The organism is Streptomyces thermoalcalitolerans (assembly GCF_039525155.1).
GTDB lineage: Bacteria > Actinomycetota > Actinomycetes > Streptomycetales > Streptomycetaceae > Streptomyces > Streptomyces thermovulgaris.
On sequence record NZ_BAAAHG010000013.1, the window covers coordinates 56316 to 113986 of the forward strand.

The 57671-nt window shown below is 72.6% G+C and carries 50 protein-coding genes, 1 pseudogene and 1 riboswitch (2 of these 52 cut by a window edge); of the genes and pseudogenes, 17 read left to right on the forward strand and 34 right to left on the reverse strand.

The features are described from left to right. From ABD224_RS10725 to rsmH, 13 genes and pseudogenes are all read right to left on the reverse strand, one after another. Positions 1-52, reverse strand: partial view of a YggS family pyridoxal phosphate-dependent enzyme gene (locus ABD224_RS10725; protein ID WP_344049181.1) — the 5' portion only. The gene continues 680 nt to the left of window position 1, outside the view; 52 of the gene's 732 nt are visible here — the first part of the coding sequence; the start codon lies at positions 50-52; its stop codon lies beyond the left edge, outside the window. 17 nt (positions 53-69) lie between these two features. After that, positions 70-801 (reverse strand): peptidoglycan editing factor PgeF, encoded by a 732-nt coding sequence (gene pgeF, locus ABD224_RS10730; RefSeq protein WP_344049182.1) that lies wholly within the window; start codon positions 799-801, stop codon positions 70-72. Further along, complete coding sequence (ftsZ, locus tag ABD224_RS10735; RefSeq protein ID WP_344049183.1) at positions 798-2021, reverse strand: cell division protein FtsZ; 1224 nt, start codon at positions 2019-2021, stop codon at positions 798-800. Before ftsZ ends, pgeF begins: the two co-directional genes overlap by 4 nt. Before the next feature lie 277 nt (positions 2022-2298). Next, positions 2299-3090 carry a cell division protein FtsQ/DivIB gene (locus ABD224_RS10740; RefSeq protein ID WP_344049184.1) on the reverse strand — a complete coding sequence of 264 codons (792 nt, stop codon included), beginning with the start codon at positions 3088-3090 and terminating at the stop codon, positions 2299-2301. A 230-nt stretch (positions 3091-3320) separates the two neighbouring features. Beyond that, positions 3321-4418 carry an undecaprenyldiphospho-muramoylpentapeptide beta-N-acetylglucosaminyltransferase gene (murG, locus tag ABD224_RS10745; protein WP_344049185.1) on the reverse strand — a complete coding sequence of 366 codons (1098 nt, stop codon included), beginning with the start codon at positions 4416-4418 and terminating at the stop codon, positions 3321-3323. Positions 4419-4424: 6 nt separating this feature from the next. Next, positions 4425-5806: pseudogene (gene ftsW, locus ABD224_RS10750) on the reverse strand (putative lipid II flippase FtsW). Between the two features lie 95 nt (positions 5807-5901). Then, complete coding sequence (murD, locus tag ABD224_RS10755; RefSeq protein WP_344049187.1) at positions 5902-7362, reverse strand: UDP-N-acetylmuramoyl-L-alanine--D-glutamate ligase; 1461 nt, start codon at positions 7360-7362, stop codon at positions 5902-5904. Then, complete coding sequence (gene mraY, locus ABD224_RS10760) at positions 7359-8432, reverse strand: phospho-N-acetylmuramoyl-pentapeptide-transferase (protein WP_344049188.1); 1074 nt, start codon at positions 8430-8432, stop codon at positions 7359-7361. Before mraY ends, murD begins: the two co-directional genes overlap by 4 nt. Then, on the reverse strand, positions 8429-9844 hold the full coding sequence (locus ABD224_RS10765) for a UDP-N-acetylmuramoyl-tripeptide--D-alanyl-D-alanine ligase (RefSeq protein ID WP_344049189.1): 1416 nt from the start codon (positions 9842-9844) through the stop codon (positions 8429-8431). Before ABD224_RS10765 ends, mraY begins: the two co-directional genes overlap by 4 nt. Before the next feature lie 74 nt (positions 9845-9918). After that, a complete protein-coding gene (locus ABD224_RS10770) occupies positions 9919-11439 on the reverse strand; it encodes a UDP-N-acetylmuramoyl-L-alanyl-D-glutamate--2,6-diaminopimelate ligase (RefSeq protein ID WP_344049245.1) in 1521 nt (506 codons plus the stop codon). Positions 11440-11654: 215 nt separating this feature from the next. Next, a complete protein-coding gene (locus ABD224_RS10775; RefSeq protein ID WP_344049190.1) occupies positions 11655-13586 on the reverse strand; it encodes a peptidoglycan D,D-transpeptidase FtsI family protein in 1932 nt (643 codons plus the stop codon). Between the two features lie 5 nt (positions 13587-13591). Further along, on the reverse strand, positions 13592-14251 hold the full coding sequence (gene ftsL, locus ABD224_RS10780) for a cell division protein FtsL (protein WP_344049191.1): 660 nt from the start codon (positions 14249-14251) through the stop codon (positions 13592-13594). Positions 14252-14264: 13 nt separating this feature from the next. After that, entirely contained in the window at positions 14265-15269 is a 1005-nt protein-coding gene (rsmH, locus tag ABD224_RS10785; RefSeq protein ID WP_344049192.1) for a 16S rRNA (cytosine(1402)-N(4))-methyltransferase RsmH, read from the reverse strand. A gap of 427 nt (positions 15270-15696) precedes the next feature. On the opposite strand from rsmH, the gene ABD224_RS10790 reads away from it, so the two are divergent. The 4 genes from ABD224_RS10790 (at position 15697) to ABD224_RS10805 (ending at position 21471) form a co-directional block, all read left to right on the forward strand. Then, positions 15697-16251: a beta-class carbonic anhydrase gene (locus tag ABD224_RS10790; protein ID WP_344049193.1), complete on the forward strand. Its 555-nt coding sequence runs from the start codon at positions 15697-15699 to the stop codon at positions 16249-16251. Between the two features lie 270 nt (positions 16252-16521). Continuing rightward, on the forward strand, positions 16522-17595 hold the full coding sequence (locus ABD224_RS10795; protein WP_425580960.1) for an AAA family ATPase: 1074 nt from the start codon (positions 16522-16524) through the stop codon (positions 17593-17595). Then, positions 17595-18980 carry a DUF58 domain-containing protein gene (locus tag ABD224_RS10800; protein ID WP_344049194.1) on the forward strand — a complete coding sequence of 462 codons (1386 nt, stop codon included), beginning with the start codon at positions 17595-17597 and terminating at the stop codon, positions 18978-18980. Before ABD224_RS10795 ends, ABD224_RS10800 begins: the two co-directional genes overlap by 1 nt. A gap of 97 nt (positions 18981-19077) precedes the next feature. Continuing rightward, on the forward strand, positions 19078-21471 hold the full coding sequence (locus tag ABD224_RS10805) for a transglutaminase TgpA family protein (protein WP_344049195.1): 2394 nt from the start codon (positions 19078-19080) through the stop codon (positions 21469-21471). A gap of 324 nt (positions 21472-21795) precedes the next feature. Here the strand turns inward: ABD224_RS10805 and ABD224_RS10810 are convergent, their stop codons facing one another. The 3 genes from ABD224_RS10810 to ABD224_RS10820 all read right to left on the reverse strand — a co-directional run bounded on the left by ABD224_RS10810 (position 21796) and on the right by ABD224_RS10820 (position 24061). Continuing rightward, positions 21796-22185, reverse strand: a complete 390-nt coding sequence (locus ABD224_RS10810) for a DUF3040 domain-containing protein (protein ID WP_344049196.1) — start codon at positions 22183-22185, stop codon at positions 21796-21798. Between the two features lie 276 nt (positions 22186-22461). After that, a complete protein-coding gene (locus tag ABD224_RS10815; RefSeq protein ID WP_344049197.1) occupies positions 22462-23232 on the reverse strand; it encodes a class I SAM-dependent methyltransferase in 771 nt (256 codons plus the stop codon). 244 nt (positions 23233-23476) lie between these two features. Further along, the gene (locus tag ABD224_RS10820) at positions 23477-24061 is read right to left on the reverse strand and encodes an SAV_6107 family HEPN domain-containing protein (RefSeq protein ID WP_344049198.1); all 585 of its coding nucleotides are present in this window, start codon (positions 24059-24061) and stop codon (positions 23477-23479) included. 158 nt (positions 24062-24219) lie between these two features. On the opposite strand from ABD224_RS10820, the gene ABD224_RS10825 reads away from it, so the two are divergent. From ABD224_RS10825 to ABD224_RS10840, 4 genes are all read left to right on the forward strand, one after another. Further along, a complete protein-coding gene (locus ABD224_RS10825) occupies positions 24220-25302 on the forward strand; it encodes an ATP-binding cassette domain-containing protein (RefSeq protein ID WP_344049199.1) in 1083 nt (360 codons plus the stop codon). Then, entirely contained in the window at positions 25274-27358 is a 2085-nt protein-coding gene (locus ABD224_RS10830) for a YhgE/Pip family protein (RefSeq protein ID WP_344049200.1), read from the forward strand. The genes ABD224_RS10825 and ABD224_RS10830 overlap by 29 nt, the downstream gene beginning before the upstream one ends. Positions 27359-27445: 87 nt before the next feature. Next, complete coding sequence (locus ABD224_RS10835) at positions 27446-28075, forward strand: TetR/AcrR family transcriptional regulator (RefSeq protein WP_344049201.1); 630 nt, start codon at positions 27446-27448, stop codon at positions 28073-28075. A 509-nt stretch (positions 28076-28584) separates the two neighbouring features. Beyond that, positions 28585-30081 (forward strand): phytoene desaturase family protein, encoded by a 1497-nt coding sequence (locus ABD224_RS10840; protein ID WP_344049202.1) that lies wholly within the window; start codon positions 28585-28587, stop codon positions 30079-30081. 12 nt (positions 30082-30093) lie between these two features. On the opposite strand, the gene ABD224_RS10845 is transcribed toward ABD224_RS10840, so the two are convergent. From ABD224_RS10845 to ABD224_RS10865, 5 genes are all read right to left on the reverse strand, one after another. After that, complete coding sequence (locus tag ABD224_RS10845; RefSeq protein ID WP_344049203.1) at positions 30094-31062, reverse strand: SCO2102 family sporulation regulator; 969 nt, start codon at positions 31060-31062, stop codon at positions 30094-30096. Between the two features lie 56 nt (positions 31063-31118). After that, positions 31119-32042, reverse strand: a complete 924-nt coding sequence (metF, locus tag ABD224_RS10850) for a methylenetetrahydrofolate reductase [NAD(P)H] (RefSeq protein WP_344049204.1) — start codon at positions 32040-32042, stop codon at positions 31119-31121. Positions 32043-32219: 177 nt separating this feature from the next. After that, the gene (gene thiE, locus ABD224_RS10855) at positions 32220-32912 is read right to left on the reverse strand and encodes a thiamine phosphate synthase (protein ID WP_344049205.1); all 693 of its coding nucleotides are present in this window, start codon (positions 32910-32912) and stop codon (positions 32220-32222) included. 300 nt (positions 32913-33212) lie between these two features. Continuing rightward, positions 33213-33578, reverse strand: a complete 366-nt coding sequence (locus tag ABD224_RS10860) for an Rv2175c family DNA-binding protein (protein WP_067392758.1) — start codon at positions 33576-33578, stop codon at positions 33213-33215. A gap of 66 nt (positions 33579-33644) precedes the next feature. Further along, on the reverse strand, positions 33645-34874 hold the full coding sequence (locus ABD224_RS10865; RefSeq protein ID WP_344049206.1) for an NAD(P)/FAD-dependent oxidoreductase: 1230 nt from the start codon (positions 34872-34874) through the stop codon (positions 33645-33647). A 495-nt stretch (positions 34875-35369) separates the two neighbouring features. After that, positions 35370-35481: riboswitch (TPP riboswitch) on the forward strand. On the opposite strand from ABD224_RS10865, the gene thiO reads away from it, so the two are divergent. From thiO to ABD224_RS10890, 5 genes are all read left to right on the forward strand, one after another. Next, positions 35479-36645, forward strand: a complete 1167-nt coding sequence (thiO, locus tag ABD224_RS10870) for a glycine oxidase ThiO (RefSeq protein ID WP_344049207.1) — start codon at positions 35479-35481, stop codon at positions 36643-36645. Its footprint overlaps the riboswitch before it by 3 nt. After that, a complete protein-coding gene (gene thiS, locus ABD224_RS10875; protein WP_344049208.1) occupies positions 36642-36854 on the forward strand; it encodes a sulfur carrier protein ThiS in 213 nt (70 codons plus the stop codon). The genes thiO and thiS overlap by 4 nt, the downstream gene beginning before the upstream one ends. Positions 36855-36857: 3 nt before the next feature. Next, positions 36858-37661, forward strand: a complete 804-nt coding sequence (locus ABD224_RS10880) for a thiazole synthase (protein ID WP_344049209.1) — start codon at positions 36858-36860, stop codon at positions 37659-37661. A 119-nt stretch (positions 37662-37780) separates the two neighbouring features. Then, on the forward strand, positions 37781-39721 hold the full coding sequence (gene pknB / locus ABD224_RS10885) for a Stk1 family PASTA domain-containing Ser/Thr kinase (protein ID WP_344049210.1): 1941 nt from the start codon (positions 37781-37783) through the stop codon (positions 39719-39721). A 77-nt stretch (positions 39722-39798) separates the two neighbouring features. Beyond that, positions 39799-40689, forward strand: a complete 891-nt coding sequence (locus tag ABD224_RS10890; RefSeq protein ID WP_344049211.1) for a deoxyribonuclease IV — start codon at positions 39799-39801, stop codon at positions 40687-40689. A 12-nt stretch (positions 40690-40701) separates the two neighbouring features. Here ABD224_RS10890 and ABD224_RS10895 read toward each other — a convergent pair whose 3' ends face one another. Beyond that, entirely contained in the window at positions 40702-41358 is a 657-nt protein-coding gene (locus tag ABD224_RS10895; protein WP_344049212.1) for a sulfite oxidase-like oxidoreductase, read from the reverse strand. 158 nt (positions 41359-41516) lie between these two features. Between ABD224_RS10895 and bfr the strand changes: the two genes are divergently transcribed. Continuing rightward, positions 41517-41996: a bacterioferritin gene (gene bfr, locus ABD224_RS10900; RefSeq protein ID WP_344049213.1), complete on the forward strand. Its 480-nt coding sequence runs from the start codon at positions 41517-41519 to the stop codon at positions 41994-41996. Positions 41997-42027: 31 nt separating this feature from the next. Here bfr and ABD224_RS10905 read toward each other — a convergent pair whose 3' ends face one another. The 3 genes from ABD224_RS10905 to ABD224_RS10915 form a co-directional block, all read right to left on the reverse strand. Further along, complete coding sequence (locus ABD224_RS10905; protein ID WP_344049214.1) at positions 42028-42291, reverse strand: (2Fe-2S)-binding protein; 264 nt, start codon at positions 42289-42291, stop codon at positions 42028-42030. Between the two features lie 152 nt (positions 42292-42443). Beyond that, positions 42444-43796, reverse strand: coding sequence for a class II 3-deoxy-7-phosphoheptulonate synthase (locus tag ABD224_RS10910; RefSeq protein WP_344049215.1), 1353 nt, complete (start codon positions 43794-43796; stop codon positions 42444-42446). A gap of 139 nt (positions 43797-43935) precedes the next feature. After that, on the reverse strand, positions 43936-45180 hold the full coding sequence (locus ABD224_RS10915; protein ID WP_344049216.1) for a glycoside hydrolase domain-containing protein: 1245 nt from the start codon (positions 45178-45180) through the stop codon (positions 43936-43938). Positions 45181-45549: 369 nt separating this feature from the next. Here ABD224_RS10915 and ABD224_RS10920 point away from each other — a divergent pair, with 369 nt between their 5' ends. Beyond that, positions 45550-47460, forward strand: a complete 1911-nt coding sequence (locus tag ABD224_RS10920; protein ID WP_344049217.1) for an anthranilate synthase family protein — start codon at positions 45550-45552, stop codon at positions 47458-47460. A 113-nt stretch (positions 47461-47573) separates the two neighbouring features. On the opposite strand, the gene ABD224_RS10925 is transcribed toward ABD224_RS10920, so the two are convergent. The 4 genes from ABD224_RS10925 to ABD224_RS10940 all read right to left on the reverse strand — a co-directional run bounded on the left by ABD224_RS10925 (position 47574) and on the right by ABD224_RS10940 (position 51535). Beyond that, entirely contained in the window at positions 47574-48602 is a 1029-nt protein-coding gene (locus tag ABD224_RS10925; RefSeq protein WP_344049218.1) for a 6-phosphofructokinase, read from the reverse strand. Between the two features lie 168 nt (positions 48603-48770). Further along, positions 48771-49448, reverse strand: a complete 678-nt coding sequence (locus ABD224_RS10930; RefSeq protein WP_344049219.1) for a response regulator — start codon at positions 49446-49448, stop codon at positions 48771-48773. Beyond that, complete coding sequence (gene macS / locus ABD224_RS10935) at positions 49445-50719, reverse strand: MacS family sensor histidine kinase (RefSeq protein WP_344049220.1); 1275 nt, start codon at positions 50717-50719, stop codon at positions 49445-49447. Before macS ends, ABD224_RS10930 begins: the two co-directional genes overlap by 4 nt. Before the next feature lie 120 nt (positions 50720-50839). Then, on the reverse strand, positions 50840-51535 hold the full coding sequence (locus ABD224_RS10940; RefSeq protein ID WP_425580961.1) for a lysophospholipid acyltransferase family protein: 696 nt from the start codon (positions 51533-51535) through the stop codon (positions 50840-50842). 147 nt (positions 51536-51682) lie between these two features. Here ABD224_RS10940 and ABD224_RS10945 point away from each other — a divergent pair, with 147 nt between their 5' ends. Both ABD224_RS10945 and ABD224_RS10950 read left to right on the forward strand, forming a co-directional pair. After that, on the forward strand, positions 51683-52462 hold the full coding sequence (locus ABD224_RS10945; RefSeq protein WP_344049222.1) for an alpha/beta hydrolase: 780 nt from the start codon (positions 51683-51685) through the stop codon (positions 52460-52462). Next, positions 52455-53228 carry a hypothetical protein gene (locus tag ABD224_RS10950; protein WP_344049223.1) on the forward strand — a complete coding sequence of 258 codons (774 nt, stop codon included), beginning with the start codon at positions 52455-52457 and terminating at the stop codon, positions 53226-53228. The genes ABD224_RS10945 and ABD224_RS10950 overlap by 8 nt, the downstream gene beginning before the upstream one ends. Position 53229: 1 nt before the next feature. Here ABD224_RS10950 and ABD224_RS10955 read toward each other — a convergent pair whose 3' ends face one another. The 5 genes from ABD224_RS10955 to ABD224_RS10975 all read right to left on the reverse strand — a co-directional run. After that, on the reverse strand, positions 53230-54060 hold the full coding sequence (locus ABD224_RS10955; RefSeq protein WP_344049224.1) for an endonuclease/exonuclease/phosphatase family protein: 831 nt from the start codon (positions 54058-54060) through the stop codon (positions 53230-53232). A gap of 120 nt (positions 54061-54180) precedes the next feature. After that, positions 54181-55134: an ROK family glucokinase gene (locus tag ABD224_RS10960; protein ID WP_344049225.1), complete on the reverse strand. Its 954-nt coding sequence runs from the start codon at positions 55132-55134 to the stop codon at positions 54181-54183. Between the two features lie 117 nt (positions 55135-55251). After that, on the reverse strand, positions 55252-55797 hold the full coding sequence (locus tag ABD224_RS10965) for a DUF5304 domain-containing protein (protein WP_344049226.1): 546 nt from the start codon (positions 55795-55797) through the stop codon (positions 55252-55254). Between the two features lie 250 nt (positions 55798-56047). Continuing rightward, complete coding sequence (locus tag ABD224_RS10970; protein ID WP_344049227.1) at positions 56048-57223, reverse strand: ArsA family ATPase; 1176 nt, start codon at positions 57221-57223, stop codon at positions 56048-56050. A 416-nt stretch (positions 57224-57639) separates the two neighbouring features. Further along, positions 57640-57671, reverse strand: partial view of an SRPBCC family protein gene (locus ABD224_RS10975; RefSeq protein ID WP_344049228.1) — the final stretch only. 445 nt of this gene lie beyond the right edge of the window; 32 of the gene's 477 nt are visible here — the last part of the coding sequence; its start codon lies beyond the right edge, outside the window — the gene reads right to left on this strand; the stop codon is at positions 57640-57642.

The window sequence follows — 57671 nt, forward strand, 5'->3', positions numbered from 1 at the left end:
TCGCCAGATTCGCCGCGAGTTCCTCCCTGCGGTCGTCCCTGTGGTCCGTCATCCGTCCGTCGTGCCCCATCAGTCCAGCCAGACATAGCCCGCGAGCCGACCGGTGGTGCGGTCGCGGCGATACGAGAAGTGATCCTTCGACTCCCGTGTGCACACCGGCGACTGCTGCCGGTCGTGCACCCCGAGGCGCTCCAGCTGCGCATGCGCCCCGGCGCTCACATCGACGGCCGGTGTGCCCCAGCTCGTCTCGGCGTACGCCGCCGGCTCGACGGCGGCCACCTCCGCGCGCATCGCCTCCGGGACCTCGTAGCACCGGCCGCACACGGCGGGACCGGTACGGGCGACGATCCGGGCCGGTTCGGCGCCGAGCCGGACCATGGCGCGCACGGCGGCGGGGACCACCCCGGCCACCAGGCCGGGCCGTCCGGCGTGGGCCGCGGCGGCCACCTTGGCCACCGGGTCGGCCAGCAGCACCGGCACGCAGTCCGCGGTCAGAACGGCGAGAGCGAGCCCCCGCTGCCTGGTCACCACCGCGTCGACGGACGGGATGCCGGCGGCGTCCGCCCACGGGCCGTCCACCACCGCCACCTCCGCGCCGTGGACCTGGTTCATCCAGACCACCCGGTCCGGGTCCAGTCCGAGGGCCTCGGCGGCCCGCTCCCGGTTGGCGCGTACGGCGGCGGGGTCGTCGCCCACCGCGCCACCGAGGTTGAGCTCCTCGTACGGAACGGCGCTCACCCCGCCCCACCGGTCGGTGAAGGCGAAGTGCGCGCCGTTCACGGTGTCGTGCTGTCCTATCACTTGAGGAAGTCCGGTACGTCCAGTTCCTCGGCCGCGCTGTCCGTGTAGGCGGGCCGCGGCGGGGTGACCGGCGGGGTGACGGGAGGCAGGTCGCGCGCCGGCTCCGGGGCGACGGGCTCCGGCTCCTCCTTCGGCGTCACGCTGCCCAGCGTGCCGAAGGTCGGACGGCTCTCCGGCTGCCGCACCGGCGCCGGCTCCTCACGGCGGGCCGGGGCCGGGGAGGCGGACGGGGAGGAGGCCGAGCCGAGGACGTTGTCCCGGCGGGCCGGCGGCTGGCCGCCGTCGAACCCGGCCGCGATCACGGTGACCCGGACCTCGTCGCCGAGGGCGTCGTCGATGACCGCACCGAAGATGATGTTGGCCTCGGGGTGCGCGGCCTCGCTGACCAGCTGGGCGGCCTCGTTGATCTCGAACAGGCCGAGGTCGCTGCCGCCGGAGATGGACAGCAGCACGCCCCGGGCGCCGTCGATGGAGGCCTCCAGCAGCGGCGAGGAGATCGCCATCTCGGCGGCGGCCACCGCGCGGTCGTCGCCGCGGGCCGAGCCGATGCCCATCAGGGCCGAACCGGCCTCGGACATGACCGACTTCACATCGGCGAAGTCCAGGTTGATCAGGCCGGGGGTGGTGATCAGATCGGTGATGCCCTGCACACCGGACAGCAGCACCTGGTCCGCGGACTTGAACGCGTCGAGCACGCTGACCTGGCGGTCCGAGATGGACAGCAGCCGGTCGTTGGGGATGACGATGAGGGTGTCGACCTCTTCCCGGAGCTCGGCGATGCCGTCCTCGGCCTGGTTGGCGCGGCGCCGTCCCTCGAAGGTGAACGGGCGCGTGACCACGCCGATGGTGAGGGCACCGAGCGAGCGGGCGATGTTGGCCACGACGGGCGCGCCGCCGGTGCCGGTGCCGCCGCCTTCACCGGCCGTCACGAAGACCATGTCGGCCCCCTTGAGGACCTCCTCGATCTCCTCGCGGTGGTCCTCGGCGGCCTTGCGGCCGACGGCCGGATTGGCGCCGGCGCCGAGTCCGCGGGTGAGTTCGCGGCCGACGTCGAGCTTGACGTCGGCATCGCTCATCAACAGAGCCTGCGCGTCGGTGTTGATGGCGATGAACTCGACGCCCTTGAGACCGACCTCGATCATCCGGTTGATGGCATTGACACCACCGCCGCCGACACCGATGACTTTGATGACTGCGAGGTAGTTCTGCGGTGCTGCCACGTCGAAGGCCTCTCGCCTCGAGTTACGTGTCGCCGTCCGCGGTCCTGCCGCGAACCGGCGACTGATGCCGAATGGGACGGTCCGAATGCCGACCCGAACCCTAAGCCTGAAGTTTAGGGTTACCAGTGTGTCCGTTCCTTGAAGTCCTCGGAACAGGACACTAAGTCGACACATGGCGCCCGTTCAACGAACACGCCGAACCTCCCGTTTTTCTTTTCACCCTATGTGATCAGGCACAGCGCTGCCCAGTCAGGGTGCTGGCCTGCCTGGATACCCGTCAACTCCCTGATGACGCCGGGGCGGTGGGAACCCTGACGTCGAAGTGCCGGGCCTCGGGCGCCGCTTTCATCAACGCGGTGAGCGCACGGGCCTTCAGAGGGCTGTGCTCGCTGCTCCCCCAGGCGACGGTGCGCCCGTCGTTCAACTCCAGTGAGATGTCGTCGTAGGTGCGGACCTTGACGGCTCTGGTCTCCCGGGCGACCGCGGCGGGAATCCGCGCGGCGACCGTGACCGCCTCGCGCACGAGCCGCTTCTCGCCGAACCGCCGCAGGCTCGCCGCCGCCGAGCCCGACCGGGAAAGCGACAATTCCAGCACGGGCACCCCTTTCGGTGCCTGGGAAACCGTGGCGAACCGGACACCGTAACGGTCCACTTCGACGAACTTTCCGCCCTTTTCCTCCACCATGACCGGAGTGCGCTCGACCACTTTCAGCTCGATCTCGTCGGGCCACGCGCGCTCGACGTCGACCGATTCAATGCGGGACAATTCGCCGCGCAGCCGGGCCGCGACCGCGTCGGTGTCGACGGAAATCAGCGGGCTTCCCAGCCGCACCGCCGCGACGGCGCGCACCTCTTCCGGGGTCAGGACCCGCGTCCCGGAGACGGAGACACGCTTCACATACGTCCACTCCGAGCCGTACAGCATCCACAGCGCACCGGCGTTGAGGAGCAGGACGGCCAGAGAAAGGATGACGATCGTACGAGGGCGCAGCCGTCCGAACCGGCGGCTTCGAGGCGGGCCGGACGACTCCTGCTGACGGTCACCGCGTTCGGCGGTCGGTCCGGCCACGCTCTCAAGCCCTTCCGTGCATACGGCGTCCTGGGGGTGTCGTTTGGATCTTGCCGCAGGCCGCGGGGATCGGCACGCACATCCGCGGCGTTGTCGTCACTCGCCGACGCTCCGCGTCGCCCCCCCCTCGTCGGTCCCTCTCTCCGCCGTGCACCCTCACGCACCGAACCCCGCTCGCCCCGCTCACCGGGCACCGCCCGCCGCAGCCGGCCTGATCCGAACGACGCCCCCTAACGGCCCTGGCGGTGTGCGGCGATCGCCTCGTACACCATGGCGACGAGCAGCTCGTCGGCGTCCCGGCGGCCGAACTCGCTGGCGGCACGGGACATCTGGTAGAGCCGGTGCGGGTCGGCGAGCACGGGCAGGACGTTCTGCAGCACCCACTCCGGGGTGAGGTCCGCGTCGTCGACCAGCAGTCCGCCGCCGGCCTTGACCACCGGCTGGGCGTTCAGCCGCTGTTCGCCGTTGCCGATGGGCAGCGGGACATAGGCGGCCGGAAGTCCGACGGCGGAGAGTTCGGCGACGGTCATCGCGCCGGCGCGGCAGAGCATCATGTCGGCCGCGGCGTACGCGAGGTCCATACGGTCAAGGTAACTCACCGGGATGTAGGGCGGCATTCCCGGCATCTGCTGCACCTGGGGCAGTTCGTTCTTCGGCCCGACCGCGTGCAGGATCTGGATGCCCGCCTGCTGGAGCTTGGGCGCGACCTGCTGGACGACCTCGTTGAGCCGGCGGGCGCCCTGCGAGCCGCCGGAGACCAGCAGCGTGGGCAGGTTGGGGTCCAGCCCGAAGGTCGCGCGGGCCTCGGGGCGCACGGCCGCCCGGTCCAGGGTGGCGATGGAACGGCGCAGCGGGATACCGATGTAGCGGGCGTCCCGCAGCTTGCTGTCGGGGGTGGAGACGGCGACCCGGGTGGCGTAGCGCGAGCCGATCTTGTTGGCCAGGCCCGGGCGGGCGTTGGCCTCGTGGACGACGATGGGGATACCGAGCCGCTTGGCCGCCAGATAGCCCGGCAGGGCGACGTAACCGCCGAAGCCGACCACCACATCGGCCTTGGTGCGCTCCAGGACCTGCTCGGCCGCCTTGATGGTGCCGCGCAGCCGGCCCGGAACGGTGATCAGCTCGGGGGTGGGCTTGCGTGGCAGCGGCACCGCCGGGATCAGTGCGAGCTCATAGCCCCGCTCGGGCACGAGCCGGGTCTCCAGACCACGCTCCGTGCCCAGGGCCGTGATCCCCACGGTCGGGTCCTGCCTGCGCAGGGCGTCCGCGAGGGCGAGCGCGGGCTCGATGTGGCCCGCGGTACCTCCGCCGGCGAGTACGACATGCACCGAAATTCACCGCTCTCCGGACGGACGCGCCGCTCGGCACGCCGTCACATCGTGTTCCATCTCCGAGGCCCGCGGCCGGGTGTACGGTCGGATCTCCGTCCGGACGTCAGGCCTCCCGTCCGCTTTCTACCAAAGCGGGGTTGCCGCATGGCAAGCGCCGCCCGCGCAGCGGGCTCGTCACGCGCGAAGGCGATCAGCAGCCCGATGGCGAACATGGTCGGCAGCAGGGCGGACCCCCCGTAGGAGAACAGCGGGAGCGGGACACCGGCGATCGGCAGCAGACCGAGCACCGCACCGATGTTGACCACCGCCTGGGCGGTGATCCAGGTGGTCACGCCTCCCGCGGCGTATCTCACGAAGGGGTCCTCCGTGCGTCCGGCCACGCGGATGCCCGCATAGCCTAGAGCCGCGAACAGGACGAGCACCGACAGCGTGCCTGCCAGGCCCAGTTCCTCACCGGTGACGGCGAAAATGAAGTCCGTGTGGGCTTCGGGGAGTTGGCCCCACTTCTCCACACTGGCACCGAGCCCGGAGCCGAACAGCCCGCCGGAGGCGAGGGCGTAGATGCCGTGCACCGCCTGCCAGCACTTCTCCGCGTCGGTGGAGCCGACGCAGGCGAACCGGTCGAGCCGGTTGGGGCTGGACCGGATCAGAAGGGCGCCGATCACGGCGGCGAACGCCAGGACGCCCACGAACAGCCGGGTGGGCGCGCCCGCCAGCCACAGCAGGCCGAACAGGATCGCGGTGAGGATGATCGCCGTCCCCATGTCGCCGCCCATCATGATCAGACCGAGCAGCAGGAAGGCGACCGGGACGAGCGGCACCAGCAGGTGTTTCCACTGGGCCAGCAGCCGCTTGTCCTGTTTGCGTGCGATCAGGTCGGCGCCCCACAGCACCAGTGCCAGCTTGCCGATCTCGCTGGGCTGGATCTGGAAGGAGCCGCCCAGCGAGATCCAGTTCTGGTTGCCGTTGACCGCCACTCCTATCCCCGGCACCTGCACCAGCGCCATCAGGAACACCGCGCCGGCCAGGATCGGGTAGGCCAGCGCCCGGTGCAGCTTGACCGGCATCCGGGCGGCGGCCAGCAGCAGCCCGGCACCGATCGCGGCGGCGAGCAGCTGCTTGCGGAAGAAGTACGAGCCGGGCAGCGACATCTGCAGCGCGGTGATCTGGGAGGCCGAGTAGACCATCACCAGCCCCAGCACGGTGATCAGCAGACTGCCGCCGAGGAGCAGGTAGTAGGCCGTGAGCGGCCGGTCCCAGGCCCTGCGCATGCGGACGATCGGGTTCCGCAGGGGGTTCTCGCGCACCGGCCGGACGGCCGGGGAACGGGTGACGGTCCGCTGCGCGGGCGGGCGGCCGGTGCGGCTGCGGGGGCTACCGGGCATCCGGGCCTCCGCTGTACGTCGGCCACGCAAATCCGGCTCGGTTCACGAGTCCCACGCCTCCCTCCCGAGGTCGCCCGCGGCGCAGGCGGCCGGGGTCAGGCACCGAGTTCGGACACAGCCCGGGCGAACGCCTCGCCGCGCTTGATGTAGTTGGCGAACATGTCCATGGAGGCGCAGGCCGGGGCCAGCAGGACCGTGTCACCGGGCCGTGCCAGCCGCCGCGCCTCCTGGACGGCCTGGAGCATCGCCCCAGTGTCGGTCCGGTCGAGGTCGACGACGGGTACTTCCGGGGCGTGTCGCGCGAGGGCGTCGCGGATCAGGGCGCGGTCGGCGCCGATGAGGACGACACCGCGCAGCCGCTTCGCCGCTTTCGCGACCAGTTCGTCGAAGGTCGCGCCCTTCGCCAGACCGCCCGCGATCCACACGATCGACTCGTACGACGCCAACGAGGCCTGGGCGGCATGGGTGTTGGTGGCCTTGGAGTCGTCGACGTAGGCCACGCCGTCCACATCGGCCACGTGCGCGATGCGGTGGGCGTCGGGGGTGAAGGCCCGCAGACCGTCCCGGACCGCCTTCGCCGGCACGCCGTAGGCGCGGGCGAGGGCCGCCGCGGCAAGGGCGTTGGCGACGTTGTGCGGGGCGACGGAACGAGCGCCCGGAGCGCCTTCCCCAAAGGGCTGAAGGGCGGCCGACGCGCCGATGTCGGAGATCTCCGCCAGCTCCTGGGCGTTCCTGTGCCGGTTCTCGACGAAGGCACGGTCGACCAGGATGCCGTCCACGACGCCGAGTTGGGAGGGGGCGGGGGTGCCCAGGGTGAAGCCGACGGCCCGGCAGCCCTCCACGACGTCCGCCTCGCGCACCAGGTCCTCGGTGGCCTTGTCGGCGGCGTTGTAGACGCAGGCGACGCGGTTGCCCTCGTAGACGCGCCCCTTGTCGGCGGCGTAGGCCTCCATGGAGCCGTGCCAGTCGAGGTGGTCCGGGGCGAGGTTGAGGACGGCGGCGGAGTGGGCGCGCACGGAGGGCGCCCAGTGCAGCTGGTAGCTGGAGAGTTCGACGGCGAGGACGTCGTACTGCTCCTCGCCGAGGACGGCGTCCAGCAGGGAGACGCCGATGTTGCCGACCGCGGCCGTGCGCAGACCCGCCGCCTCCAGGACGGAGGCGAGCATCCGCACGGTCGTGGTCTTGCCGTTGGTGCCGGTGACGGCGAGCCAGGGGGCGGCTTCCCGGCCGTCCCGGCCGCGCAGCCGCCAGGCGAGTTCGACGTCGCCCCAGACGGGGACGCCGGCCCGCCCGGCGGCGAGGAACAGCGGCTTGTCCGGCCTCCAGCCGGGCGCGGTGACGATCAGCTCGGTGCCGTCGGGCAGGGTGTCACCGTCGCCCAGGCGCACGGCGACACCCAGTGCCTCCAGCTCCGCGGCCTGCGTCCGGGCCCGCTCGTCGTCACCGTCGTCGACGACGGTGACCTTCGCTCCGAGGCCGCTGAGGACCTTGGCCGCCGGGACCCCGGAGACCCCGAGTCCGGCGACGGTGACGTTCTTCCCCTGCCAGTCGGTCACTTGTCAGCTGCCCATCCCGCGTAGAAGATACCGAGTCCGACAATGACACAGATGCCCTGAATGATCCAGAAACGGACCACGACGAGCACTTCGGACCAGCCCTTGAGTTCGAAGTGGTGCTGGAGCGGCGCCATCCGGAAGACGCGCTTGCCGGTGAGCCGGAAGGAGCCGACCTGGATGATCACCGACATGGTGATGAGGACGAACAGGCCGCCCAGCAGCGCGAGCAGCAGCTCGGTGCGCGAGCAGATCGCCAGGCCCGCGAGCACACCGCCGAGCGCGAGCGAGCCGGTGTCGCCCATGAAGATCTTGGCGGGCGAGGTGTTCCACCACAGGAAGCCGAGGCAGGCACCCATCAGCGCGGAGGAGACGACCGCGAGGTCGAGCGGGTCGCGCACCTCGTAGCAGGCGCCCGGGTTGGTCAGCGTCTGCGCGTTGGCGCAGGACTCCTGGTACTGCCAGACGCCGATGAACGTGTAGGCGCCGAAGACGAGCACCGAGGCACCGGTGGCCAGACCGTCCAGACCGTCGGTGAGGTTCACGCCGTTCGACATCGCCAGGATCATGAACAGCGCCCAGACCACGAATAGCACCGGGCCGATCGACCAGCCGAAGTCGGTGATGAACGACAGCTTGGTGGAGGCGGGGGTGTTGCCGCGGTTGTCCGGGAACTGCAGCGCGAGCACCGCGAAGACGACACCGAAGATCAGCTGGCCGGCCATCTTCGCCTTGGCCCGCAGGCCCAGCGAACGACGCTTGACGATCTTGATGAAGTCGTCGAGGAAGCCGACCAGTCCCATGCCGACCATCAGGCCCAGCACCAGCAGACCCGTGTAGGTCGGGGGCTTGCCCGTGATCACCTTCGACAGGAAGTACGCGGCGACCGTCGCCAGGATGAAGGCGATGCCGCCCATGGTCGGTGTACCGCGCTTGCTGGCGTGCTCACGCGGGCCGTCGTCACGGATGTACTGACCGTAGCCCTTGCGGGCCAGGAGCTTGATCAGCAGCGGAGTGCCGATCAGAGTCAGGAAGAGGCCAATGACACCCGCGAACAGGATCTGCTTCATCATCGGGCGGCAACCTCACCCTCGGCACCGGCCTCGAGCAGCGCCTGGGCGACGCTCTCCAGACCGACCGAACGGGACGCCTTCACGAGTACGACGTCCCCCGGCCGTACCTCGCTGCGCAACAGGTCGATCGCCGCCTGTGCGTCGGACACGTGCACCGACTCCTCACCCCACGAACCCTCGTTATATGCGCCCAGTTGCAGCCAGGACGCTTCCCTGCCCCCAACTGCGACGAGCTTGCTGACGTTGAGCCGGACGGCGAGCCGCCCGACCGCGTCGTGCTCGGCGAGCGCCTCGTCCCCGAGCTCGGCCATCTTGCCGAGCACCGCCCAGGTCCGCCGTCCCCGGCCCATCGCCGCGAGCGCGCGCAGGGCGGCCCGCATGGACTCCGGGTTGGCGTTGTAGGCGTCGTTGACGACGGTCACGCCGTCCGGGCGCTCGGTGACCTCCATCCGCCAGCGGGAGAGAGAGCCCGCCTCGGAGAGCGCGGTGGCGATCTCTTCCGCGGACATGCCCAGCTCGTGGGCGACGGCGGCCGCGGCGAGCGCGTTCGACACGTGATGCTCACCGTACAGGCGCATGGTCACATCACATGCACCGGAGGGTGTATGAAGCCGGAAGACGGGCTGCCCGCTGTCCGTGAGTCTCACGTTCTCGGCGCGTACGTCCGCTTCGCCGGACTCTCCGAAAAGGATCACCTTCGCCTTCGTACGGGAGGCCATGGCCCGCACCAGGGGGTCGTCGGCGTTGAGGACCGCGGCACCGCCCTCCTCGGCGGACGGCAGGCTCTCCACCAGCTCGCCCTTCGCCCGGGCGATCTGCTCGCGGCCGCCGAACTCGCCGATGTGGGCGCTGCCGACGTTGAGCACGACGCCCACCTTCGGCGGGGTCAGTCCGGTGAGGTAGCGGATGTGGCCGATGCCGCGGGCGCCCATCTCCAGCACGAGGAATCCCGTCTCCTCGGTGGCGCTCAGCGCGGTCAGCGGCAGCCCGATCTCGTTGTTGAGCGAGCCCGGTGTGAACACGGTCGGCGCCTTGCGCCGGAGCACCTGGGCGATGAGGTCCTTGGTGCTGGTCTTGCCCGCGGAGCCGGTCAGCGCCACGAGGGTCGCACCGAGCCGGCGCACGACATGGCGGGCGAGGGCGCCGAGGGCGGTCTGCACGTCCTCGACCACGATCGCGGGCACGCCGACGGGCCGGGACGCCAGTACGGCGGCCGCGCCCGCCTCGACGGCGGCGCCGGCGAAGTCGTGGCCGTCCACACGTTCGCCGACGAAGGCGACGAAGAGGCTGCCGGGTGCCGCCTCGCGGGAGTCCCGGACGACGGGTCCGGTGACGCTCACGGACGGATCCGGTATGTCGTGCATCTGCCCGCCGACGACTTCTGCGATCTCGGCGAGGGAGAGGGCGATCACAAGTTCATCCCCTGGTCTTCTGGATTTTCATCCCTGGGCCTTCAGGATTCTCGTCCCCGGGTGGTGACGGAGGTTCATCCCTGGGTGTTCTGGATGGCTTCGCGAAGCACCTGGCGGTCGTCGAAGGGACGGACCACTCCGGCGATGTCCTGGCCCTGCTCGTGGCCCTTGCCGGCGACCAGCACGGTGTCGCCGGGCCGGGCCCGGGCGACGGCGGCGGCGATGGCGGCGGCCCGGTCCTCGAACAGGAGCACCTCGCCGCGCTCGTGCGCGGGCACCGAGGCGGCGCCCTCGAGCATGGCGGCGAGAATGGCAAGAGGGTCCTCGGAGCGGGGGTTGTCGGAGGTCAGCACGGCGGTGTCGGCGAACCGGGCCGCGGCGGCGCCCATCGGCGCGCGCTTGCTCCGGTCGCGGTCCCCGCCGCAGCCGAGCACGAGGTGCACCCGGCCCTTGGTGACCTTGCGCAGGGCCTTGAGGACCGACTCGACGGCGTCCGTCTTGTGCGCGTAGTCGACGACCGCGAGATACGGCTGTCCGGCGTCCACGCGGTCCAGGCGGCCCGGGACGCCCGGCACGGCGGCGACGCCCTCGGCGGCGGCCTGCGGGTCGAGGCCCGCGGCGGCGAGCGCCACGACGGCGGCGAGGGTGTTGGCCACGTTGAACGGGCCCGGCAGCGGCGAGCGGGCGCTGATCCTCCGGCCCTCGGGGCCGACCACCGTGAACGTGGAGTCGACCGGGCCGGTCCGGACGTCCTCGGCGCGCCAGTCGGCGTCCGGGTGGCCCTCGGCCGAGAAGGTGACGACCGGGACGGTGGCCTCCTCGGCGAGCCGGCGCCCGTACTCGTCGTCGAGGTTGATCACGCCGAGCCTGCTGCGTTCGGGGGTGAACAGCTGGGCCTTGGCCCGGAAGTAGTCCTCCATGCCGGAGTGGAACTCCATGTGCTCCGGGCTGAGGTTGGTGAAGACGGCGACGTCGAAGACGCAGCCGTCGACCCGGCCGAGCACCAGGGCGTGGCTGGAGACCTCCATGGCGACCGCCTCGACACCGCGCTCGCGCATGACCGCGAACAGGGCCTGGAGATCGGTGGCCTCGGGGGTGGTGCGCTCGGACTTGATGCGCTCCTCGCCGATGCGTGTCTCGACCGTACCGATCAGTCCGGTGGACTTCGCGGTCCTCAGGCCGCCCTCGACGAGGTAGGCGGTGGTGGTCTTGCCGGAGGTGCCGGTGATGCCGATCTGGAGCAGGTCGCGGCCCGGCCGGCCGTAGACCGTGGCCGCCAGCTCGCCCATCCGTCCGCGCGGGTCGTCCACGACCAGGACCGGCAGTCCGGTCGCGGCGGCGCGCTCGGCGCCGGAGGGGTCCGTGAGCACGGCGGCCGCGCCCAGACTCACCGCCTGTGCGACGAAGTCGGCGCCGTGCGTGCGGGCTCCGGGCAGGGCGGCGTACAGGTCTTTGGGGCGTACGGCGCGCGAGTCATGGGTGATGCCCGTGACCTCGACCGCGCCGTCCGGGGCGGCGACCCCCAGCTGACCGGCGAGCTCCGCGAGAGGTGTGGCGGAGACCCGGGCCGGTCTCGGCGGTCCCGGATGCGTCACGGAAGCGCCTTTGTCGGTGGTCTGGGACTGATCAGCGTGTGGCACGGCCGTGAGCGTACCCGGCGTACCTGCCTCGGAGCGAAGTGAGGGCCGGAGCGGGAGGCTGTCGCCGGGGCCGGAGGTGATCGTTGTCACGGCTGGTTCCTGGGTCTTCCGTTCGGGTGATGCCGGGTGTGGAGGGGAGGGGGAGGGGACGTGGGGGCGGCGGGCGCCGGTCATGGCTTGAATTCGACGGGCAGGTTCGCGGGCTTGGTCCCGGTCGGCGGCACCTGGAGCGTCTTCAGCGCGAACGCCATGACCTCCTTGTAGATCGGGCCGCAGATCTGGCCGCCGAAGTAGCTGCCCCGGGTGGCGTTCTGGATCGCGCAGTAGACGGTGATGCGGGGTTTGTCGGCGGGGGCGAATCCGGCGAAGGAGGAGGTGTAGCCACGGTATCTGCCGGTGGCCGGATCCACACGGTTGGCGGTACCGGTCTTGCCCGCGACGCGGTAGCCGGGGATGCGTGCCTTGACGCCGGTGCCCTGCTCGTCGTCCACCACGGACTCCAGCATCTGCGCGAGTTCCTTCGCCGTCTTCTCGCTCACGACCCGCTTCCTCTCCGGCTCGGGGGCCGGGGTGAAGCGGCCGTCGGCGTCCCTGGTGCCGCGCACCAGGGACGGCTGGACGCGGACCCCGCCGTTAGCGATGGTCGAGTAGACGGACGCGGCCTGCAGGGCGTTGATGGAGACACCCTGGCCGAAAGGAATCGTGTACTGCTGCGAGGTGGACCACTTGTCGGGCGGGGCGAGGATGCCCCTGGTCTCGCCGGGGAAGCCGAGGCCGGTCGGCTCGCCGATGCCGAACTTGCGCAGGTAGGAGTAGAGGACCTTGTTGGCCTCCTGCTGGGTCTTGCCGAGCTGGCCGGTGGCCAGGATGGTGCCGATGTTGCTGGACTTGGCGAGCACGCCGTTCAGCGTGAGGTACCAGGTCTCGTGGTCGACGTCGTCCTGGAAGAGCCGGTCGCCGCGGTGCAGCCGGTTGGGCACGACGACGTGGGTGAGCGGCGTGGCCGCCTTCTCCTCCAGCACGGCGGCCATGGAGACGACCTTGGCGGTGGAGCCGGGCTCGAAGGCGTCCTGGACGGCGGCGTTGCCGAGGGCGGCCGGGTCGGCGCGGGACAGGTCGTTGGGGTCGAAGCCGGGGGAATTGGCCATGGCGAGGATCTCGCCGGTGCGGGTGTCCTGCACGATGACGTAGCCGCGGTCCGCCCCGGACTTCCTGACCTGCTCGGTGATGGCGTGCTGGGCGGCCCACTGGATGTCGCGGTCGATGGTGAGCACCACGTCGGAGCCGGGCACCGCGGGTGTCTCGGTGGAGCCGGCGGTGGGCACCTCGCGGCCGCCGGACTGGGCATAGCGGATCTTGCCCGGCTTGCCGGCCAGTTGCTCGTTCAGCTGCTGCTCCAGACCGCCGCCGCCCTTGCCCTCGGCGTTGACCCAGCCCAGCACCCCGGCGGCGAGGTCGCCGTTGGGGTACACGCGCTTGCTGCTGGGTTCGGAGAAGACGCCGGCGAGGACGTTGACCGTGCTCTTGGTCCTGTCCGTCCGGGCCTTCTTCGCGAGCGCGGTCTTCAGGTCCTTGATCTGCTTCCAGACCTGCGGGGCCTGGCGGCGGGCGAGCAGCACGTACCGGGTGTTCCGGGTGCGGAGCTTCCTGGCGATCGTGGCCTGGTCCTGCCCGAGGATCGGGGCGAGGAGGGCGGCCGCCTGCTCGGGCCCGTCGTCGATCTCCAGCTGCTCCCGGGTGAACATCGTCGGGTCGGCGGTGATGTCGTCGGCGTCCACACTGGTCGCCAGCGCGACCCCGTTGCGGTCGGTGATGCCGCCCCGCTCGGCGGCCAGGGTGTGCACCACGTACCGGTTCTCGTCGGCCTTGGCGGCATACGCGCTCGCGTCGATCACCTGCACCTGCAGCAGCCGCGCGGCGAAGACGAGCAGCACCAGGGTCAGCGCGACCCCGACCATCCGCAGCCGCGGCCGGGGGTTGCCGAGCCGGATCCGCCCGGGTGCCGGCCGCCGGTCCCCCGGCCGGCGATCCGCCGGGCTCCCCGGCCGGGCGGGCCTGGCGGGCCCGGGCACACGACGACGCGGAGTCTGCCTGTCGGACACTTCCGTCACCTGCCGGGGGTGGTCGGGGGCATGGAGGGGTGGGAGAGGGACGAGAGAGACGAGAGAGACGAGAAAGACGAGGGGGACGAAGGAGACGCGAGAGGCGTGGGAGGGGACGCGGGAGACGAGAGGGGGGAGGGCGACAAAGAGGACGGCAAGGGGGACGACAAGGGGGAGGGGGGGAGCGTGGCCGCGCCGGTGGGCGGCGCGGTGTCCGCGAGGGCACCGGGTGCGGGGTACGGCGTGGTGAGGGCCTCGGGCGCGAGCGGCACCGCCGGTGCGTCGGCCTGGGGGGCCGGGGCCTGGGCGGGCGAGGGGACACCCCTCACCGTGCCGTCGGGAGACAGGAAGACGGGGTCTCCGCCGGGGACCATGCCGAGTTCCTGCGCGCGGCGCTGGAGGGCGTCCGGGGCGGAGTAGGCGTCGATGTCCCGCTGCAGGGCCTGCTCCTCGTCGGTGAGGTTCTTGGTCTCCTTGCGCAGGTCCTCCCGCCGGAACGCGCCCTCGCTGAGCGCGGAGTTCAGCATCAGCAGCGCGATGAGGCCTCCGCCGAGCAGAAGGACGACCAGAAGGACGAAGGGCGTGCGGGCGGCCTGGTTGCGGTGCGCCGGAAAGAGCCGGGCGAGCCGGGCGGCGCGCCCCCTCAGTTCGGGCTTTCTGCTCACTGGTCCCCCTGCCTCACTCGACGTCCTCCCTGATGCGCTCGGCGGCGCGCAGCCGGGCCGGTGCCGCTCTGCGGTTCTCGGCGATCTCCTCCTCGGTGGGAAGTTCGGCACCGCGCGTGAGCAGCTTGAGCCGGGGCTGGTAACGCTCGGGCACGACCGGGAGCCCGGGGGGCGCACTCGACGTGGCACCGGCTGCCAACACCTGCTTGACCAGGCGGTCTTCGAGCGAGTGGTACGACAGTACGGCGATCCGGCCGCCGACTTCGAGTGCCTTCACCGCGGCCGGGATCGCCCGTTCCAGAGCGGCGAGTTCGCCGTTGACCTCGATGCGCAGCGCCTGGAAGGTGCGCTTGGCCGGGTTGCCGCCGGTGCGCTTGGCGGCCTGCGGCAGCGCGTCACGGATGAGCTCCACCAGCCGGGCGCTGCGGGTGATCGGCTCCTTCTCCCGTTCGCGCACGATCGCGGCCACGATCCGCTTGGCCTGCTTCTCCTCGCCGTACGTCCGCAGAATGCGCACCAGTTCACCGGGCGGGTAGGTGTTGAGGACCTCGGCGGCGCTGATGCCGGTGCTCTGGTCCATGCGCATGTCCAGGGGCGCGTCCTGGGCGTAGGCGAAGCCGCGCCCGGCCTCGTCCAGTTGCATGGAGGAGACCCCGAGGTCGAACAGGACGCCCCGCACGCGCGCGATGCCCAGCCGGCCGAGCACATCGGGCAGCTCGTCGTAGACGGCGTGCACCAGGGTGGCCCGCTCGCCGAAGGGGGCCAGCCGCTCGCCGGACAGCCGCAGCGCCTCCTTGTCCCGGTCCAGGGCCACGAGCCGCACTCCGGGGAAGCGGGTGAGCAGCGCCTCGCTGTGCCCTCCGAGGCCGAGGGTGCAGTCGACGACCACCGCTCCCGGCTCCTGGAGCGCGGGCGCCAGCAGCTCCAGGCACCGCTGGAGCATCACGGGAACGTGCCAGCCGCCGTTCCCCCGTCGCCCGTCGCCGCCCTTGTGCGGAAGCGCTTCGCGCCCATTCATTTTTTCGGGACCCTCTCAGCTTCGGCGCATCCCGCACGCACCGCCGGGTCCCCCGCCGCTCAGGTACGAAAAGCCTGCCGGCGCCGGAAGCGTCGGCCGACCGGAAGCGGGAGGAGGGCCGAGCCGTACGTACGCGCCGCGCACGTGTCGGACCGCCGGCACTCGGACCGGGGCCCTGGAAAATGCAGTCCAGCAGGAAGAACCACGCCTCCCGCTTCGCGTCACTTTAGTCCACCCTGTCTCGCGGTCAATCAATCGGCCTGCGCGTCGCACGACAGAGTGCCGGTGACACCGGAATTCACGGAGATTCACCCGTGCGGATGGAATTTTCCGTCTGTGTGGGGTCACTCACAACCAGCCATGTTGGGATTCTTTGTCCGCATCTCACAACAGGACCACAACGAGCGCGGCCAGTAACGTCGTGCCTATGACGACATCCGCACCGGTCCCTCCCAGGGACGAGGACGCCATGGAGGACATGGCGGCAGGCACGGTCACCGACCGTCTCGTGGAGGCCAACCTGCGCTATGCCGCGGCGTTCACCGACCCGGGGATGGACGCCCGGCCCGTGCTGCGCGTCGCGATCGTGGCCTGCATGGACGCCCGCCTCGATCTGCACGCCGCGCTCGGCCTGGAGCTCGGCGACTGTCACACCATCCGCAACGCGGGCGGTGTGGTCACCGACGACGTCATCCGCTCGCTGACCATCAGCCAGCGCGCCCTCGGCACCCGCAGCGTCGTGCTCATCCACCACACCAACTGCGGTCTGGAGTCCCTCACCGAGGACTTCCGCCACGAGCTGGAGATGGAGGTCGGACAGCGTCCGGCCTGGGCCGTGGAGGCCTTCCGGGACGTCGACCAGGACGTGCGGCAGTCGATGCAGCGCGTGCGCACCTCGCCGTTCCTGCCGTACACCGACGATGTGCGCGGCTTCGTCTTCGACGTCAGAACGGGCCTGCTGCGCGAGATCGACCCCGCCTGACCGCCACCGCGCCCGGACGTCCGGTGCACGCCATGTCCTCGTCACCGGCAAAAGGCCATAAGAGCCGACTTGTCGCGGCCAGTTGTCCGGAGACGAGTGACACGAATCGGTAACGGCGGCAAGAATGCGGGATGTGGCCGCCCGCGGAACCCGTTCGCGGGGTGGCCGTGACGTGGAGCGGGCCGGGCCGCGCAGTGGGGAGCCGGCCCGGAAAGCTTTCGGGGTACCCCTGCTCGGCAGAGGGCGTGGGGAAAGGCCGAGGAGGGCCGGGTGACGACCTATGACGCGCGGGCGAGCCAGGGGGGTGCCCCCGCTCGAGCGGAGTCGGGAGCGGGGGACGATCTGACGTCCACCGTGGAGCGGGTGCGCAGTTCGGTGGAGAAAGTGATCGAGGGCAAGCCCGAGGTCGTACGGCTTTCGCTGACCGTACTGCTCGCCGAGGGACATCTTCTGATCGAGGACGTTCCCGGAGTGGGCAAGACGATGCTCGCCAAGGCGCTGGCACGGTCCATCGACTGTTCGGTGCGGCGCATCCAGTTCACTCCCGACCTGCTGCCCTCGGACATCACCGGTGTGTCCATCTGGGACCAGCAGCGCCGGGACTTCGAGTTCAAGCCGGGCGCCGTCTTCGCACAGATCGTGATCGGCGACGAGATCAACCGCGCCTCGCCCAAGACCCAGTCGGCCCTGCTGGAGTCCATGGAGGAACGGCAGGTCACCATCGACGGGCAGACCTATGAACTGCCCACCCCGTTCATGGTGGTGGCCACGCAGAACCCGGTCGAGATGGAGGGCACCTACCCGCTGCCCGAGGCCCAGCGCGACCGGTTCATGGCCCGGGTGTCCATCGGCTACCCGAGCCCGGACGCCGAGTTGCGGATGCTGGACGTGCACGGCGGGGTGAACCCCCTGGACGACCTCCAGCCGGTGGCGCACGCACACGAGATCGCCAAGCTGATCGAGGCGGTGCGCGAGGTGCACGTCGCCGAGCCGGTGCGGCGCTATGTGGTGGACCTGGTCGCCGCCACCCGCACCCACCCGGACCTCAGACTCGGCGCCTCGCCGCGCGCGACCCTGCACCTGCTGCGCGCGGCGAAGGCGTCCGCCGCGCTGAACGGCCGGGAGTACGCGCTTCCGGACGACGTCCAGGCGCTCGCCGTGGCCGTTCTGGCCCACCGGCTGCTGCCCACCGCCCAGGCCCAGCTCAACCGCCGTACCGCCGAGCAGGTCGTCCAGGAGATCCTGCAGAACACCCCGGTGCCCGCGGGGCCCCGGCAGACCGGCGGCTCCGGCCCGGGCCGCGGCGCCCCGGCGTACGACCGGCACACGCCCCGGAGGCCGTGATGACCCACGCGGGGGCCGCGCACGCGGAGAACGGCCAACAGGGGCGGGGCGGTGTCCGCACCGCGCTGGCCGGCCTGACCACCCGGGGACGCTCCTTCCTGGCCGCCGGGATCGCCGCCGCCCTCTGCGCCTACGTTCTCGGCCAGCTCGACCTGCTGCGGATCGGTCTGCTGCTCGCCGCCCTCCCGCTGGTCTGCGCGACCGTGCTGTACCGCACCCGCCACCAGGTGGCCGGCAGCCGGCGGCTCTCCCCCGCACGCGTGCCCGCCGGCGGCGAGGCCCGTGTGCACCTGCGCGTGGACAACGTCTCCCGGCTGCCCACGGGGCTGCTGATGCTCGAGGACCGGGTGGCGTACGTGCTCGGGCCTCGGCCCCGCTTCGTGCTCGACCGGGTCGAGCCGGGCGGGCGCCGCGAGGTGTCCTACCGGGTCCGTTCCGACCTGCGGGGCCGCTATCCGCTGGGCCCGCTGCAGCTGCGTCTGACCGATCCGTTCGGAATGTGCGAGCTGACCCGGTCCTTCTCGGCCCACGACACCCTCACCGTCGTGCCGCGCGTGGAGCCGCTGGCACCGGTGCGGCTGAGCGGCGAGGCCAGGGGGTACGGCGACGGACGGCAGCGCTCGCCGGCGCTGGCCGGCGAGGACGACATCATCCCGCGCGGGTACCGCTACGGCGACGACCTGCGCCGGGTGCACTGGCGCTCCACCGCGCGCCACGGCGAGCTGATGGTGCGCCGCGAGGAGCAGCCGCAGCGTGCCCGCTGCACGGTGCTGCTCGACACCCGGGAGCTCGCCTACCGGGACTCCGGCCCCGACTCGGCCTTCGAGTGGGCCGTGTCCGGTGCGGCCTCCGTCCTGGTGCACATGCTGGAGCGGGGCTACTCGGTGCGGCTGCTGACCGACACCGGCAGCCTGGTGCCCGACGGGGCCTCCGACGGTTTCACGGGAGCCGGCCAGGAGTCGGCGGACACGGCCGGTCTGCTGCTGGACGCCCTCGCCGTGATCGACCACTCGGACGGGGCGGGCCTGTCCCGCGCCCACGACGCGCTGCAGGGCGGCCCGCAGGGCGGCAGGGAGGGACTGCTGGTCGCCTTCCTCGGCGACCTGGACGAGGTCCAGGCCGCGGTGGTCGCCCGGATGCGCCGGCACAGCGGCGCGGCGGTCGCCTTCGTCCTGTCCGGCGCGACCTGGTCCCGCGACCCGGCCGCCGCCCTCACCCAGGCCGACCCCGCCGAGGAACGTCTGCGCCTTCTGCGCGAGGCCGGCTGGACGGCCGTCGCCGTGCCCCGCGGCGCGGCGCTGGACGAGGTGTGGCGCCAGGCGGAGCACGAGCGCACGGTCCTCGGCGCGACGAGCGGCACGGCCTTGGGCGGGGGATGGTCATGAGCGCCACAGGGACCCGGGCCGCTCTGGGCGCGGGGCGCGGGCGGCCCTGCGGGGAGCCGGCGGGGCCGAGCCGTACGGGTGAGCGGGAGGGGTGGTCATGAGCGGGCGGGCGCGGCTGGCGTGGTGCGCCGCGGCGGCCACGGTGATGACGGCGTGCGCGCTGCTGCCGCTGGTGTCGTCCGCGACCTGGCTCGTGCAGGTCGCGCTGATGCTGGCGGTGCAGTCGGGCGTCGGCGTGGTGGCCCGGCGGATACCGCTGGCACGGCCGCTGACCACGGCGGCGCAGACCCTGGTCGCGCTGATGCTGCTGACCCTGGTCTTCGCCCGGGAGCAGGCCCTCGCCGGGCTGGTGCCCGGCCCGGAGTCCTCCGGGCGCCTGGCCGAGCTGCTGCGGCAGGGCGCGGACGACGTCGGCCGGTACGCCACTCCGGCGCCGCTGACCGACGGCATCCGGCTGCTGCTCGTCGGCGGGGTGCTGCTGATCGGGCTGCTCGTGGACACCCTGGCGGTGACGTTCCGCAGCGTGGCCCCCGCGGGGCTGCCGCTGCTCGCCCTGTACTCCGTGGCCGCGGGCCTGTCCGAGGGCGGCACCGACTGGCTGTGGTTCCTGGTCGCCGCCGCCGGCTATCTGATGCTGCTGCTGGCCGAGGGCCGGGACCGGGTCTCGCAGTGGGGGCGGGTGTTCGCCGGGGCGGCGCCCCCGGGGGGCAGAGCGGCCGGGGTGACCGCGCCGGTGCGCACCGGGCGCCGGATCGGCGTGCTCGTCCTGGGCATCGCCCTGGCCGTGCCGGCCGTCCTGCCGGCCATGCGGGGCGGGCTGCTGGACGCCGCCGGCACCGGAGTCGGCACGCGCGGCGGAGGCGGCGGCACGATCTCCGCGGTGAACCCGCTGGTGTCGCTGCGCGACAGCCTGAACGTCGAGGAGAACCGCACGGTCATGAGCCTGCGCACGGACACGTCCGACATCGCGGACCTGTATGTGCGGATCGTGTCCCTGGACGACTTCGACGGCGCCACCTGGAAACCGTCCCAGCGGCGCATCGTCGGCGTGCCCGACCCGTTCCCCGCCCCGGTCGGCCTGAGCGGCGACGTCAGGCGCAGGGAGATCACCACCACCATCGCGACGGCCGACTGGTACGCCCAGGACTGGCTGCCGATGCCGTACCCGCCGCGTGGCGTGCGCATCAAGGGCGACTGGCGCTACGAACCGGTGGGCATGACCCTCGTCGGCGACCACGGGCAGAACACCCGCGGACTGACCTACCAGGTGAAGAGCCTTCAGCTGCAGCCGACGGCGGAGCAGCTCGCGACCGCGCCCGCTCCGCCGCCGGCCCTGAGGCGCGAGTACACCAAGGTGCCCGAGTCGCTGCCGGCGGACGTGGCGCGGACCGCCCGCCGGGTCACCGAGGGCGCCTCGAACTCCTACGAGCGGGCGGTCAAGCTGCAGGACTGGTTCGCCGTCGACGGCGGCTTCCAGTACGACACGCAGGTCGAGACGGGCAGCGGGCCGCAGGCCATCTCGCGGTTCCTGGAGAACAAGCAGGGCTTCTGCGTGCACTTCTCCTTCGCGATGGCCGCGATGGCCCGCACGCTGGGCATACCGGCCCGGGTCGCGGTGGGCTTCGCGCCCGGCTCCCCGCAGAGCGACGGCACGGTGGCGGTGGGGCTGAGGGACGCGCACGCCTGGCCCGAGCTGTACTTCGAGGGGGTCGGCTGGACCCGGTTCGAGCCGACTCCGACGCGCGGCACCGTGCCGTCGTACACCCGGCCGGAGGCCCCGGGCACCAGCCTGCCGAACCCCGAGGAGTCGTCCCAGGAGGAGAGCACGGAGCCTTCCGCGGCGCCCTCGGCGAACCGGAGCTGTCCGCCGGAGCTGATGCGGCTGCGGGAGTGCGGGGTCCCGTCCGCGCAGGCCGTGCCGCCCTCCGGTGGCGACGGCCCGAAGTGGTACGCGGTCCTGGGATGGGCGCTCGGCGGCCTGGCGGCCGCCGTCCTGCCGCTGTCCCCGCTGCTGTGGCGCCGGCGGATGCGTTCCGTCCGGCTGGGCGCGCACGGGCGCGGCGAGGCGGACGTGGCGCCGCACGTCCTGGGGGTCTGGGAGGAACTGACGGACACGGCCTGGGACTTCGGGATCCTGCCGGACGAGTCGCAGACTCCGCGCAAGGCCGCCGCCCGGATCGTGCGTCTCGGGCGCCTCGACCCGGACTCCGCGGCCGCGGTGCACCGCCTGGCGAGCGCCGTGGAGCAGGTGCTGTACGCGCCGCGCCCGCGCCCGGTGGCGGGGCTCGCCGAGGACGTCCGCCGGGTCACCGGGGCCCTGCGGAGCACGGCGTCCCGCGGCACCCGGCTGCGGGCCGTGCTCGCCCCCCGCTCGGCCATGCGCCTGGTCTGGTCGGCCTCGGCCCGGTGGGCCGCGCTCCGCTTCCGGATCCGCTCCCGCCTCGCCGCCCTCCGGCCGTCCCTGCGCAGGCCGTCGGGGCAGCGGGGCTGAGCCGGCCGGGCGGCGCCGGGGAGGGTTCCCCGGACATGCGCAGAGGACATGTGCAGACATGCGCAGCCGTGCGGAGAGGGCTGTCCGGACATGCGTGAGGGGGTGACCACCGTCGGTGGTCACCCCCTCGTCGGAGTCAAGGGTGATAGGCGGGTCAGGGCCTGCCCCGGCCGGGGCACGGAAAAAAGCGGAAAAAGATGCCCGGCTCTCGCCCAGGTGGGTGGAGACGGCGCGGCCCTGTGCTCACAGAAGCCCGGGAGAGCGCGCCGGAGCCTGCGGCACGGTCCTGCGGGCTGATGCGCGTGAGAGGCTCTACGAGAGGCTCTAGTGGCCGCCCTGCTCGTCGCGGCGGCGCTGCCAGCGCTGTTCGATGCGGTCCATCATGGAGCGCTTCGGCCGGGCCTGGCGGGCGTTCGGACCGCCGATGATCTGCTCGCCCGGCTTGGGGGCCTTGCGCCAGCTGGTCACGGCCAGCACGGCGCAGCCCAGCATGACCAGGAAGCCCACCACACTGACCCAGATCTGCTGGGCGACCATTCCTGCCATGAGGAGCGCGATACCCACGAGGAAGCCCACGACTGCCTGGTAGACCCGCCGCCGGGTGTACGTCCGCAGCCCGTTTCCCTCGAGCGCCGACGCGAACTTGGGATCTTCTGCGTACAGCGCTCGCTCCATCTGCTCGAGCATGCGCTGCTCGTGCTCCGAGAGCGGCACGGAGTCCTCCTCATCGTGCAGTCGCCGGGTGGCGACCCGGGGGGTCCCTTCAGGATAGGCAGGGAATCGCCCCCGTGAAACCCGCCCCTCTGCGCCAATTGACAACCGGAACCCGCCATGCCGGGCCTGGCCCGCTGAGGCTTCCATTCCCCGGCGGCCGACCCGTCATGCCGGGCGGTCCCCTTCGATCATACGGCGCAAAGCCGTTGTCCGGGGGGCCTGCGGCGTACTCCGCGCCCGGCAGGACGGCGTCCGGCGGCCCGCTCCCGGACCGGCTCAGCCCCCGGCGGCGTCCCGGGTCTCGCCGAGCACATGCAGCTGTGTGGCCACCGAGTGGAAGGCGGGCAGCTCCGCCGCCGCCTCCTCCAGCTTCAGCAGGGCGTCCAGCGCTCCGGGCTCGGTGTCCACGAGCACACCGGGCACCAGGTCGGCGAAGACCCGTACGCCGTGCACCGAGCCGACGACCAGTCCCGCGCCCTCCACGAGGGCGGTGAGCTGGTCGGCGGTGAAGCGGCGCGGCACCGGGTCGCCCTCGCCCCAGCGTCCGTGGGGATCGTCGAGCGCGTGCCTGGCCTCCGTGAAGTGGCCGGCCAGGGCGCGGGCGAGCACGGCGCCGCCGAGCCCGGCGGCGAGCAGGCTGAGAAAGCCCTCGGCGCGCAGGGCGGCGACCGCGTTGCGCACGCCCTCGGCGGGATCGTCGACGTACTCCAGGACGCCGTGGCACAGCACGGCGTCGTAGCCGCCGCGCTCGACCACGTCGAAGAGGCCGTGGGCGTCGCCCTGCACGCCCCGGACCCGGTCGGCCACACCGGCCTCGGCCGCACGGCGCTCCAGCGCGAACAGGGCGTTGGGGCTGGGGTCGACGACGGTGACCCGGTGGCCGAGACGGGCGAGGGGCACGGCGAAGTTGCCGCTGCCGCCGCCGGTGTCGAGGACGTCCAGGGACTCCCGGCCCGCGGCCTTGACCCGGCGGTCCAGGGCGTCCCTCAGGACCTCCCAGACCACGGCGGTACGGAGAGAAGCGCGGGGGCGCATCGGGTCCGACACGGCAGTTGACTCCTCGGCGCGGCACCGCCTCTTGCACGGCGGAGCGATCGGTCTTCCCTTCCCGCCCGGCACAGGAACCGGAAGGGCTTCAGGCGCCTTCCACCCTATTGCCTCCCGGCCGCCTCCCGCGCCCGCCCCACCCGCTCGGCGCCGCAGGTCGTCGCGGCCGTGACCGCCGCCGCGGCGGCAGCCGCCGTACGGCTGTGTCCTCGTCCGTCAGCCCGCGTCCGTCAGCCCGTGTTCGTCAGCCCGCGTCCGGCAGCCCGTGCGGGTCCCGGGTCCCGCGGCGGGAGATCCCCGGCTCGCCCGTCGCACCGGTGTCCCGGCGGGGCCGGGGCAGGGACGGCTGGAGGGCGAGCAGGCGCTCGACGAGGCGGATGAACATCGCCACGTCGCGTATCAGGTCGTCGGCGTCGCGCGGGCCGACCGCGCCCCGGATGCCGGCCTCGGCCCGGGCGCGGCGCTCGGCGCCCGCGGCGAACAGCGCGCTCCACTCGGCGAGTTCGGGCGCGATCTCGGGGAGCACCTCCCAGGCGCTCCTGATGCGTGCCCGCTGCCGCGGGGTGGTCTCCGGGCGTCCCCGCGCGGCGAGCACGGCGGCGGCGGTGCGCAGGGCGGCGAGGTGGGCCGTCGCGTATCGCTCGTTCGGGGTCCGCAGGGCCATGGCCTCCTCCAGGCCCGCACGGGCCCGGGCGAGCAGATCGAGGGCGGCGGGCGGCGCCGTGGCCCGGCGCAGGACGGGGTGCACGTCGCTCGCCGGTCCGGTCGGTGAGGGGACGGGGCCGGCGGCACGGCGCCGGCGCGCGGCGCCTGCGGACGAGTGAGCCATGACGAACCTCCTGTCGTCTGGACGACGGCACGAGCGCCGTATGCGCTCATCGTGGGATATGGCACTGACAATCCCTTCTGACCTGGCCTTTTGCCTCGATCACCAGAGCGGTATACGTTTTGCACTGACCAGTCAGTTCAAAAAGGAGAGGACACGCCGTGCACGACCCCACGGCACACGGCCTCGGCGTCACCGCTCGCGACTTCGGGCTGCGCGGGCCCCGCGGCTGGGCCTTCCGCGGCATCGACCTCGACGCGGAGCCCGGTGCGCTGATCGCGGTGGAGGGCCCGTCCGGTTCCGGCCGCACCTGTCTGCTGCTCGCGCTCACCGGGCGGATGCGGCCCACGGCGGGGACGGCCCGCGTGGGCGAGTTCGAGCTGCCCCGCCGCATGTCCGCCCTGCGCCGTGTCACCGCGCTCGCCCATGTCGCCGGTGTCACCGACCTCGAGCCGGCCCTGACCGTCGGCGAGCATCTGCGCGAGCGGGCGCTGCTCCAGCGCCGGTTCAACGGCTCGCTGCGCGGCCTGCTGCGGCCCCGGGCCGGGCGCCGGGCCGAGACGAGGCAGCTGATCGGCACGGCGCTCGACGCCGCCGGTCTCGACCTCGCGGCCCTACCCAAGGGCGACCGCACCGCCGTCCGCGATCTGGAGCGCCCGCAGGAGCTGTGCCTGTCGATCGCCCTGGCGCTGATGTCCCGGCCGCGGCTGCTCGCCGTCGACGACACCGACCTCAAGCTGTCGGACGCCGAGCGGGCCGCCGTCTGGGAGCGGCTGCGGTCGATCAGTGCGTCCGGGACGACCGTGCTCGCGGCGTGCAGCCAGGCACCGGAGGGTGCGGTGGTCGTCTCCACCGGGTCCTCCGCCAAGCCCTCCGCCGCGTCCTCGCCGGCCAAGCCCTCGGCCGCCCCCTCCACGGGTTCCTCCGTCAAGCCCTCCTCGGAGTCCTCCGCGGGGTCCTCAGCCGGCTCCCCCGCCACGACGGCCGACGACAGCCCGGACAGCGGCAGCCCGGCCGAGGACGGCCGCACCGCTGACGGCCCCACTGCTGACGGCCCCACTGCTGACGGCCCCACTGCTGACGGTTCCACCACCGACGGCTCCGCCACCGACAACCCCGCTGCCGGCGGCCCCGCCACCGACGAACCGCGCGACCGGACGAAGAACCCGACGAAGAACCCGACGAAGAACCGGACGAAGAACGAGGAGAAGGCCGATGCGCTCGCCGAAGCTGGCCGTTCTTGAGCTGAGGCGCTTCGGCCGCGGCAGGCTGCCGCGCGCCGCCCTGGTCGCCCTGCTGGTGCTGCCGCTGCTGTACGGGGCGCTGTACCTGTGGTCCTTCTGGGACCCGTACGGCCGCCTCGACCGCATCCCCGTCGCCCTGGTGAACGACGACCGGGGCGCCACCGCCGACGGCCGCAGGATCACGGCCGGCGACGACCTCACCCGGGAACTGCTCAAGAGCAAGGTCTTCGACTGGCACGAGGTGAGTGCCGCCGAGGCCCGCCGGGGCCTGGAGGACGGCACGTACTACCTGTCGCTGACCATGCCGGCCGACTTCAGCCGGCGGATCGCCTCCAGTGCGGGCGACTCCCCCGAGGCCAGCGCGCTCCAGGTCCACACGAACGACGCCAACAACTACGTCGTCGGGCAGATCGCGCGGACGGTGTTCAGCGAGGTGCGCACCGCCGCGTCCACCCGGGCCTCCCGGTCCTACCTGGACAAGATCTTCGTGTCGTTCTCCGACATCCACGACAAGACGGCCGAGGCCGCCGACGGCGCCGACCGGCTCAAGGGCGGCATCGGCAGGGCCGAGCAGGGCTCCAAGGACCTCGCCGACGGCCTGACCAGGGCCAAGAAGGGCTCGTCGGAGCTGTCCAAGGGGCTGACCAGGCTCCACACCGGGGCGAGCGCCCTGGAGAGCGGCTCACGGCAGGTCGCCGACGGCACACAGAAGCTGGCCGAGAAGATCAACGCACTCGACGGCACGGTGGGCCCGTTCCTCAAGAACAACGAGAAGTCGATCGGCGACTCCGCCCGGCTGGTCGCCGACACGGCCCGGACGATCCGCCGCACCCTCGACACCCTGGTCGAACAGGCACCGAAGACCGCCGAGGACGCCCGCTCCGCCTCCACCGCCCTGAACGACGTCCACGCCCGGCGCTGTGACGACCCGGAGACGCCGGACGACGCCTGCGCGGACCTGAAACAGGCCAAGGAGGCCGCCGCCACCGTCGTGAGGACCGCCGACGACGTCAGCACACTGATCGCGGACAACAGCGGCAACCTGAAGAACCTCGACGCCCGGCTGGCCACTCTGGAGAAGCGGGCCCGGGCGCTCGCCGACCGCGCGCCGCATCTGTCGGAGGACCTCGACGAGGCCGTCCGGAAGATCAACGAGCTGAACGAGGGCGCCGCCAAGGTCGCCGAGGGCGCGAAGAAGCTGCGCGTCGGCATCGGCACGGCCGGTACCGGGGCAACCGACCTCGACAAGGGCGTCGGCAGGCTCGAGACGGGTGCCATCGATCTCAAGGGCGGCCTGTACAAGCTGGTCGACGGCTCCGGCAAGCTCGCCGGAGGGCTGCACGACGGCGCCGAACGGATCCCCGACTACGACAAGGAGGACCGCGACCGGCGCACCGCTGTCATGGCCGACCCGGTCCAGCTGGCCTCCCGGTCCCTGCACCACGCACCGAACTACGGCACCGGGTTCGCCCCGTACTTCATCCCGCTGTCGCTGTGGGTGGGCGCCATGGTGGCGTACATGCTGATTCCGCCGCTGAACCGGCGCGCCCTCGCCGTGGGCGCCTCCTCCTGGCGGATCGCGCTGGCCGGCTGGCTGCCGGTGGCGGCGATCGGCGTGCTGCAGACGGCGGCCCTGATGGCGGTGCTGCACTGGGCGGTCGGGCTGGAGATGGCGCGCGCGGGAGGCACGATCGCCTTCCTGTTCCTGGTGGCGGCGTGCTTCGGGGCGATCATCCAGTGGCTCAACGCCCGCTTCGGGCCGGCGGGCCGGATCCTGGTCCTCGCCCTGCTGATGCTCCAGCTGACCTCCGCGGGCGGCACGTACCCCGTGCAGACCAGTCCGGGCTTCTTCAACGCGATCCACCCCTTCCTGCCGATGAGCCACGTCGTCGACGCCCTGCGCAGACTGATCACGGGCGGCGACCTCGGCCCGGTGTGGCCGGCCTGTGCGGTGCTGACGGGCTTCACGGCGGCCGCGCTCGCACTGACCGCGCTGGCGGCCCGCCGCCGGCAGGTGTGGACGCTGAACCGGCTGCATCCGGAGCTGAGCCTGTGACCCCGCCGCCGGCCTCCCCTTCCGCACCCGTTCCGCACCCGTGAGGAGTCCGCACCCATGACTTCCGCACCTGTGACAATCGGGGCCATGGAACGCAGCAGCGCCGCGCCGGGCGGCAGCACCCGCCGCGAGGCCACCCGGCAGAAGCTCTACGAGGCGGCCGTCACACTCATCGCCGAGCAGGGGTTCTCCGCCACCACCGTGGACGAGATCGCCGAACGGGCGGGAGTCGCCAAGGGCACGGTCTACTACAACTTCGCCAGCAAGTCCGTCCTCTTCGAGGAGTTGCTGCGGCACGGGGTGGGGCTGCTCACGGCCTCCCTCAGGGAAGCGGCCGAACGGACCGTGCGGGAGGGCGGCAGCCGGGTCGACGCCCTGGACGCGATGGTGCGCGCCGGGCTGGTCTTCATCGACCGCTACCCGTCCTTCACCCAGCTGTACGTGGCCGAGCTGTGGCGCACCAACCGGGCCTGGCAGTCCACCCTCATGGTGGTGCGGCGGGAGGCGGTCGCCGTCGTCGAGGACGTCCTGCGCGAGGGCATGGCGAACGGCGAGTTCAGCGAGGAGATCGACGTGCCGCTCACCGCGGCGGCGCTGGTCGGCATGGTGCTGGTGGCCGCACTGGACTGGAAGGCCTTCCAGCCGGAGCGCTCCCTGGACGACGTGCACGCGGCGCTGTCCAGGCTGTTGCAGGGGCGGGTGAGCGGACGCTCCTGAGAACGGGCGCTCCTGAGAGCGGGACACGCCGGTGCGGCGTGGCCACGTCCCCCCGTGGGCCACGCCGCACCGGCGCTTCCTCGTGTTCCCCCGTTCCCCCCGGGCCCCCCTTGGTCGGGTCCCCCTTGTTCCCCCGGGTCCCTGTTCCCCCCTGTTGTTCCCCCTGTTCCCCCTGTTCTCCGCGTTCCCCCTGTTCTCCGGGTTTTCGTCCCCCGTGCCTCGCTCCCGCCGACCCGGGCCGGCGGAAGGAACGGTCGAGGGCCGCGCCGTTCCGCCGCCCCGTGTCGGCGGTGCCGGCGCCGGACCCCTTTCCGCGCCCCCACTCTCTCGTCCACGCGCTTTGCTGCTCATCCGCGTGCGTACTCATTTCACCGACTAGGTACGGATACTCAGTCCCGCGTGCTCATCCCCGCGTCGCCGGACCGCGCACCGACCGCGACCGCGCCGGGAAGCCACCGGCCGGTGGGGTGCGGACGGGGCTGTCGGTGCGGGTCGCTACAGTCGCCGGCATGGGACGAATCGTGGTGGTCGGTGCTGGGATGGGCGCGATGGCAGGGGCTGCCCGGCTGGCTGTCGCGGGACACCGGGTGACGGTGTTCGAGCGGACGGAGACGTACGGCGGTGCGGTGCGCCGGGCCGAGCGGGACGGCTTCGCCTTCGACCTCGGGCCCGGGCTGCTGCCGCTGCCCGCCGTCTACCGCGACCTGTTCATCAAGACCGGCAGGGAGCCGCTGGAGGACTGCGTCGAGCTGGTCCAGGTCACCCCGTCGGCGCGGCACGTCTTCGCGGACGGCACCGAGGTGTCCCTGCCCAACGCGTCCCGCGGGGGTGTCGTCGCGGCCCTGGAGGAGGCCCTGGGAGCGGGCGCCGGCCGGCGCTGGGGCGACTTCCTGGTGCGGGCGCGCGAGACCTGGGACCGCTCCCGGCGCCCGCTCCTGGAGGAGCCCCTGTGGCCCAACTGGTCCGTGCTGGCCGAGCGCGAGCCCTACCCGGCCGTCCCGCACAGGCGCCTGCTGCGCACCCGCCGGGCCGGCACGCTCGCCGAGGTCGGTGCCTGGGAGCTGCGCGACGCGCGTCTCGCCGCCCTGCTGGAGAGCCATGCGCTGGCGTACGGACTCGATCCGCGGACGACCCCGGCGAACGCCGCCGCCCTGCCGTACATGGAGCACGCCTTCGGCACCTGGTACGTCCGCGGCGGTCTGCGCGAGCTGGCGCGCGCGGTGTACGAGCGGTGCCTGGCCCGCCGGGTCGAGTTCGTCTTCGGCGCCGAGGTCACGCGGATCGTCGAGAAGGACGGGCGGGCGGCCGGGGTCGAGCTCGCCGACGGGACGGTGGCCGAGGCGGACTTCGTGGTCGCCGGTACAAGCCCCCGTGCGCTGGACGGGATGGTCCGGGGCACGCCTCTTCGGGGTGAGGGAGAGGTGCCGCCCCAGCCCGGGGCACCCAGCCGTCTCACCGTGCTGCTGGCGCTGCGCGGCGGCCGGCCCGAGGGGACGGCCCACCGGACGGTGGTCCACACACAGGACCGCGAGGCCGAGCTCGACGCGTTGTTCGGCCCGGTTCCCCGCCTGCCCGCGCACCCCACGGTCACGGTGTTCCGTCCGGACGACCCGGCACTGGTCCCGGACCCCGGGCACGAGGCGGTCACGCTCACGGCGACGGTCCCGGCGGCGGCCTCGGAGGGCCTTCAGGAGCAGGCCGACCGTATGATCGCCGCCGCCTCGCGTGCCGTGCCCGGGCTCCGCGACCGGATCCTGTGGCAGGAGATCCGCACCCCGGCCGACATCGCCCGGGCAACGGGCGCGGAGGGCGGTGCCGTTCCCGCGCCGGCGCTCGCCGCGGCACAGGGACGCCTGCTGCACCCGGCCAACAGCACCGCGCTTCCCGGCCTGTTCGCCGTCGGCGGCTGGGCGCATCCCGGCGGCGGGCTGCCGCACGCCGGGATGTCGGGCGCGCTGGTGGCCGGACTGATCGTGGAGGGACCGGAGTTCCGCGGCTCCCAGTGAGCCGGGCGGCGGTCAGAAGCGGTACTGCTCGCCGAAACCCGAACCGTGCTGCCGGCCCTGGGTGCCGCCCTGGTACGGGTACGTCTGCTGCTCCTGCGGGAGTTCGCCGCCGTAGGACTCGTCGCTGCGCTGCTGCGGGACCCATACTCCGCCGGCCGGGGTGTCGCCGCCGTAGCCCGTGCCCGCGTAGGCGTCCTGGGTGCCGTAGCCCTGCTGCCCGTAGTCCTGCCGGCCGCCGCCGTAGCCGGTGGCGCCGGTGGCATAGGAGGCGCTGTCGTAGGTCTGGGTGGCGTACGGGTCGGAGTAGCCGGTGTACTGCTGCTGACCGGAGGTGTCGTAGCCGTAGCCCTGCTGCCCGTAGCCGGAGTAGCCGTACGCGTAGCTCTGCTCGGCGGTGGCGTACTGGTCCTGGGTCCGGTCCGCGCCCGGCTGCTGGGCCGAGCCGCCGTAGACGCCGTACGAGCCGGTGTCCTCGGGCAGGGGCTGCGGCTCGTACACCGTGGTGGCCTCCCCGCTGCTCGAGCGCGGCTGCGGGGTGAAGACGTCGTCGTGGTCGTCGTCGTGGTCGTACGACACGTTCTCGTAGCCCGGCAGGGCCCGCATGGTTCCGGTGTCGCCGCGACCGCCGTCCGTCTCTAGGTCGGAGACCTCCAGTGCGGATTCCTCGTCTTCCTCGTCCTCGCCCCTGCCGCGGCGGCGCGACGACTTCCCCGCTCCGTCGGCCCCAGGACGGCCGACCGCCCAGCCGGCCGCGAAGCCGCGGCGGAAGGACAGCGTGACAAAGGTCTGGCCGACCGCGAACGCGGACGCGCCCAGACCGATGACGACGACGGACGGGATCAGTACACCGAGGACGACACCGAGGAAGCCCACGAAGGCGAGCAGCCGCCAGCGCAGGCGTGCCTTGTACTGCAGCAGTACCTCGCCGAGCAGCCACAGCGCGACGATGCCGAACGCGATGTAGAGGACCGTCCAGCCCATGTACGCCCCTCTCCCAGTGGCCGCTACGCAGTGTGTCGCATACGGAGGCGGCCGGTCTAGGCCTGCGGCGTCTGGTGCAGGCCCAGGTTCTCGTAGATTTCCAATGTTGCCGTGGAGTTGTTGAGCGTAATGAAGTGCAGTCCGGGCACTCCTTCGGCCAGCAGCCGCGCGCAGAACTCCGTGGCGAACTCGATTCCAATGGAGCGTACCGCCGCCGGATCGTCCTTCGCTGTGAGGATCCGCTCTTTGAGGCCGTCCGGGATGGTGGCGTTGCTGAGCAGGGGCAACCGCTCGAGCAGCCGGACGCTCGTGATCGGCATGATCTCGGGGATGATCGGGGTGTCGCAGCCGGCCGCGGCGACGCGGTCGCGCAGGCGGAGGTACGGCTCCGGCTGGAAGAACATTTGCGTGATGGCGTAGTCGGCGCCCGCGCGGCACTTGTCGACGAAGTGCCTGACGTCGGTCTCCCAGTCGGTCGACCGCGGGTGCATCTCGGGGAAGGCGGCGACACCGACGCAGAAGTCCCCCGACTCCTTGATGAGCCGGACGAGCTCGGCCGCGTACGTCAGCCCCTGCGGGTGCGGGATCCACTCGCCCATGGGGTCGCCGGGCGGGTCGCCGCGCAGGGCGAGCATGTTGCGGATGCCGGCGTCGGCGTACTGGCCGATGATGTTGCGCAGCTCGGCGACGGAGTGATTGACGGCGGTGAGGTGCGCGACCGGGGTGAGGGTGGTGTCGAGGACGATCTGCTCGGTCTCCTTGACCGTGCCCTCACGTGTGGAACCGCCCGCGCCGTAGGTCACGGAGACGAAGTCCGGCGCGACCGCCTCGACCCTGCGCAGCGCACTCCACAGGTTCCGCTGGCCCTTCGGGGTTTTCGGCGCCGAGAACTCGAACGAGTACGTCGGCTTGCCGGTGGCGAGGATGTCACGCACGGTGCGGGCGCGATCAGTCCTGATGGATGCGGTTCCGAGGGCCATACCCGCAGGTTAGCCAGGGGACGGTGGTCCCCCAACCGGAAGCCGAATATTTTGCCCGAATTGCCGGGCTGTTGTCCATCCTTCGGACAGCGGCGCCCGAAATGGGCGGGTCACGGACCAGAGGTGTCCACTGGCTGAGACGCCGCTCCGCCGTATCGCCGTATCTCCGCCCGGCCTCTACCCGGCGCCCTGCCCGGCGTCCTGCTCGGCCGCCTGCCGCAGCCGCCCGGCGAGCGCGGCCGCCGCCGCACCGGGGTCGTCGGCCTCGGTGACGGCCCGGACCACGACGACACGGCGGGCGCCGGCCTCCAGGACCTGGTCCAGGTTGCCGAGGTCGATGCCGCCGATGGCGAACCAGGGCCGGTCGGTGCGCAGGGAGGCCGCGTACCGGACCAGGCCGAGGCCGGGGGCGGGCCGGCCGGGCTTGGTGGGGGTGGGCCAGCAGGGCCCCGTGCAGAAGTAGTCCACGCCGTCCTGCACGGCGGCCGCGGCGGCCTCGGACTCGCTGTGCGTGGACCGTCCGATCAGGACGCGGTCACCGAGGATCGCACGGGCCGCGGGAACGGGGAGGTCGCCCTGTCCCAGGTGCAGCACGTCGGAGCCGGCGGCGTGGGCGACGTCCGCCCGGTCGTTGACCGCGAGCAGCTTTCCGTGCCGGGCACAGGCCTCGGCGAACACCTCCAGGTGCTCCAGCTCCTCCTTCGCCTCCATCTCCTTGTCCCGCAGCTGCACCACGTCCACGCCCCCCGCGAGCACGGCGTCCAGGAACTCGGCCAGGTCGCCCTGCCGGCGGCGGGCGTCGGTGCACAGATACAGCCGCGCGGCGGCGAGCCTCTCCCGTGCGTCGGCGGCGGCAGTGGTGTCGGACACGGCGGGTCCCCCTCGGATGCGTCTCGGGCTCGTCTCGGGCTCGTCGGTCCGGGTGCGCGGCCGGCGCACGGACCCGGCGACGCGGCCCGCATGCACGCCATGCACGACCCCGCCCGCGCGGTCCGGTCCGGCCCTCTCCCGGCGCCCGGACGGACCCTACCCCGCCCGTGCCCCTCCCCTCGGCCCCGGCGGCCGTCCGAAGGGCCGCGGACGCCCTTGCGGTCAAGAGCGGCGCGGCCGGCCGGCGGGGATGCGTCGACCGCCCCCGGAAGGCCGCCCGCGCCGCTTCGGACGTGCGGGTCAGACCGCCAGGGCCTGGGCGCGGCGCTTCACCTCTGTGCCGCGGTTCTCCCTCAGGGCCTGGGCGGGGGTGCCGGGAAGGCTCGGGTCGGGAGTGAACAGCCACTCGATCATCTCTTCGACCGTGAAGCCGTCGTCCTTCAGGAGCGTCAGGGTGCCGGACAGGCCCTTGACCACCTTGCTGCCGTCGATGAAGGCGGCGGGGACGTGCAGCGCGCGGTTCTCACCACGGCGTACGGCGATGAGCTGGCCCTCCTTGACCATCTGCCGCACGCGTGTCACCTCGACACCGAGCCTTTCGGCGACGTCGGGGAGGGTGAGCCAGGCAGGGACGAGAGCATCGATCTTTGCGTCAATCTCGGTCACGGAATCCAGCCTGCCATCTGCCACCGGCACGAGGAAGTCACGTTCGTCCGCCGGTGGTCGTGTGCCTCACGCGGTCGCCGCCTTCAGCGGCCGCGCCGGGTCCGCCAGCCGGTCCGGGTCCATGGGTGTCCCGGACTCGATCAGCCGCCGGCCCTGCGCCAGATCCCGCGGCCGGCCGACCGCCAGCAGGGCGACGAGCCGTCCCTCGCGCAGCCAGCAGACCGTCCACGCCGCCCCGGAGGGATCACCGCGCCAGAGGGTGGTGTCGGCGGACGCGTGGTGGCCGGCGTACTGCACGAAGCGGCCGAACTGCTCGGACCAGAAGTACGGCACCGGGTCGTAGACCGCGGGCCCCAGGCCGACGACATCGGCCGCGACCGTGCGCGGCCCCTGCAGCGCGTTGTCCCAGTGGTGGATCAGCAGGCGTTCCCCGTACCGCCTCGAGGGGAAGGAGGCGCAGTCGCCGACCGCGTACACGTCCGGCGCCGAGGTGCGCAGACGGTCGTCGGCCAGGACGTCGCCGTGCGCGCCCAGTTCGATGCCGGAGCCGGCCAGCCAGTCCGTGGCCGGCCGCGCGCCGATGCCGACCACGACGGCGTCCGCGGCCAGCCGCGAGCCGTCGTCGAGCACCACCGCGCCGGGCTCGACGCGCTCCACGCGCACGCGTGTCCGCAGCTCGGCGCCGCTGTCGGCGTACCAGTCGGCCATCGGCGCGGCCACCTCCGCGGGCAGCGCCCCCGCGAGCGGCCGGTCCGCGGCCTCCACGACCGTCACGGCGCAGCCGGCCTCGCGTGCCGCGGTGGCGAACTCGGCACCGATCCAGCCGGCGCCGACGACCACGATGCCGTGCTGCTCGGCGAGCACCGGCCGCAGCCGTTCGGCGTCGTCCAGGGTGCGCAGCAGATGCACCCCGGGAACGCCCTCGGAGCCCGGCAGCCGGATCGGCTCCGCACCGGTGGCCAGGACGAGCACGTCGTACGGCACCGGCCCGGCGGAGGTGTCGAGCACCCGCGCGTCGGTCCGTACGGCCAGCGCCTCGCAGCCGAGCCGCAGTTCGATGCCGAGCGACTCGAAGTCGATGTCGAAGGCGGAGCTCTCGGCCTTGCCGAGCAGGACGGCCTTGGACAGCGGCGGCCGGTCGTAGGGCTGGTGGGGTTCGGCGCCGATCAGGGTCACGGTGCCGGTGAAGCCCTGCTCGCGCAGGGCGACCGCGGTCTGCACACCTGCCATGCCCGCACCCGCGACCACCACGCGCCGCGGCTGTGACGTGCTCTTTTCCTGCCTCTGGTCGCTCACCCGATCACCATAGTCAACTGACGTTCCGTCAGTCAGGGGCGTGCGGGACGCCCTGCTTCCCCAGCTCCGCCGGCTCCTTCGGTTCTTCCCCCGCGCTCGTCCCGCTGCCCGGCCGCGGCTCCCGCCGCCGGGTCTCCTCCACGCGCACCCGTCCGTCGGGCGGTTCGGCCACCGCCGGCACGCGGTGCCCGGACGCCGTCGCCCCGTCCCGCCGAAGCCGCACGTACCAAAGGCCGGGTACCAAAGGTCGGGGCGGTCCCCCTCCCTGTACCCACCGGACGGCCCTGCACGACGTCCCCGCCCGCGCACCCGGCCCGGATCCGCCCCTCGGCGCCCGTGATCCGCGGAGCGGGTGCGGGCGCCCGCCCGTCCGGGGCCCGGCGGCGACGGGAGCGAGGGCGCGGCCGCCGGCGAACGGGGCCGAAAGGGGCTCCCTTGCAGGGGGAAGGGGGCTCCCTTACAGGGGTGATCTGCCGCGGACTAGGGTGGCCCCGTACAAGGACTCGCGGGAGCCCGGACGCACCGGGCTGAGAGGGAGGCTGGCGGCCTCCGACCGTACGAACCTGATCCGGGTCATACCGGCGAAGGGAGGGGCTGGAAGCCCATGTCGTCATCACGTACGTCGGACGTTCTGGTCATCGGGGGCGGAATCATCGGGCTGGTGACGGCCTGGCGCGCGGCGCAGCGCGGGTTCGCCACCGCCGTGGTGGATCCCGAGCCGGGCGGCGGGGCCGCGCAGGTGGCCGCCGGCATGCTCGCCGCCGTCACCGAACTGCACTACGGCGAGCAGACCCTGCTCGGGCTCAACCTGGCCTCGGCCCGCCGCTATCCGGACTTCGTGGCCGAGCTGACCGAGCTGACCGGCCACGACACCGGCTACCGCCGCTGCGGCACGCTCGCCGTCGCGCTGGACGCCGACGACCGCGCCCACCTGCGCGACCTGCACGCGCTGCAGCAGCAGTCGGGCCTGAAGTCGGAGTGGCTGTCCGGGCGGGACTGCCGGCGTCTGGAGCCGATGCTCGCACCGGGCGTGCGCGGGGGTCTCCGGGTGGACGACGACCACCAGGTCGATCCGCGGCGGCTCGCCCACGCGCTGGTCGTGGCCTGCGAACGGGCGGGCGTGGTCTTCCACCGCGCCTGGGCCGAACGGCTCACCGTGACCCGTGACCGGGCCACCGGCTGCGTCCTGGACGACGGCACCGCGCTCGGCGCGGAACAGGTGGTCCTCGCGGCGGGCAGCCGCAGCGGGCGGCTCGCGGGCGTCCCGGACGAGGTGCTGCCGCCGGTGCGGCCGGTGAAGGGACAGGTGCTGCGGCTGGCCGTGCCCTCGCGGTACGCACCGTTTTTGAGCCGCACCGTACGGGCCGTGGTGCGCGGCAGCCATGTCTATCTGGTGCCGCGGCTCGACGGCGAACTCGTCGTCGGGGCCACCAGCGAGGAGCTGGGCTGGGACACGACCGTGACGGCGGGCGGCGTGTACCAGCTGCTGCGCGACGCGCACGAGCTGATGCCCGGGATCACCGAGCTGCCGCTGACGGAGACCCGCGCCGGGCTGCGCCCCGGCTCCCCCGACAACGCGCCCCTGCTCGGCCCGACCGCACTCGACGGACTGCTGCTGGCCACCGGGCACCACCGCAACGGCGTGCTGCTCACGCCGGTCACCGGTGACGCCATGGCGCACGTCCTGACCACCGGCGAACTGCCGGACGAGGCCCGCCCCTTCAGTCCGCGGCGCTTTCGCGCCGCCGCATCCCTGGAGCAGCCCGCATGAACCTCTCCGTCACCATCTCCGTCAACGGCGAACCCCGCAGGGTCGCGCCGGGCACGGCTCTCGACGCCGTCGTGCGGTCCCTCACCGCGGCCCCCTCGGGGGTGGCCGCCGCCGTCAACGAGACCGTCGTCCCGCGCGCGCAGTGGCCGTCCACGGCCCTCGCCGAAGGGGACCGTGTCGAAGTACTGACCGCCGTCCAGGGAGGCTGAGCCATGGCCGACGATCCTCTGGTCCTCGGTGAGACGTCCTTCACCTCCCGGCTGATCATGGGTACGGGGGGTGCGCCCAGCCTGGAGGTGCTGGAGCGGGCCCTCCTCGCCTCCGGCACGGAGCTGACCACCGTCGCGATGCGGCGGGTGGACCCGTCCGTGCACGGATCCGTGCTGTCGGTCCTGGAGAAGCTGGGCATCCGGGTGCTGCCCAACACCGCCGGCTGCTTCACCGCCGGTGAGGCCGTGCTGACCGCGCGCCTCGCGCGCGAGGCGCTGGGCACGGACCTGATCAAGCTGGAGGTCATCGCCGACGAGCGCACCCTGCTGCCGGACCCGATCGAGCTGCTGGACGCGGCGGAGACGCTGGTCGACGACGGGTTCACGGTGCTGCCGTACACGAACGACGACCCGGTGCTCGCCCGGAGGCTGGAGGACGTCGGCTGCGCGGCGATCATGCCGCTGGGGTCGCCGATCGGGTCCGGGCTGGGCATCCGGAACCCGCACAACTTCCAGCTGATCGTGGAGCAGGCGCGCGTGCCGGTGATCCTGGACGCGGGAGCGGGGACGGCCTCGGACGTGGCGCTGGCCATGGAGCTGGGCTGTGCGGGGGTGATGCTGGCGTCGGCGGTGACCCGGGCGCAGGAGCCGGTCACCATGGCCCGGGCCATGAAACACGCGGTCGAGGCGGGGCGGCTGGCGCGGCTGGCCGGGCGGATCCCGAAGCGGCACTTCGCCGAGGCGTCCTCCCCCATGGAGGGGCTGGCGCGGCTGGATCCGGAGCGGCCCGCCTTCGGGACGGCCTGAGCCGTGTCGCGGGGGCGGGCGGACCCGCCCCCGCGGCGGGAGGCACAAGTGCCCTCGGACCGTCACAGGTCGGTCGCAGTCCGGACGGACCGTCCGGGGCTGCTCGTACACTCACCTGCGTGGATACGACCCTTCAGGACCCTCTCGTCGGGCAGGTGCTCGACGGCCGCTACCGCGTCGACGCGCGGATCGCCGCCGGCGGAATGGCCACGGTCTACCGGGCCATGGACACCCGTCTGGACCGGGTCCTCGCGCTCAAGGTGATGCATCCGACGCTCGCGGCCGACGCCTCGTTCGTCGCACGGTTCATCCGCGAGGCCAAGTCGGTCGCCCGGCTCTCCCACCCGAACGTGGTGCAGGTCTTCGACCAGGGCACTGACGGGTCGTATGTGTATCTCGCGATGGAGTACGTCCCCGGCTGCACCCTGCGCGACGTGCTGCGCGAGCGCGGGGCGCTGCAGCCGCGGGCCGCGCTGGACATCCTGGAGCCGATGCTCGCCGCGCTGGGCGCCGCGCACCGCGCCGGGTTCGTGCACCGGGACATGAAGCCGGAGAACGTCCTGATAGGGGACGACGGCCGGGTCAAGGTCGCCGACTTCGGGCTGGTGCGCTCCGTGGACACGGCGACGCACACCACCGGGGCCGTCCTCGGCACCGTCTCCTACCTCGCGCCGGAGCAGATCGAGCACGGCACGGCCGACCCCCGGGTCGACGTGTACGCGTGCGGCGTCGTGCTGTACGAGATGCTGACCGGCGACAAACCCCACCAAGGGGGGTCCCCCGCCCAGATTCTCTACCGGCACCTCCACGAGGACGTGCCGGCCCCGTCGGCCGCCGTTCCGGGGCTGCCGCACGAGCTGGACGAGCTGGTCGCCCGGGCCACCGCGCGCGTCCCGGACGACCGGCCGCAGGACGCGGTCGCGCTGCTCGCCCATGTGCGCGAGGCACGCGCGCGGCTCACCGAGGAGCAGCTGGACGCCCTGCCGCCACAGGCCCTCACCACGGAGCACGACAACGCGGAGGACCGCACGAGCGTGATCCCGCGCGCGCTCACGGTGCCGCGCCGCCAGTTCGCGGACGGGGACGCCGGCGCGGAACCGGACGAGGGCGGCCTCGACCGCACCGCCCGTCTCGAGACGCCTCCGCCGGCCTCCGGTGCGCGGCGTCCGCTTAGGCTCCGGCGGGGGCCGCTCACGGTCGTCGCCGCCGTCCTGCTGGTCCTCGGCCTCGGCGCAGGGGTGTGGTACATCAACTCGGGCCAGTTCACCAGGGTCCCGCCGCTGCTGGCGAAGACCGAGGCAGAGGCGAGGAAGCGGCTGAAGGAGGCCGGCCTCGAGGTCAAGGAGGTCAGGCACGCGTACAGCGACACGGTCGAGCGCGGCACGGTGATCAGCACGGACCCCGAGGCGGGCGCCCGGATCCGCACCCGCGGCTCGGTGACGCTCACCGTCTCCGACGGACCGAGGACCGTGAAGGTGCCCGACCTCGAGGGCCGTCCGCTGAACGAGGCACGGGCCCTGCTGAAGAAGGAGGGGCTGGAGCCGGGCATGGTGACCCGGGAGTTCAGCGAGAGCGTGGCCAGGGGCTCGGTGATCGGCACCAGGCCCGAGGCGGGCACCGAACGGCGCGCCGGCTCGGCGGTCGCGCTCGTCGTCAGCAAGGGCCGCGCGGTGGACGTGCCGGACGTCACCGGCAAGGACCTGGACCGGGCGAAGTCCGCTCTGGAGGAGGCCGGTCTGAAGGTGCGGATCGCCTCCGAACAGGTGAACTCCGAGTTCGACAAGGGCCAGGTCGCCCAGCAGACCCCGGCGGGCGGCAGCCGGGCCGCCGAGGGCGACACGGTCACGCTGACGCTGTCCAAGGGTCCCGAGATGGTCGAGGTGCCGGACGTGGTCGGCAAGAAGGTGGACGAGGCCAGGAGCGAGCTGGAGGCCGCCGGCTTCACGGTCGAGGAGGACCGCGGTCTGCTCGGGCTGTTCGGCGACACCGTCCGGCGGCAGTCCGTGAAGGGCGGCGACCTGGCCCCGAAGGGATCGACGGTCACGATCACCATCCGGTGAGCCCCGGGAAAGCCTAAGTCGGCGGATGCGCGGCGCCCGGCGGCACCCGGCCGCCGGGCGCATGCCACCCTGAACAGGTGAGCAGTGAGCAGTCCCGCGCCCTTCCCGGTCCCCTCCGCAACCCCGTCGGCAGCCATGTGCCCGTCGCCGGCGGGCTGTGCTCGGTGGGCCTGTCCTACGCCCGTGACCTGAGGGCCGAGGCCGTACAGGTCTTCGTCGCCAATCCGCGCGGCTGGGCCACGCCCGCCGGCGATCCGCGGCAGGACGAGGCGTTCCGCGCGGCCTGTGCCGAGGAGTCGATCCCGGCGTACGTCCACGCGCCCTATCTGATCAACTTCGGTTCGCACACCGAGGCGACCGTGGAGCGGTCCGTCCGGTCGCTGCGGCACTCGCTGCGGCGCGGACGGGAGATCGGCGCCCTGGGCGTCGTCGTGCACACCGGGAGCGCGACCGGCGGCCGGGAGCGGCCGGTGGCGCTGAAGCAGGTACGGGAGCGCCTGCTGCCGCTGCTCGACGAGCTCACCCACGACGACGACCCGTGTCTGCTCCTGGAGTCGACCGCGGGCCAGGGCGCCTCCCTCTGTTCCCGCACCTGGGACTTCGGGCCGTACTTCGAGGCCCTGGACGCCCATCCGAAGCTCGGTGTGTGCCTGGACACCTGCCATGTCTTCGCCGCCGGGCACGACCTGACCGGCCCGGACGGCATGCACCGGACGCTGGACCGGCTGGTGGAGACGGTCGGCGAGGGGCGGTTGAAGCTGATCCACGCCAACGACTCCAAGGACGTGGCCGGCGCGCGCAAGGACCGGCACGCGAACATCGGCGCCGGTCACATCGGCGCGGACCCCTTCCGCGCCCTGATGACCCACCCCGCCACCGAGGGCGTCCCCCTGATCATCGAGACCCCGGGCGGCAAGGAGGGCCACGCGGCGGACGTGGCCCTGCTGAAGAAGCTCAGGGACGGCTGAGCCGCGCCGCCGTCACAGCTCCGGTCCGTCTCCCGGTTCCTCCTGGTAGGAGTACCGCTGCTCCTTCCACACGTCGCCGATGTTGTGGTAGCCGCGCTCCTCCCAGAAGCCGCGGCGGTCGGCGGTCATGTACTCCACGCCGCGGACCCACTTGGGGCCCTTCCAGCCGTACAGGTGGGGGACGATCAGACGGAGCGGGAAGCCGTGCTCCGCGGTGAGCAGTTCGCCGTCCTTGTGGGTGGCGAAGAGGGTGCGCTCGGAGGCGAAGTCGGACAGGCGCAGATTGGCGCTGTAGCCGTACTCCGCCCACGCCATCACATGGGTGACGTCCGGGGCGGGCGGGACGAGGTCCAGGATGGTGCGGGCCAGGATGCCGCCCCACTCGGCACCGAGCACGCTGTACCTCGTGACGCAGTGCAGGTCGGCCACCACGGTGGTGTAGGGCAGGGCCGTGAACTCCTCGTGGGTCCAGCTGTGCTTCTCCCCGTCGGCGGTGGCGCCGAAGACCCGGAAGTCCCAGCGTTCGGGCCGGAACCTGGGCACCGGCCCGTAGTGCGTGACCGGCCAGCCCCGCTGCGGCCGCTGCCCCGGCGGAAGCCCCGGCTGCACCGCCCCCTGCGACACCCCTCCAGACACGTTCCCGGACGTGCGTTCCACCGGCTGACCCATGTCTCCATCCTGGCAGACGCAGGAGGGTGCACATGACCACCCCTGGGTCAATTCAGTCAACTCATAATAAGTGTGAACTTACTGGACAGCCGTGAGGGCCGGTGGAATCATGCCGCGCAACCCGCCAGCCCCGGCCCCGTGCGGAAGGAGCCTTGACGATGCAAGGCGACCCCGAAGTCATCGAGTTCCTCAACGAGCAGCTCACCGGCGAACTGACCGCCATCAATCAGTACTTCCTGCACGCGAAGATGCAGGAGAACAACGGCTGGTACAAACTCGCGCGGTACACGCGCCGTGAGTCGTTCGACGAGATGAAGCACGCCGAGGTCCTCACGGACCGGATCCTGTTCCTCGAGGGCCTGCCCAACTACCAGCGGCTGTTCCACGTCCGCGTGGGGCAGACCGTGCAGGAGATGTTCGAGGCGGACCGGCAGATCGAGCTCGAGGCCGTCGACCGGCTGCGGCGCGGGATCGAGGTGATGCGGGCGAAGGGCGACATCACGTCGGCGAACATCTTCGAGGACATCCTCGCCGACGAGGAGCACCACATCGACTACCTGGAGACCCAGCTGGAGCTGCTGGACAAGCTCGGCGAGGCCCTCTACATCGCCCAGGTGGTCGAACAGCCGGAGGAGTGAGGGGCAAGAATCGGTAGGACCGGCCGGAGGGCTAGGCGGCCTCGCCGAGGTCCGGGCGCGGGGCCGGGGCCATGGCCGGACCCGTCGGAAGGGGGCGTCCCCGGCCGGCCGGCTCCCGGCGCGGGGCCGCGCCTCTGCCGAGGAGGGCCTGGATACGGCGTACGCACGAGCCGCAGTCCGTGCCCGCCTTGCAGACCGAGGCGATCTGGCGGGGAGTGCGGGCGCCGTTCTCCGCGTGCTGCTCGACCTGCTGCTCGGTGACGGCGAAGCAACTGCAGACGTACACGCGGTTCACCCTTGCGCCGGGAACGGTTCGACGACACCCTTCCGAGTTCTCGGTAAGGCAAACCTAACCTTACTGGTTTCGCGGGAGGTGCAAAAGCCGGTGGGGCGCGGATCGTGTGTGATCCGCGCCCCACCTCGTACGCCTCCCGCGAGGCGGCCGTCTCACTGGTCCCGGTACATCTCCGCGACGAGGAACGCCAGGTCGAGGGACTGGCTGCGGTTCAGCCGCGGGTCGCAGGCCGTCTCGTAGCGCTGGTGCAGGTCGTCGACGAAGATCTCGTCGCCGCCGCCCACGCACTCGGTGACGTCGTCACCGGTCAGCTCCACATGGATGCCGCCCGGGTGCGTGCCCAGCGCCTTGTGCACCTCGAAGAAGCCCTTGACCTCGTCGAGCACGTCGTCGAAGCGACGGGTCTTGTGGCCGGAGGCCGCCTCGAAGGTGTTGCCGTGCATCGGGTCGGTCACCCAGGCCACGGTCGCGCCCGACGCCGTGACCTTCTCCACCAGCTCGGGGAGCCGGTCGCGGATCTTGTCGGCGCCCATGCGGACGATGAACGTCAGCCGGCCCGGCTCCCGGTCGGGGTCGAGACGCTCGACGTACTGCAGCGCCTCCTCGGCCGTCGTGGTCGGGCCGAGCTTGACGCCGATCGGGTTGCGGATCTTCGAGGCGAACTCGATGTGCGCGTGGTCCAGCTGCCGGGTGCGCTCACCGATCCACAGCATGTGCGCCGAGACGTCGTACAGCTGCCCGGTGCGCGAGTCGACACGGGTCAGCGCCGCCTCGTAGTCGAGCAGCAGCGCCTCGTGCGAGGAGTAGAACTCGACGGTCTTGAACTCCTCCGGGTCCGCGCCGCAGGCCCGCATGAAGTTGAGCGCGTTGTCGATCTCACGGGCGAGCTGCTCGTAACGCTGGCCGGAGGGGGAGGACTTCACGAAGTCCTGGTTCCAGGCGTGCACCTGACGCAGATCGGCGTAGCCGCCGGTGGTGAAGGCGCGCACCAGGTTCAGCGTGGAGGCCGAGGCGTGGTACATCCGCTTCAGCCGCTCCGGGTCCGGGACCCGGGCGGCCTCGGTGAACTCGAAGCCGTTGACCGCGTCGCCCCGGTAGCTCGGCAGCGTCACCCCGTCGCGGGTCTCGGTCGGCTTGGAGCGCGGCTTGGAGTACTGGCCGGCGATCCGGCCCACCTTCACCACCGGCACCGAGGCGGCGTACGTGAGCACGGCGCCCATCTGGAGCAGGGTCTTGAGCTTGTTGCGGATCTGGTCGGCGGACACCGCGTCGAACGTCTCGGCGCAGTCGCCTCCCTGCAGGAGGAACGCCTCGCCCCTGGCAACGGCTCCCATCCGGGCGCGCAGCTGGTCGCACTCGCCTGCGAAGACGAGCGGCGGATACGTCTCGAGGTCCGCGATCACTGCGCGCAGAGCCTCGGGGTCGGGGTACTCGGGCTGCTGCGCCGCGGGCAGATTTCGCCAGGTGTTGCCAGCGCTCGGGCTGGTCTTAGCGTTCACGGTCACATCTCCCACCCTACGGGGTCGCCCGACCGGCCTGCTCATCTGCTCATCAAATGAGACAGATGGTGTGAGACGGATGGGGGCGAAACGGGCGGCGCGCAGGGGATGCGAAAGGGAGGCGCGCAGGGGGTGCGCAAGGGGGTCATACGCCGGTGCCGACGTCCAGTTGGTCCCGGTCGATGTTGATGGTCACCCCTTTGTAGGTCTCGGTCTTGTTGCCCGCGTACTGGTGGATGCGCTGCTGCTTCGCCCACATCGCGGCGGGCAGGCTGGGGTGGTCGGTGGTGGCCTCGCCGTTCCAGTGCGCGAAGAAGATCACATCGGGAAGAGTGGTCCTCGCGGCGTTGTCGACCAGGTCGAGGACCAGGGAGGAGACACTGCCGTACGCGCCGGAGCGGTAGCCCAGTTCGTGCAGCCGCTCGGTCCAGGCCTCCAGATAGCCGAGGACGCGGGTGGTGAGGGCGCCGCCGCGCGTGTACTGCTCCACGTTGTTGTAGAGCACCGAGCCCTTGCCCAGGCCGAGCGCGGCGGCCCGGGCGACCGCGTCCTCGGCGGCGGCTCTCCCCTGCGGCACCGGGTCGGTGATGGCCGCGCAGTCGTTCTGGCAGCTGCCCGCGCCGACGGTGGGCTGCGGGCCGACGTAGAGCGGGAAGAGACGCCATCCGTTCGTGTACTGCGTCCGCACCCACTCGGGGGTCAGCCTGACCTGGGCGCAGGCACGGTTGATGCCGCCGATGTAGATGCCCACGGCCCGGTAGGGCGAGCCGTCCCTCCAGGCGTTCATGGCGGTCTGGCTCGGGGCGCTGCAGGTGTCGAAGCCCTTGCCCCGGTGGGCGGTCGCGTCGGCGGGCACGGAGAGGGCGGAGGGGATGTCGCCCGGCTGTTCGGCGCGGGCGGAGGCGACCGGCAGCCCGGCGCTCTCCAGCACCCGCTGGACCGTCGCGCGGTCCTCGCGGTACGGGGCCGTGATCTCGATCCCCTCGTCGGTGGCCGTGGCCCGGAAGACACGGGACGTGCGGTCCTCGGTGACGGAGGCCTTCGTGGCCGCCGCGGGCCGCACCCACAGGGCCTCGGTGCGTCCGACGGCACGCGCGGGGCAGTCCTGCTGCTCCCCGGGCTCGCCGAGGTAGACGGCGTGCCGGTCGAAACGGACGCAGGCCGTCGGGTTCTTCTTGAGGTCGACGATCTGCCAGTCGGCCGGAACGGTGAACGTGTGGCCGCGGTACGTCACCGTCTTGGTCTCCCCACCGGGTGCCGTGCGGGCGGCGGCCGGTGAGCCGGCCCCGAGCAGTGCGCAGACGGCCAGCGCGGCGAGCGCCCGCCGGGCCGGGCGTGACGATCGTGGGGGGGGCGCGATGCGGACATGGCGTACTCCTGGGTCGGGCACGGCACGCGCGGCGGAGCACGGGCGGGTCCCCGCCCGGCCGGCGTTTGTCCTCGTCCTCCTTTCCACCGCCCGCCTTTGCCGGAAACCGCGTGTGGTGCGTCCGGGCGACCTCGCGTGCGGTAGGGTGCGGGCATGTTCGTACGCGCATCCCTGCACCGGAACTGGTGGTGGACCGCTCCTTAGGCGGCCCGCCGACTGCGCGTACCCACACTCTGCGAAGGCCGCCCGAGGGGCGGTCTTCGGCGTTCTAGGCGCTCGGGCCGTTCCTCACCCGCATCGGCGAAACACCGGCAGAAGCCGATGAAGGCCGGCGAAGACCGCCGAAAGCCGGCGGCGACCGACGGAAACCGACACACGAGGAACCGCCCCATGGACCTGGTACGGCTGCTGCACGACCCCCGCCCCTTCGCCCTGCTCCGCCGGCGCACCCCCGGGCACGACCACGACCTGGTCGAGGTGCTGCTCGGCCCGGTGACCACCTGCGACCGTCTGGCCGAACTGCCCGACGAGGGCCTTGCGCTGATCCCCTTCCGGCAGATCCGGGAGCGCGGCTTCGACGTGCGCGACGACGGCACCCCGCTCCTGGTGCTGACCCCCGAGGAGAGGTACGCCCTTCCGCTGGCCGAGGCGCTGGAGCAGCTTCCCGCGCACGAGGTGCGCGTCGAGGACGACGGCTTCGACGTCTCCGACGAGGAGTACGCGGAGATCGTCCGGCGTGTGCTGCGCGAGGAGATCGGTGCGGGCGAGGGCGCGAACTTCGTGATCCGGCGGACGTACCGGGGCCGCATCCCGGGGTTCGGGCGGGCCGACGCCCTGGCCCTGTTCCGGCGGCTGCTGGCTCAGGAGCGGGGTGCGTACTGGACCTTCGTCGTGCACACCGGGGACCGGGAGGGGCCCGGCGGGCCTGCCGCGGAGGGGCGGGAGAGGGAGACGGGCGGGCGGACGCTGGTGGGCGCCAGTCCCGAGGTGCATGTGCGGATGTCCGGCGGGACCGTCGTGATGAACCCGATCAGCGGCACGTACCGCTATCCCCCGGAGGGGCCGACGCCCGGGCATCTGCTGGACTTCCTCGCCGACGGCAAGGAGATCGAGGAGCTGTCGATGGTCGTCGACGAGGAGCTCAAGATGATGTGCACCGTCGGCGACATGGGCGGAGTCGTCGTGGGGCCGCGGCTGAGGGAGATGGCCCACCTCGCGCACACCGAGTACGAGCTGCGCGGGCGGTCGTCCCTGGATGTGCGGGACGTGCTCAGACAGACCATGTTCGCCGCCACCGTCACCGGCTCGCCCGTGCAGAACGCCTGCCGGGTCATCGAGCGGTACGAGACCACCGGGCGCGGCTACTACGCCGGTGCCCTCGCCCTGCTCGGCCGTGACCCCGGCGGCGGCCGGACCCTCGACTCCCCCATCCTGATCCGCACCGCCGACATCGACGCCTCCGGGCGGCTGCGGGTGTCCGTCGGTGCCACCCTCGTCCGCGGCTCGGACCCGGACGGCGAGGTCGCGGAGACCCATGCGAAGGCGGCGGGGGTGCTGACGGCGCTGGGCGTACGGCCCGGCCGGCCGCGTACGGAGCGGAAGCCGCCCCGGCTCGCCGACGACCCGCGGGTGCGGGCGGCGCTGGACGGGCGCCGGGCCCTGCTGGCGCCGTTCTGGCTGCGGATGCAGAAGCGGCCGGAACGCCCGGAGGGGCATGCGCTGGTCGTGGACGGCGAGGACACCTTCACCGCGATGCTCGCCCATGTGCTGCGGTCCTCGGGGCTCGCGGTGACCGTCCGCCGCTACGACGAGGACGGGCTGCGGGAAGCCGTCCTGGCGCACGAGGGTCCGGTGGTCCTCGGTCCCGGCCCGGGCAACCCCTCCGACCTGACCGACCCGAAGATGCGCCTGCTGCGTGCCCTGACCGCCGAGGTGCTCAGGGAGCGCCGGCACAGTGTGCTCGGCGTCTGTCTGGGCCATGAGCTGATCGCGGCCGAGCTGGGCCTGGAGATCGTGCGCAAGGAGGTGCCGTACCAGGGCGCGCAGACCACGATCGACCTGTTCGGCCGCACCGAGACCGTCGGCTTCTACAACAGCTTCGTGGCGGTCTGCGACGACGAGGCCCACGCCGAACTCGCCGCACACGGCGTGGAGGTGAGCCGGAGCGCCACCGGTGAGGTGCACGCGCTGCGCGGCCCGGGGTTCGCCGGTCTGCAGTTCCACCCGGAGTCCGTGCTGACGCTGAACGGTCAGGCGATCCTTTCCGGACTGCTGGCCGCTCCCCTGCTGCGCCGGCCGTGACCGGCGCCGGCCGGCGCGGTTTCGCGCCCCGTCCGGCCGGGTGCGGGCGGGCAGTACGGCCCGCACCCGGCGCCGCCGGTGCGCCGCGGGCCGGACCGGCGGCCGGCTCCGCGTCAGCCGAAGAAGACCCCGGCCTCCTCGTACAGCTTGAGGTCCACCGTCTTCAGTTTCGCCGTGGCCTCGGAGATCGGGACGCGGACGATGTCGGTGCCGCGCAGGGCGACCATCCTGCCGAAGTCGCCGTCGTGGACGCAGTCGATGGCGTGCAGCCCGAAGCGGGTGGCCAGCCAGCGGTCGAAGGCGGTGGGCGTGCCGCCGCGCTGGATGTGCCCGAGGACGGTGGTCCGGGCCTCCTTGCCGGTGCGCCTCTCGATCTCCTTGGCCAGCCACTCGCCGATGCCGGAGAGGCGGACGTGTCCGAAGGAGTCCCGTGAGGAGTCCTTCAGCACCATGTCGCCGTCCTTGGGCATGGCCCCCTCGGCGACGACGACGATCGGGGCGTAGGACGCCTTGAAACGGGAGGTGATCCAGGCGCACACCTGGTCGAGGTCGAAGCGCTGCTCGGGGATGAGGATGACGTTCGCGCCGCCGGCGAGACCGGAGTGCAGGGCGATCCAGCCGGCGTGCCGGCCCATCACCTCGCAGACCAGGACCCGCATATGGGACTCGGCGGTGGTGTGCAGCCGGTCGATCGCCTCGGTGGCGATGCTCACGGCGGTGTCGAAGCCGAAGGTGTAGTCGGTGGCCGACAGGTCGTTGTCGATGGTCTTGGGCACGCCGACGCAGGGCACTCCGTACTCGTCGCTGAGCCGCGCGGCCACTCCGAGGGTGTCCTCGCCGCCGATCGCGATGAGCGCCTCGACCTCCTGCTTGGCGAGGTTGTCCTTGATCCGCCGGACGCCGTCCTCCTGGCCGAGGGGGTTGGTCCGCGAGGAGCCGAGGATGGTGCCGCCGCGGGGCAGGATGCCGCGCACCGCGGGGATGTCGAGACGGACGGTGTCGTTCTCCAGCGGCCCTCGCCAGCCGTCCCGGAAGCCGACGAAGTCATAGCCGTACTCCTGCACGCCCTTGCGGACGACGCCCCGGATGACGGCGTTGAGTCCGGGGCAGTCGCCGCCTCCGGTCAGTACTCCGACCCGCATGGAAATGTCCCTTCACCGCAGGTTTCCTGGTGAGGGTCACGCTAACGGTGACGCACGTCACTCCGATATGCGCGGGAAGGCCAATTCCGGCGATTTGCCCGGTAGTTGATCGTCCGTCGACACGGGAGAAATCACCTGGAAGGACGACTGTGCCGGGACATGCGGGTTTTACTCGCCGTCAAGTCCTTGTTCGATGGCGTACCGCACCAGCTCCACCCGGTTGTGCAGCTGCAGCTTGCCCAGGGTGTTCTGCACATGGTTCTGCACCGTGCGGTGGGAGATCACCAGACGCTCGGCGATCTGCTTGTAGCTCAGCCCCTTGGCGACCAGGCGCAGCACCTCGGTCTCGCGGTTGGTGAGCCGGGGCGCCTTCGGTGTGCCGGTGTCCGCCGCGGGTGCGGGCTCGGCGGCCAGCCGCCGGTACTCGCCGAGGACCAGGCCGGCCAGGCCCGGGGTGAACACCGGGTCGCCGGCGGCCGTGCGGCGCACCGCCTCCAGCAGCTCCTGGGTGGAGGCCGATTTCACCAGATAGCCCGTGGCGCCCGACTTCACCGCCTCCAGCACATCGGCGTGCTCGCCGCTCGCGGACAGCACCAGCACGCGCAACGACGGGTCGGCGGCGACGAGTTCCTTGCAGACCTGGACGCCGGGTTTCCCGGGCAGGTTCAGGTCGAGGACGAGGACGTCGGGCGCCGTCGCCCTGGCGCGGTGCACCGCCTGCTCGCCGTCGCCCGCGGTGGCGACCACCTCGAAGCCGGCCTCGGTCAGGTCGCGGGCGACGGCGTCGCGCCACATCGGGTGGTCGTCGACCACCATCACCTTGATCGGGCCCTGCTCTGCGCTCATCGGCTCTCCGCCTTCCCCCGTGTGCTCGTCTTCTTCGGTGCGTTCGTCATCGCGCTCTTCGGTACGGTGAGTTCGACCTCCGTGCCCTGGCCCGGCACCGAGATCAGCTCGGCGGTGCCGCCGATGTCGCGCATCCGGCCCTTGATCGACAGGGACACGCCGAGCCGGCCCTCGCTCTCGGCCTGGGCGAGCCGTCCCTGCGGGATGCCCGGACCGTCGTCCCGCACGGTCACGGTCACCGCCTCCGGTTCGTCCTCGAGCAGGATCCACGCCCGCGCGTCCTCGCCCACGTGCGTGCGGACATTGTCCAGTGCGGCCCCGACGGCCCCGGCCACCTCACGGGCGACGGCGTACGGCAGCGGCACCGGGGCTCCCGGCTCGGCGAAGCTGACCCGGGGGCCGGCGTAGGGGGCGAGCAGCGAGCGCAGGTCGACGGGCCCGTCGTGCTCCTCGCCGTCCTCGCCGCGGCGGTCGCCCGCGCGGCCGCCGGCGTCCCGGACCGCCGCCTTTCCGCCCGTGCCCTCGGCTCCCCGGGGAGTGGGGACCAGCCCGCCGGAGACCAGGGTGCGCAGCGCCACCTCCTGCTCCCCCGCCAGCCGGCCCAGCTCCGCCGCCTCGCCGCCGATCACCGCGCCGCGCCGCTGCACCATGGCCAGCACCTGCAGCACACCGTCGTGGATGTCCCGGGCCAGGCGCTCCCGTTCACGGGTGGCCGCCTCGATCTCCAGGGCGCGGGCGAGGGTGCGCTCGGAGGCCCGGGCGACCTCGACGACATAGCCGATCGCGATGGAGGCGACCCAGACCAGGATCACGGCGTGCACGGTGTCGCGGGCCGGGGAGCCGCGCTCGACCAGGTTGGCGACGGCGACCGCGGTGGAGGCGAGGGCGGCCCAGCGCCAGCCGCCCTTGATGGCGAAGGCGAGGACGGAGCCGGCGGTCCAGATCGACGGCAGGGTCGGGCCGCCGCCCGCGATCCGCTCGGGGGCGTCGGCGACGGGCGTGAGCAGGATGCCGGTCAGGGCGAGGGTGAGGTCGGCGGCCAGGAAGCGCCTGGTGCAGCTCGCGGCGTTCGCGACCTTGGGCAGGGTGGCCAGGGTCCACACGAACAGGACGCAGAAGAAGGCGACGGCGACCCAGGGCCGGGGGAACCGGTCGTAGGCGGTGGCGAACAGACCGATCGCGTAGAGCATGGTCAGCACCCGGTATCCGGCGAGCGCGCGCCACAGCGGCTGCTCCACCGACATCCTCATGGCCCGCTCACGCTTCGGCATGTTCCCCCCTGGCGGTTCGCCCCGCTCCGCCTGCTTCTCCTTCTCGGCCTGTTCCTCCCCGGCATGTTCCGGTGCGGCCCGGCCGCACCGGCCCACCGGCCGCCGCCTTCTCCGTTCTCCTCAGTCCACCGCCTTCGCGGCCTTCGCCGCCTCCGCGATCCGCCGCTTGGCGGCGGTGGCGTAGATGTCGACGTACTCCTGGCCGGAGAGCTTCATGATTTCGTACATGACCTCGTCCGTCACCGCGCGCAGCACGAAACGGTCGTGCTCCATGCCCTGGTAGCGGCTGAAGTCCAGGGGCTTGCCGATGCGGATGCCGGGACGCATCAGCTTGGGAATGATCTTCCCGGGCGGCTGGATCTTCTCCGTGTCGATCATGGCGACCGGGATGACGGGCGCCCCGGTGGCCAGTGCGACGCGGGCCAGGCCGCCCGGTTTGCCGCGGTAGAGGCGGCCGTCGGGCGAACGGGTGCCCTCCGGGTAGATGCCGAACAGCTCGCCGCGCTCCAGCACCTCTGTGCCGCTTCTGACCGCCGCCTCGCCGGCGCCGCGGACTCCGGAGCGGTCCACCGGGAGCTGGCCGACCCCCTTGAAGAACGCGGCGGTCAGCCGGCCCTTGAGCCCGGGCGTGGTGAAGTACTCGGCCTTCGCGATGAAGGTGACCTTGCGGTCGAGCACCGCGGGCAGGAAGAAGGAGTCGGAGAAGGACAGGTGGTTGCTCGCCAGAATGGCCGGTCCCTCGGCCGGAACGTTCTCCAGCCCCTCCACCCAGGGCCTGAAGGCCAGCCTCAGCGGCCCCCCGAGGGCCACCTTCATCGCGCTGTAGAACAACCCACTGCCTTCCTGTGTGCGCCGATCAGACAATAACCCCCGTACCGGTCCTGAGGGCCCGACGGCCCTGGCCGGTGCCGGTGCGGTCGCGTACGGTGAAATACCTGCCCCCGACACACACAGGAGAGCGACGTGCCGGTGCTCCCCGGAGCCGAGCCGTACCGCCATGACGGCGGGGAGGTCGGTGTACTCCTCTGCCACGGTTTCACCGGATCCCCCCAGTCGCTGCGTCCCTGGGGGGAGCATCTCGCCGAGCGCGGCCTGACCGTCTCGCTCCCGCTGCTGCCCGGGCACGGCACGCGCTGGGAGGACATGCAGCTCACCGGCTGGCCGGACTGGTACGCGGAGGTGGACCGCGCGCTGCGCCTGCTGCGCGAGCGGTGCGCGCATGTGTTCGTGGCCGGCCTGTCCATGGGCGGTGCCCTCGCGCTGCGGCTGGCCGCACGGCACGGAGACGCGGTCGCCGGGGTCGTGGTGGTCAACCCGGCCATCAAGATCCACGGTCTGTCGGCGCACGTGCTGCCCGTGGCCCGCCATCTCGTCCGGACGAGGAAGGGCATCGCGAGCGACATCGCCAAGGAGGGCGCCGCCGAACTGGGGTACGACCGGGTGCCGTTGCATGCCGCGCACTCGCTCAGGGCCTTCTTCCGGCTGCTCGACGGCGAGCTTCCGCAGGTCACACAGCCGCTGCTGCTTCTGCGCAGCCCGCAGGACCATGTGGTGCCCCCGGCCGACTCGGCCCGGATCCTCAGCCGTGTCTCCTCCACCGACGTCACGGAGGTCCTGCTGGAACACAGTTACCACGTCGCTACGTTGGACCACGATGCGGACCGGATCTTCGAGGAGAGCTACGCCTTCATCGGCCGGCTCGCACCCAGTGTCGGCAAGGAAGGGACGGCCGCAGGTGGCTGAGCACGACTCCGACCGCGAGAACCGCGAGGGCCGGGAGCCGGCCGACCCGGTGCAACCGGCCGGGCCCGACCGGCCGGCCGGGAAGGCCGGCGGACCCGAGGAGCCCGGCGGCAGGGGCGGCGCCCCCCTCGACATCGACGAGGAGGCCGCCTGGGCGGCGATCGTCGCCGGATACGGCGAGGAGCCGCCGGACCCGCCGGACGCGAAGCCCTGCCGTCCGGTCGAGGACCTGGCCCTGCCGCCGGAGCCCGGGACACCCGGGGCCGACGGCATCGGCGCCGACGGCGCCCGTGCCTCCCGCCGGACCGGGGGACCCGGCGGGGCCGGTGACGACGGGCCCGAGGCGGGCACCGGCGGCCGGGAGGAGAGGAGCGGCAAGGACGGCGGCGACGGATCCGCCCCGGCCAGGCCGCTGGGCAGTTCGGTCTCCTTCGCGCCCGGGGTCGGCCTCGGAGGCGTGGGACCGCGCGACTACTCGCTCGCCGAGCCGTCCGACGACGACTTCGACGAGGACGACGAGGGCCACTTCGTCCCGCCGGAACCGCCGCCGCTGTCCTCCGTCGACGCGGTCACGATGTGCGCCTGGTTCGCGGTGATCGGCGGTCCCGTCCTGCTCCTGCTGGCCGTCATGTTCGACTGGGAGATGACGTGGTGGCTCGCCGTGCTCGGCATCGGCGGCTTCCTCGGCGGCTTCGCGACGCTGGTGGCACGCATGAACCCGGGCGAGGAGGACGACGACGATCCCGGCCGCGGGGCGGTGGTCTGAGCTACGGCTGCAACTGTGCGGGCCGCCGGTCCGCCGGAACGGCCGCCGGGACTTTGAGGGCGGCCAGCACCGGCAGATGGTCCGTGGCCGCTGCCAGGTCCGCTTCCGTCACTTCGGGGTGCCCCTGAGGGGCGTCCTCCCGCGCGGGCGAGGCGGAGAGCGGGGAGGGCACCCCGCAGCCGAGGACCTCGATGCCGCGGGTCGCGAAGACCGCGTCGATGCGCCGGTACGGCCCGGTGAGCGTCCAGGTGTGCTCGCCGCCCCAGGGGGCGGTGGCCCAGCCGTCCTGGAGCAGGCCGGTCAGCCGCCGGAACGCCGGACCGTCCGGCTCCTCGTTGACGTCGCCGCCCACGACCGCGTGCTCCACGCCCATCCCGGCCAGCCGGTCGAGGAGCATGCCGGCCTGTTCGTACCGCTCGTCCTTGTCGAGCGAGAGATGGAAGCTGAGCACGCCGAGCCGGGCACCCGCGATCCGGACGACCGCCGTGGCGAGGCCACGGCGGTGCAGACCGGGGGTGAGCGGCAGCAGCACGTCCTCGGTGCGCTCCACGGCGACCCGCAGCGAGCAGAGGACCGCCGGGCCCGCGGCCGTCGCGCCCCCGGTGAGGATCACCAGGTCGCAGGCCGCCGCCAGCCTCGCCAGCTTCTTGCGCCAGCGGAAGAAGCGCGGCGCCTCCTGGAGGAGGACGAGATCGGGCGCGCAGGCGCGGATCACCCGGACGAGGGCCCCGGTGTCGTCCCGCATCGACCGGATGTTGTAGCTCAGGACACGGATGACGGCGGTGCCGTCCGACTCGGTACGGGAGTGGGGCAGCAGCATGACGGTCACCATACGCCGTGACGGGCCCGGCGATCCGTACGGCAGCGCCCACCGGCCCTGCTGGAAGGGAGGAAACGGTGGGCGCGTACGGTGAGCGGCCGCGCGGATGCGCGGGACGCCGCGGAAGAGGCGCTACATGACCGGGTCGGGCTCCCGGGCCAGGTCGGCCGCCCCCACCAGACCGGCCTTGTTGCCGAGCTGGGCGGCGAGGACTTCGGCGACCGGGCGCCAGTTGCCGCCGACCAGCCAGCGCCGGTACGACTTGCGGATCGGCCCCAGGAGCAGCTCGCCCTCGTCGGAGAGGCCGCCGCCGACGATGAAGGCGGACGGGTCGAAGAGAGAGGCCAGGTCGGCGAGCCCCGCGCCGACCCAGCGGGCCAGCTCGCGGTAGGAGTCGACGGCCACCGGGCAGCCCTGGCGGGCGGCCATGGAGACATGCTTGCCCTCGATGCCGGCGGGAGTGCCGTCGCCGAGCTCCAGCAGCAGCCGGGCGTTCTCGGGGGTGGCGTTGGCGCGCTGCTTGGCGTACCGGACGAGGGCGCGCCCGGAGGCGTACTGCTCCCAGCAGCCCTGCGAGCCGCAGCCGCACAGCAGCCCGTCCGGGACCATCCGGATGTGACCGAACTCCGCGGCCACGCCGAAGTGGCCGCGGCGCAGTTTGTTGCCGATGATGATGCCGCCGCCGAGGCCGGTGCCGAGGGTGATGCAGATGACGTTGCGATGGCCCTTGCCGGCACCGAACTTGTACTCGCCCCAGGCCGCGGCGTTGGCGTCGTTCTCCACGACGACCGGCAGGCCGACACGCTCCTCGACCTTCTGCTTCAACGGCTCGTTGCGCCACTCGATGTTGGGGGCGAAGTAGATGGTGGAGCGCTGCCGGTTGACGTAACCGGCCGCACCGATACCCACGCCGACGATGTCGTGTCCCGCGCGTGCGCCCTCCACCGCCGAGGCGATGGCGTCCACGATGGCCTCGGGTGTGGTGGGGGTCGGCACCTTGAAGGTCGAGAGGATGTTTCCTTCCTCGTCTACCACGCCGGCCGCAATCTTCGTGCCGCCGATGTCGACGCCGATGGTGAGTCCCATGAATCCCTCAGTTTCGGTTGAGCCCCGCTATGGCCAACCGTACCCGAGGCCCTGCCCCCGCCGGTTCGTCGTCCACCGTGAGAGACGGGTCCGGCGGCAGGCCCTGCGGGGAGGGGATCAGTCCAGGTCGATGCGCTCGCCGCCGCCGGTGCCCTCACCGCGGTCGCGACGGTCGCCGGGGCGGTCGTCCGGCTCGGTGAGTTCGTCCTTCAGCCGGCCCGGCCCGTCGTCGGTGCCGCCGGTGCGGGACATCGTCCAGCGGCGCTCCTGCGACTCGACGGCGGAGCGATAGGCGGCGAGGAGTTCGCTGCCGGCCGCCGCGAGGTGGTCGAACACGTCGGGGTTCCGCTCTATGACCGGCTCGACGACCGCCTTGGCCTGCTGCACGACCTGCCGCACCACCTGCTGGGCCATGGGCCCCGCGATCCCTCCGAGCAACGGCGGCTGGAACGACGACAGCTTCTCGGCCACGGTGTCGACGAACTTGCGCAGTTCCTCGGCGGCCGCGCCGGGAGGCGGGCCGTACTGGGTGCGACGGCGGGCCCTCTCCCTCGCGAGGTCCTCGGCGCAGGCCGTGGCCCACGCATCGGCGTCGCCGGCACGCGACGCCCTGTCCCCGGGCTCCTCCTGAGCGGCGTCGGACGGTACGCGCTCTTCGCTCATGGCGGACTCCTGACTACGGTTCGTCCTTACGACGTTACCCGAACGGGGATGCGGGGTTCATCTCGCGCCGGAGGGCGGAAGGCGGGGTGCGGGCGGGCGACACCCGGCCGGCCGCGAGGGAGGGCGACGCCCCTGCCGGGGTGCGGGAGGCGCGGTTCCGCCAGGGGCCGGGCGAAGCCCCGGGAGGAGGCCCTTTCCCGCCGAGAGGGCCAAGAGAGCCGAGAGGGGCGTACGAGCGGACGGCGTCCCCTCAGCCGCGCGAGCCACGCGGCCACAGCGCGGGATCCGGCACGAAACGAATCCGCAGCTCACCGTCCCGCAGCCCCGCCCCGTCCACCGAGCACCGCCGCAGCGCCGACGGCAGCGGCACGATGCGCCGGAACGGACCGACGGTCAGCACGAGCTCGTCACCCCGCCGGATGAGCTCCAGCTCGTCCCGCACGGCCCCGGGCAGCGGAATGTGCCACACCAGCATCCCGTCCTCGGCGAGCCGGTCGGCGACGGGCCACTCGACCGGGTCAGTCGCCGGGTTGACGCCGGGCACGGCCAGCTCGGCGAGATCGTCCGGCCCGCGCGGGTCCCGGCCCAGGTGGGCGACCCGATGGACGTCGTACCTCTCCCCCCACTCGTCCAGGACCTTGCGCTGCTGCGCGACCGGCCCCGCCAGCCACGAGTCGGCGGGCGCCTCGGGCAGCACACGGCCGGCCACCAGGGACTCGACGGCCAGACCGCGTACGGCCAGGCCGAGCACCGCGTCGCGGACGGCGTCCGCACCGGCCGGACCCGGTTCGGCCACCAGGCGTACGGAGGTGCCGGGGTCCGCGACGACCGCCTCCACGGCGGCCAGCTCGACGTCCCAGCGGGCGGCGGTCTCGTACAGCCACTCCCCCGGCATGGGCACTCCCGCGAGCCGGCCGAGGACCGGCCGCAGGGCGCGGGCCGCCTGCCGCTCGGGGGGAAGAAGGCGGCGCAGATAGCGGCGCAGCTCCTCGGGCAGGGCCAGCAGGGCGAGCGCCTGCGACACGGGCGGCAGGTCGACGACCAGCAGCTCGAAGCGCTCCGACAGGGCCGCGTCGCGCAACGCCCGCAGCAGGGCCAGTTCCTCGGCGCCGGGCAGCGGGGTGACCTCCTCGGCGTCGAGGCGGGAGGCCCCGAGGAGGTCCAGGACGTTGCGCGCGCGGTCCTGGAAGGCGGCCAGGTCCGTCCGGAAGCCGGCCGCCGCGTCGGGGCGCCAGGCGGTGAGGTGCGGAGCGACCGGCACCGGGGACGCCCCGGTGGGCGCTCCGAGCACCGCGCCCAGGGTGTCCGTGCGGTCGGCGCTGAGGACGAGGGTCTCCACGCCTTCACGGGCGGCGGTCAGTGCGGTGGCGGCGGAGACGGTGGTACGGCCGCTGCCGCCGGGGCCCGTGATCAGGAGGGTGCGCATGGGGGTGAACGGTAACGGTAGGTGGGAGGTGATGGACGGCTCGACTCGGCCCGGTGCGGCCCGTCGTGGGCTTCGCCCGGATGGTCAGGGGCTCGCGGAGGGCCGGGGGAACGGCGGCCCGGTCGTCCGCGGGGGCGGGAAACCGGCGCCGACAGGGCGAAAGGCCGGTCGCGCTCGGCGCCTCACGCGTCGTGTACCCCGTGTGCCTCAGCTCCTGACGCGCGGAAGGGACCCGTGCCGTGTTCCGGCACCGGCGTGCCCTCCGGCTCCCTCACGGCCGACGTGAGGGCCGACGTGAGGACGGAGGACACCAGGGGCGCGCGAGGGCACATGAGACACGTGAGGCACGTGAGAACGCGTGGGGCCGGGGGAGGCGGGTGGGCCCGCGGGCCTCGGCCGGGGTGCCTGTGCCGCCGTTACTCGCCCGAGGAGCTGCCCGACGAGCCGT

Excerpts from the sequence above, each read along its gene's own strand:
- ABD224_RS10925 (WP_344049218.1), bottom strand. The coding sequence starts at position 48,602 with ATGCGGGTCGGAGTACTGACCGGAGGCGGCGACTGCCCCGGACTCAAC.
- ABD224_RS10920 (WP_344049217.1), top strand. The coding sequence starts at position 45,550 with ATGGACCTGGTACGGCTGCTGCACGACCCCCGCCCCTTCGCCCTGCTC.
- ABD224_RS10960 (WP_344049225.1), bottom strand. The coding sequence starts at position 55,134 with ATGGGACTCACCATCGGCGTCGACATCGGCGGCACGAAGATTGCGGCC.
- ABD224_RS10930 (WP_344049219.1), bottom strand. The coding sequence starts at position 49,448 with ATGAGCGCAGAGCAGGGCCCGATCAAGGTGATGGTGGTCGACGACCAC.
- ABD224_RS10965 (WP_344049226.1), bottom strand. The coding sequence starts at position 55,797 with ATGAGCGAAGAGCGCGTACCGTCCGACGCCGCTCAGGAGGAGCCCGGG.
- ABD224_RS10840 (WP_344049202.1), top strand. The coding sequence starts at position 28,585 with ATGGGACGAATCGTGGTGGTCGGTGCTGGGATGGGCGCGATGGCAGGG.
- metF (WP_344049204.1), bottom strand. The coding sequence starts at position 32,042 with ATGGCCCTCGGAACCGCATCCATCAGGACTGATCGCGCCCGCACCGTG.
- ABD224_RS10830 (WP_344049200.1), top strand. The coding sequence starts at position 25,274 with ATGCGCTCGCCGAAGCTGGCCGTTCTTGAGCTGAGGCGCTTCGGCCGC.
- ABD224_RS10970 (WP_344049227.1), bottom strand. The coding sequence starts at position 57,223 with ATGCGCACCCTCCTGATCACGGGCCCCGGCGGCAGCGGCCGTACCACC.
- ABD224_RS10805 (WP_344049195.1), top strand. The coding sequence starts at position 19,078 with ATGAGCGGGCGGGCGCGGCTGGCGTGGTGCGCCGCGGCGGCCACGGTG.
- ABD224_RS10895 (WP_344049212.1), bottom strand. The coding sequence starts at position 41,358 with ATGGGTCAGCCGGTGGAACGCACGTCCGGGAACGTGTCTGGAGGGGTG.
- ABD224_RS10835 (WP_344049201.1), top strand. The coding sequence starts at position 27,446 with ATGGAACGCAGCAGCGCCGCGCCGGGCGGCAGCACCCGCCGCGAGGCC.
- ABD224_RS10800 (WP_344049194.1), top strand. The coding sequence starts at position 17,595 with ATGACCCACGCGGGGGCCGCGCACGCGGAGAACGGCCAACAGGGGCGG.
- thiO (WP_344049207.1), top strand. The coding sequence starts at position 35,479 with ATGTCGTCATCACGTACGTCGGACGTTCTGGTCATCGGGGGCGGAATC.
- macS (WP_344049220.1), bottom strand. The coding sequence starts at position 50,719 with ATGCCGAAGCGTGAGCGGGCCATGAGGATGTCGGTGGAGCAGCCGCTG.
- rsmH (WP_344049192.1), bottom strand. The coding sequence starts at position 15,269 with ATGAATGGGCGCGAAGCGCTTCCGCACAAGGGCGGCGACGGGCGACGG.
- ABD224_RS10955 (WP_344049224.1), bottom strand. The coding sequence starts at position 54,060 with ATGGTGACCGTCATGCTGCTGCCCCACTCCCGTACCGAGTCGGACGGC.
- ABD224_RS10845 (WP_344049203.1), bottom strand. The coding sequence starts at position 31,062 with ATGGGCTGGACGGTCCTCTACATCGCGTTCGGCATCGTCGCGCTGTGG.
- mraY (WP_344049188.1), bottom strand. The coding sequence starts at position 8,432 with ATGATGAAGCAGATCCTGTTCGCGGGTGTCATTGGCCTCTTCCTGACT.
- ABD224_RS10820 (WP_344049198.1), bottom strand. The coding sequence starts at position 24,061 with ATGGCTCACTCGTCCGCAGGCGCCGCGCGCCGGCGCCGTGCCGCCGGC.
- ABD224_RS10880 (WP_344049209.1), top strand. The coding sequence starts at position 36,858 with ATGGCCGACGATCCTCTGGTCCTCGGTGAGACGTCCTTCACCTCCCGG.
- bfr (WP_344049213.1), top strand. The coding sequence starts at position 41,517 with ATGCAAGGCGACCCCGAAGTCATCGAGTTCCTCAACGAGCAGCTCACC.
- thiS (WP_344049208.1), top strand. The coding sequence starts at position 36,642 with ATGAACCTCTCCGTCACCATCTCCGTCAACGGCGAACCCCGCAGGGTC.
- ABD224_RS10790 (WP_344049193.1), top strand. The coding sequence starts at position 15,697 with ATGACGACATCCGCACCGGTCCCTCCCAGGGACGAGGACGCCATGGAG.
- ABD224_RS10940 (WP_425580961.1), bottom strand. The coding sequence starts at position 51,535 with ATGAAGGTGGCCCTCGGGGGGCCGCTGAGGCTGGCCTTCAGGCCCTGG.